Origin of the sequence: Draconibacterium sediminis, assembly GCF_000949475.1 — a bacterium.
GTDB lineage: Bacteria > Bacteroidota > Bacteroidia > Bacteroidales > Prolixibacteraceae > Draconibacterium > Draconibacterium sediminis.
Genome location: NZ_JRHC01000004.1, coordinates 115,343 through 173,013, shown reverse-complemented (window position 1 = coordinate 173,013; position 57,671 = coordinate 115,343). Strand labels below are relative to the sequence as shown.

General features: G+C 40.2%; 57 protein-coding genes and 1 tRNA gene (2 of these 58 running past the window's edge). 24 read left to right on the top strand and 34 right to left on the bottom strand.

The genetic code is table 11. The features are described 5' to 3' along the window. Both LH29_RS23920 and LH29_RS15145 read left to right on the top strand, forming a co-directional pair. Positions 1–551: the 3' end of a sensor histidine kinase gene (locus tag LH29_RS23920; protein WP_198152472.1), read on the top strand. It extends 2,224 nt beyond the left edge of the window; the window shows 551 of its 2,775 coding nt (coding positions 2,225–2,775); its start codon lies off the left edge, out of view; it ends in the stop codon at positions 549–551. Further along, positions 551–1,300: a LytR/AlgR family response regulator transcription factor gene (locus LH29_RS15145; protein WP_045031334.1), complete on the top strand. Its 750-nt coding sequence runs from the start codon at positions 551–553 to the stop codon at positions 1,298–1,300. The genes LH29_RS23920 and LH29_RS15145 overlap by 1 nt, the downstream gene beginning before the upstream one ends. Positions 1,301–1,311: 11 nt before the next feature. On the opposite strand, the gene yiaK is transcribed toward LH29_RS15145, so the two are convergent. From yiaK to LH29_RS15120, 5 genes are all read right to left on the bottom strand, one after another. Then, a complete protein-coding gene (gene yiaK, locus LH29_RS15140) occupies positions 1,312–2,319 on the bottom strand; it encodes a 3-dehydro-L-gulonate 2-dehydrogenase (RefSeq protein WP_198152471.1) in 1,008 nt (335 codons plus the stop codon). Further along, on the bottom strand, positions 2,320–2,643 hold the full coding sequence (locus LH29_RS15135; RefSeq protein WP_045031332.1) for a MazG nucleotide pyrophosphohydrolase domain-containing protein: 324 nt from the start codon (positions 2,641–2,643) through the stop codon (positions 2,320–2,322). It lies immediately after the preceding gene. Between the two features lie 4 nt (positions 2,644–2,647). Next, positions 2,648–3,349: an SDR family oxidoreductase gene (locus tag LH29_RS15130; RefSeq protein WP_045031330.1), complete on the bottom strand. Its 702-nt coding sequence runs from the start codon at positions 3,347–3,349 to the stop codon at positions 2,648–2,650. Between the two features lie 114 nt (positions 3,350–3,463). Next, positions 3,464–4,156: a response regulator transcription factor gene (locus LH29_RS15125; protein WP_045031328.1), complete on the bottom strand. Its 693-nt coding sequence runs from the start codon at positions 4,154–4,156 to the stop codon at positions 3,464–3,466. Beyond that, positions 4,157–5,911 carry a sensor histidine kinase gene (locus tag LH29_RS15120; protein WP_045031326.1) on the bottom strand — a complete coding sequence of 585 codons (1,755 nt, stop codon included), beginning with the start codon at positions 5,909–5,911 and terminating at the stop codon, positions 4,157–4,159. Positions 5,912–6,082: 171 nt separating this feature from the next. Here LH29_RS15120 and LH29_RS15115 point away from each other — a divergent pair, with 171 nt between their 5' ends. Continuing rightward, positions 6,083–6,997, top strand: coding sequence for a hypothetical protein (locus LH29_RS15115; RefSeq protein ID WP_045031324.1), 915 nt, complete (start codon positions 6,083–6,085; stop codon positions 6,995–6,997). 256 nt (positions 6,998–7,253) lie between these two features. Here the strand turns inward: LH29_RS15115 and mtnP are convergent, their stop codons facing one another. Together mtnP and mtnA are read right to left on the bottom strand one after the other, a co-directional pair. Next, positions 7,254–8,006 (bottom strand): S-methyl-5'-thioadenosine phosphorylase, encoded by a 753-nt coding sequence (gene mtnP / locus LH29_RS15110; RefSeq protein WP_045031322.1) that lies wholly within the window; start codon positions 8,004–8,006, stop codon positions 7,254–7,256. Positions 8,007–8,010: 4 nt separating this feature from the next. Then, positions 8,011–9,117, bottom strand: coding sequence for an S-methyl-5-thioribose-1-phosphate isomerase (gene mtnA / locus LH29_RS15105; protein ID WP_045031321.1), 1,107 nt, complete (start codon positions 9,115–9,117; stop codon positions 8,011–8,013). A gap of 91 nt (positions 9,118–9,208) precedes the next feature. Here mtnA and LH29_RS15100 point away from each other — a divergent pair, with 91 nt between their 5' ends. After that, positions 9,209–9,832, top strand: coding sequence for an HAD family hydrolase (locus LH29_RS15100; protein WP_045031320.1), 624 nt, complete (start codon positions 9,209–9,211; stop codon positions 9,830–9,832). A gap of 146 nt (positions 9,833–9,978) precedes the next feature. Here LH29_RS15100 and LH29_RS23915 read toward each other — a convergent pair whose 3' ends face one another. From LH29_RS23915 to LH29_RS15085, 3 genes are read right to left on the bottom strand one after another with little or no spacing between them, the layout of a single operon-like run. Continuing rightward, the gene (locus tag LH29_RS23915) at positions 9,979–11,316 is read right to left on the bottom strand and encodes a peptidylprolyl isomerase (protein WP_052670998.1); all 1,338 of its coding nucleotides are present in this window, start codon (positions 11,314–11,316) and stop codon (positions 9,979–9,981) included. A gap of 4 nt (positions 11,317–11,320) precedes the next feature. Beyond that, complete coding sequence (locus LH29_RS15090) at positions 11,321–12,130, bottom strand: peptidylprolyl isomerase (RefSeq protein WP_045031314.1); 810 nt, start codon at positions 12,128–12,130, stop codon at positions 11,321–11,323. 3 nt (positions 12,131–12,133) lie between these two features. Beyond that, positions 12,134–13,045, bottom strand: a complete 912-nt coding sequence (locus tag LH29_RS15085; RefSeq protein ID WP_082063745.1) for a peptidylprolyl isomerase — start codon at positions 13,043–13,045, stop codon at positions 12,134–12,136. Between the two features lie 143 nt (positions 13,046–13,188). Between LH29_RS15085 and LH29_RS15080 the strand changes: the two genes are divergently transcribed. The 4 genes from LH29_RS15080 (at position 13,189) to LH29_RS15065 (ending at position 15,870) form a co-directional block, all read left to right on the top strand. After that, positions 13,189–14,001, top strand: a complete 813-nt coding sequence (locus LH29_RS15080) for a hypothetical protein (RefSeq protein WP_052670997.1) — start codon at positions 13,189–13,191, stop codon at positions 13,999–14,001. Then, on the top strand, positions 13,988–14,527 hold the full coding sequence (locus LH29_RS15075) for a GNAT family N-acetyltransferase (RefSeq protein ID WP_052670996.1): 540 nt from the start codon (positions 13,988–13,990) through the stop codon (positions 14,525–14,527). The genes LH29_RS15080 and LH29_RS15075 overlap by 14 nt, the downstream gene beginning before the upstream one ends. Positions 14,528–14,672: 145 nt before the next feature. Then, complete coding sequence (locus LH29_RS15070) at positions 14,673–14,939, top strand: acyl carrier protein (RefSeq protein WP_045031310.1); 267 nt, start codon at positions 14,673–14,675, stop codon at positions 14,937–14,939. A gap of 115 nt (positions 14,940–15,054) precedes the next feature. After that, complete coding sequence (locus LH29_RS15065) at positions 15,055–15,870, top strand: mechanosensitive ion channel family protein (protein ID WP_045031309.1); 816 nt, start codon at positions 15,055–15,057, stop codon at positions 15,868–15,870. 29 nt (positions 15,871–15,899) lie between these two features. Here LH29_RS15065 and LH29_RS15060 read toward each other — a convergent pair whose 3' ends face one another. The 3 genes from LH29_RS15060 to LH29_RS15050 form a co-directional block, all read right to left on the bottom strand. Beyond that, on the bottom strand, positions 15,900–16,868 hold the full coding sequence (locus LH29_RS15060) for a DUF4252 domain-containing protein (RefSeq protein WP_082063744.1): 969 nt from the start codon (positions 16,866–16,868) through the stop codon (positions 15,900–15,902). Between the two features lie 89 nt (positions 16,869–16,957). Next, positions 16,958–17,395: a hypothetical protein gene (locus LH29_RS15055; RefSeq protein WP_157493720.1), complete on the bottom strand. Its 438-nt coding sequence runs from the start codon at positions 17,393–17,395 to the stop codon at positions 16,958–16,960. Beyond that, positions 17,358–17,891, bottom strand: coding sequence for an RNA polymerase sigma factor (locus LH29_RS15050; RefSeq protein WP_045031306.1), 534 nt, complete (start codon positions 17,889–17,891; stop codon positions 17,358–17,360). Before LH29_RS15050 ends, LH29_RS15055 begins: the two co-directional genes overlap by 38 nt. Before the next feature lie 123 nt (positions 17,892–18,014). Between LH29_RS15050 and LH29_RS15045 the strand changes: the two genes are divergently transcribed. Then, positions 18,015–18,593: a manganese efflux pump MntP gene (locus LH29_RS15045; protein ID WP_045031929.1), complete on the top strand. Its 579-nt coding sequence runs from the start codon at positions 18,015–18,017 to the stop codon at positions 18,591–18,593. Here LH29_RS15045 and LH29_RS15040 read toward each other — a convergent pair. After that, a complete protein-coding gene (locus LH29_RS15040) occupies positions 18,586–19,002 on the bottom strand; it encodes a hypothetical protein (protein ID WP_157493719.1) in 417 nt (138 codons plus the stop codon). The two genes, LH29_RS15045 and LH29_RS15040, sit on opposite strands and share 8 nt — an antisense overlap. A 98-nt stretch (positions 19,003–19,100) precedes the next feature. Here LH29_RS15040 and LH29_RS15035 point away from each other — a divergent pair, with 98 nt between their 5' ends. Then, positions 19,101–19,550, top strand: coding sequence for a 6-pyruvoyl trahydropterin synthase family protein (locus tag LH29_RS15035; protein ID WP_045031302.1), 450 nt, complete (start codon positions 19,101–19,103; stop codon positions 19,548–19,550). Between the two features lie 22 nt (positions 19,551–19,572). Further along, positions 19,573–22,347 (top strand): DNA polymerase I, encoded by a 2,775-nt coding sequence (gene polA, locus LH29_RS15030; protein ID WP_045031926.1) that lies wholly within the window; start codon positions 19,573–19,575, stop codon positions 22,345–22,347. A 75-nt stretch (positions 22,348–22,422) separates the two neighbouring features. Here the strand turns inward: polA and LH29_RS15025 are convergent, their stop codons facing one another. Beyond that, positions 22,423–23,367, bottom strand: a complete 945-nt coding sequence (locus tag LH29_RS15025) for a tRNA dihydrouridine synthase (protein ID WP_045031300.1) — start codon at positions 23,365–23,367, stop codon at positions 22,423–22,425. Between the two features lie 126 nt (positions 23,368–23,493). Here LH29_RS15025 and LH29_RS15020 point away from each other — a divergent pair, with 126 nt between their 5' ends. The 3 genes from LH29_RS15020 (at position 23,494) to rnpA (ending at position 25,631) form a co-directional block, all read left to right on the top strand. Further along, entirely contained in the window at positions 23,494–24,360 is an 867-nt protein-coding gene (locus LH29_RS15020; RefSeq protein WP_045031298.1) for a DUF4271 domain-containing protein, read from the top strand. A 37-nt stretch (positions 24,361–24,397) separates the two neighbouring features. After that, positions 24,398–25,144, top strand: coding sequence for a uroporphyrinogen-III synthase (locus tag LH29_RS15015; RefSeq protein ID WP_045031296.1), 747 nt, complete (start codon positions 24,398–24,400; stop codon positions 25,142–25,144). 61 nt (positions 25,145–25,205) lie between these two features. Beyond that, positions 25,206–25,631: a ribonuclease P protein component gene (gene rnpA / locus LH29_RS15010; protein ID WP_045031924.1), complete on the top strand. Its 426-nt coding sequence runs from the start codon at positions 25,206–25,208 to the stop codon at positions 25,629–25,631. A 51-nt stretch (positions 25,632–25,682) separates the two neighbouring features. Here rnpA and LH29_RS15005 read toward each other — a convergent pair whose 3' ends face one another. The 4 genes from LH29_RS15005 to LH29_RS14990 all read right to left on the bottom strand — a co-directional run bounded on the left by LH29_RS15005 (position 25,683) and on the right by LH29_RS14990 (position 33,164). After that, the gene (locus LH29_RS15005; RefSeq protein ID WP_045031294.1) at positions 25,683–26,774 is read right to left on the bottom strand and encodes a chorismate mutase; all 1,092 of its coding nucleotides are present in this window, start codon (positions 26,772–26,774) and stop codon (positions 25,683–25,685) included. A gap of 2 nt (positions 26,775–26,776) precedes the next feature. Further along, complete coding sequence (locus tag LH29_RS15000) at positions 26,777–27,673, bottom strand: prephenate dehydrogenase (protein ID WP_045031292.1); 897 nt, start codon at positions 27,671–27,673, stop codon at positions 26,777–26,779. A gap of 268 nt (positions 27,674–27,941) precedes the next feature. Continuing rightward, complete coding sequence (locus tag LH29_RS14995) at positions 27,942–30,446, bottom strand: T9SS type A sorting domain-containing protein (RefSeq protein WP_082063743.1); 2,505 nt, start codon at positions 30,444–30,446, stop codon at positions 27,942–27,944. Between the two features lie 270 nt (positions 30,447–30,716). Then, a complete protein-coding gene (locus LH29_RS14990; protein ID WP_045031287.1) occupies positions 30,717–33,164 on the bottom strand; it encodes a T9SS type A sorting domain-containing protein in 2,448 nt (815 codons plus the stop codon). A 1,046-nt stretch (positions 33,165–34,210) separates the two neighbouring features. On the opposite strand from LH29_RS14990, the gene LH29_RS14985 reads away from it, so the two are divergent. After that, entirely contained in the window at positions 34,211–35,662 is a 1,452-nt protein-coding gene (locus LH29_RS14985; protein WP_052670995.1) for a glycoside hydrolase family 32 protein, read from the top strand. 4 nt (positions 35,663–35,666) lie between these two features. Continuing rightward, entirely contained in the window at positions 35,667–36,158 is a 492-nt protein-coding gene (locus tag LH29_RS14980) for a thioredoxin family protein (protein ID WP_045031285.1), read from the top strand. Here the strand turns inward: LH29_RS14980 and LH29_RS14975 are convergent, their stop codons facing one another. The 4 genes from LH29_RS14975 to LH29_RS14960 all read right to left on the bottom strand — a co-directional run bounded on the left by LH29_RS14975 (position 36,159) and on the right by LH29_RS14960 (position 40,391). Continuing rightward, positions 36,159–37,745 (bottom strand): aspartate:alanine exchanger family transporter, encoded by a 1,587-nt coding sequence (locus tag LH29_RS14975; RefSeq protein WP_045031283.1) that lies wholly within the window; start codon positions 37,743–37,745, stop codon positions 36,159–36,161. It abuts the gene before it with no gap. Between the two features lie 143 nt (positions 37,746–37,888). Continuing rightward, on the bottom strand, positions 37,889–38,596 hold the full coding sequence (gene pepE, locus LH29_RS14970) for a dipeptidase PepE (protein WP_045031281.1): 708 nt from the start codon (positions 38,594–38,596) through the stop codon (positions 37,889–37,891). Between the two features lie 177 nt (positions 38,597–38,773). After that, positions 38,774–39,544 carry a creatininase family protein gene (locus LH29_RS14965; RefSeq protein WP_045031279.1) on the bottom strand — a complete coding sequence of 257 codons (771 nt, stop codon included), beginning with the start codon at positions 39,542–39,544 and terminating at the stop codon, positions 38,774–38,776. A gap of 25 nt (positions 39,545–39,569) precedes the next feature. After that, positions 39,570–40,391 (bottom strand): porin family protein, encoded by an 822-nt coding sequence (locus LH29_RS14960; protein WP_045031277.1) that lies wholly within the window; start codon positions 40,389–40,391, stop codon positions 39,570–39,572. A 749-nt stretch (positions 40,392–41,140) separates the two neighbouring features. On the opposite strand from LH29_RS14960, the gene LH29_RS14955 reads away from it, so the two are divergent. Continuing rightward, positions 41,141–42,853: a DEAD/DEAH box helicase gene (locus LH29_RS14955; RefSeq protein ID WP_045031275.1), complete on the top strand. Its 1,713-nt coding sequence runs from the start codon at positions 41,141–41,143 to the stop codon at positions 42,851–42,853. 228 nt (positions 42,854–43,081) lie between these two features. Here LH29_RS14955 and LH29_RS14950 read toward each other — a convergent pair whose 3' ends face one another. Together LH29_RS14950 and LH29_RS14945 are read right to left on the bottom strand one after the other, a co-directional pair. Further along, on the bottom strand, positions 43,082–43,996 hold the full coding sequence (locus LH29_RS14950; protein WP_157493718.1) for a hypothetical protein: 915 nt from the start codon (positions 43,994–43,996) through the stop codon (positions 43,082–43,084). Positions 43,997–44,024: 28 nt separating this feature from the next. Continuing rightward, a complete protein-coding gene (locus LH29_RS14945) occupies positions 44,025–44,759 on the bottom strand; it encodes a carboxypeptidase-like regulatory domain-containing protein (RefSeq protein ID WP_157493717.1) in 735 nt (244 codons plus the stop codon). Positions 44,760–45,145: 386 nt separating this feature from the next. Here LH29_RS14945 and LH29_RS23910 point away from each other — a divergent pair, with 386 nt between their 5' ends. Both LH29_RS23910 and LH29_RS14935 read left to right on the top strand, forming a co-directional pair. Further along, positions 45,146–46,204 (top strand): sensor histidine kinase, encoded by a 1,059-nt coding sequence (locus tag LH29_RS23910; protein ID WP_052670994.1) that lies wholly within the window; start codon positions 45,146–45,148, stop codon positions 46,202–46,204. Next, positions 46,201–46,953, top strand: a complete 753-nt coding sequence (locus tag LH29_RS14935; RefSeq protein ID WP_045031271.1) for a LytR/AlgR family response regulator transcription factor — start codon at positions 46,201–46,203, stop codon at positions 46,951–46,953. Before LH29_RS23910 ends, LH29_RS14935 begins: the two co-directional genes overlap by 4 nt. 306 nt (positions 46,954–47,259) lie before the next feature. Here LH29_RS14935 and LH29_RS14930 read toward each other — a convergent pair whose 3' ends face one another. Both LH29_RS14930 and LH29_RS14925 read right to left on the bottom strand, forming a co-directional pair. Beyond that, a complete protein-coding gene (locus LH29_RS14930; RefSeq protein WP_045031270.1) occupies positions 47,260–47,685 on the bottom strand; it encodes an OsmC family peroxiredoxin in 426 nt (141 codons plus the stop codon). A 26-nt stretch (positions 47,686–47,711) separates the two neighbouring features. Further along, positions 47,712–48,236 (bottom strand): peroxiredoxin, encoded by a 525-nt coding sequence (locus LH29_RS14925; RefSeq protein WP_198152470.1) that lies wholly within the window; start codon positions 48,234–48,236, stop codon positions 47,712–47,714. A gap of 309 nt (positions 48,237–48,545) precedes the next feature. Here LH29_RS14925 and LH29_RS14920 point away from each other — a divergent pair, with 309 nt between their 5' ends. The 4 genes from LH29_RS14920 (at position 48,546) to LH29_RS14905 (ending at position 52,511) form a co-directional block, all read left to right on the top strand. Continuing rightward, complete coding sequence (locus tag LH29_RS14920; protein WP_045031917.1) at positions 48,546–50,054, top strand: Gfo/Idh/MocA family oxidoreductase; 1,509 nt, start codon at positions 48,546–48,548, stop codon at positions 50,052–50,054. 145 nt (positions 50,055–50,199) lie between these two features. Next, a tRNA-Ile gene (locus tag LH29_RS14915) sits at positions 50,200–50,273 on the top strand. Positions 50,274–50,407: 134 nt separating this feature from the next. Further along, the gene (locus LH29_RS14910) at positions 50,408–52,036 is read left to right on the top strand and encodes a tyrosine-type recombinase/integrase (RefSeq protein ID WP_045031262.1); all 1,629 of its coding nucleotides are present in this window, start codon (positions 50,408–50,410) and stop codon (positions 52,034–52,036) included. A gap of 202 nt (positions 52,037–52,238) precedes the next feature. Continuing rightward, positions 52,239–52,511, top strand: a complete 273-nt coding sequence (locus LH29_RS14905; protein WP_045031260.1) for a hypothetical protein — start codon at positions 52,239–52,241, stop codon at positions 52,509–52,511. A 31-nt stretch (positions 52,512–52,542) separates the two neighbouring features. Here LH29_RS14905 and LH29_RS23905 read toward each other — a convergent pair whose 3' ends face one another. Continuing rightward, on the bottom strand, positions 52,543–53,646 hold the full coding sequence (locus tag LH29_RS23905) for an AbiH family protein (protein WP_052670993.1): 1,104 nt from the start codon (positions 53,644–53,646) through the stop codon (positions 52,543–52,545). Beyond that, positions 53,639–54,277, bottom strand: a complete 639-nt coding sequence (locus tag LH29_RS14895) for a hypothetical protein (RefSeq protein WP_045031258.1) — start codon at positions 54,275–54,277, stop codon at positions 53,639–53,641. The genes LH29_RS23905 and LH29_RS14895 overlap by 8 nt, the downstream gene beginning before the upstream one ends. Before the next feature lie 247 nt (positions 54,278–54,524). Here LH29_RS14895 and LH29_RS14890 point away from each other — a divergent pair, with 247 nt between their 5' ends. Further along, positions 54,525–55,145: a recombinase family protein gene (locus tag LH29_RS14890; protein WP_045031256.1), complete on the top strand. Its 621-nt coding sequence runs from the start codon at positions 54,525–54,527 to the stop codon at positions 55,143–55,145. 229 nt (positions 55,146–55,374) lie between these two features. On the opposite strand, the gene LH29_RS24650 is transcribed toward LH29_RS14890, so the two are convergent. From LH29_RS24650 to LH29_RS14870, 5 genes are all read right to left on the bottom strand, one after another. Then, entirely contained in the window at positions 55,375–55,539 is a 165-nt protein-coding gene (locus LH29_RS24650) for a hypothetical protein (RefSeq protein ID WP_157493716.1), read from the bottom strand. After that, a complete protein-coding gene (locus tag LH29_RS25135; protein ID WP_394330987.1) occupies positions 55,536–55,691 on the bottom strand; it encodes a helix-turn-helix domain-containing protein in 156 nt (51 codons plus the stop codon). Before LH29_RS25135 ends, LH29_RS24650 begins: the two co-directional genes overlap by 4 nt. A 10-nt stretch (positions 55,692–55,701) precedes the next feature. Beyond that, a complete protein-coding gene (locus tag LH29_RS24795; RefSeq protein ID WP_045031251.1) occupies positions 55,702–55,911 on the bottom strand; it encodes a hypothetical protein in 210 nt (69 codons plus the stop codon). Then, positions 55,901–56,068: a hypothetical protein gene (locus LH29_RS24645; protein WP_157493715.1), complete on the bottom strand. Its 168-nt coding sequence runs from the start codon at positions 56,066–56,068 to the stop codon at positions 55,901–55,903. Before LH29_RS24645 ends, LH29_RS24795 begins: the two co-directional genes overlap by 11 nt. Before the next feature lie 903 nt (positions 56,069–56,971). Beyond that, on the bottom strand, positions 56,972–57,671 hold the end of the coding sequence (locus tag LH29_RS14870) for a sulfatase (protein ID WP_198152469.1). It continues 824 nt past the right edge of the window; 700 of the gene's 1,524 nt are visible here — the last part of the coding sequence; its start codon lies beyond the right edge, outside the window; the stop codon is at positions 56,972–56,974.

The window sequence follows — 57,671 nt, the reverse complement described above, 5'->3', positions numbered from 1 at the left end:
ATGCAATGGGATCGATCCAAAACCTGATGAACCATGGCAAAACTGAAAAGGCAAATCTTTACCTATCGAGCTTTGCCAAACTAATGCGAATGGTATTGAGCAGTTCCAACAAAAAGCTTGTCAGCCTTTCTGACGAGCTGAAACTGATACGACTTTACCTCGAACTCGAACAACTTCGTGTGAGTTTTAATTTTAAAATTGATGTAAAAGAAGATGTAGATCCTGAAACCGAAGAGATCCCCGGAATGCTGCTGCAGCCCTTTGTTGAAAATGCCGTGATACACGGCATCACTCCCAAAGGAGAGGGTATAATTGAGGTAGATATTTCGAAGTCAGAAACAGATCTGGTTTGCTCAATTTCCGACGATGGCGTGGGAATCGACCCGGCCAAAACAGGAAACGGAAACGGTCTGGCTATGAAATTTGCAGAAAAGAGGATTAATTTGCTGAGCGAACAATTAAAAACCCGGATGAAACTGAAAGTCGAAAACCGTAGTGTTTCGGAAGGCAAAAGTGGAACAAAAGTTACCCTTATAATTCCTGTTGAATAATGAAGATACGAGCCATTATAGTAGAAGACGAAAAAAGCAACCGTGAAAACCTTGCAAAAATTCTAGCTGAATACTGTAAGAATGTAGAACTGGTTGCGCTATGCAGCTCAGCCATAGAAGGTAGAAAGGCCATTGGCGAGTTACAACCCGATTTGGTTTTTTTGGATATTGAAATGCCCGGAGGCAACGGCTTCTCGATGCTGGAAAGTTTAGAACAAATTAATTTTGAAGTAATTTTTGTAACAGCATTCGACCATTATGGAATTAAAGCGGTAAAATTCTGCGCCCTCGATTATCTGCTTAAACCCATAGATTTGCTGGAACTTACACAGGCGGTTGACAAAGTGGAGAAACGCCTGGTTGAGAAAAGTGATAACCTTCGAATGAAAACAATGCTCAATAATCAGAAAAACAAGTTGAGCTCACCCAAAATAGCCATTCCGCTATCTGATAAAATTGAATTTGTTGAGGTTTCCTCGATTGTTCGCTGCGAAGGCGATGGTAATTACACCAACCTTTTCCTAAAAAGCGGAGTTAAAATAATTGCCTCCAAAACACTCAAAGAATTTGATGAATTGCTGAGCGATTACAATTTTCTGCGTGTTCACCAATCCCACCTTATTAACCTGAACGAAGTAAAGTCTTACATCAAAACCGACGGTGGTTACATAAAAATGAACGATGGCTCGTCGGTTAGTATCTCACGCCAAAGAAGAGAGATGGTGTTGGGTGTTTTGAAAGGTGTTTAGTAAAAGTAAACTTACATCTGCTGAATCATTTCCCAGGTTAATTTCTCCACCGGAATTCCGTGTTTTAAATTCTCGTTTCGGGTAGTGATAACCCGTTCTCCCGGATAGCGAATTTGTGCACCGTCAGTTATCGTTGATGAGGCTTTAAAATCATCAATTATCGCAGAGATCGTACTTTCAATGGAGGGATAGTTCTTTAGTTTCTTCAAGTCAATAGCTATAAAAACCTGCGAAACACCATGTTCTTTTTCTCTTTTGCTTAATTCACTGGTTGATAATCCCGCCGATAAAATGGTTGCCAATATATCTAGCAACAATGATAATCCGGCACCTTTCCAATAACCAATCGGCAATCCTCGCATCGTTTCAAGAATTTCATCCGGCCTGTTGGTTAGCTCATTGTTTTTATTGAAACCTCCGGCAAAAGGAAGTTCTTTTCCTTCTGTTTTTAGTGCTTCAATTTTTCCATATGAAAACTGTGTCATGGCGAAATCCAAAACAATGGCTTCGGTTCCAAAAGGAACGGCAAAAACCATGGGGTTATTCCCCAGTCGGCTTTCTTTTGCTCCCCATGCCGGCATATTTCTCTCGGTATTCGTCCATCCGATAAAGACATAACCTTTTCGGGCAGCCTGCCACCCGTAGGTACCGCCTCGCATCCAATGGTTGGTGTTGGCAATTGCTACGCATCCAATCCCATTATCCGAAGCCAGTTTCATTGCCTGCCTGGTGCAAAACTCTGCATTGAGAGGGCCGGGGCCGAGATTGCCGTTCCATTGTTCAATGGCTCCTACGCCACTATGTTTTTCGGGTTCAGCATCGGGTATTACAAATCCTTTTCGGACATAATCGACAAAACGGGAAAAACGATAAACGCCGTGCGAATAAATTCCTTCCAGACTGTTTGTGGCAAATATTTCGGCACAATTTTCAGCCCTTTCTTCAGAGAAATTGTTTTTAAGAAGGATGCGGGTAAACTCCGCTCGCATCTCAGCATATGGAATTCTTATTGTCTTCATTTATATAATTTCCCAAATACGCTTTTTATTCTTTTCCTCTTTGCTGCGAAAAGCCTCTTCCAGATCAATGCCCTTACGGTTGGCAATGGCACACAAATAAATAAAAATGTCTGCCAGCTCATCGGCAATTTCGGGGAAATTGGAATTTGAATCTACTAGCAATCCTTCCGATTTTCGAACGGCTTTAAATAGTTCGCCTACCTCTTCGCCCAACAACAGGCACTTATCGATGGTAGTTTGCGTGGAAAAGCCCCGCTCCTGTTCCAATCCGGTAACATAGTTTTGAAAATCGGCAAGTTGTGGTTGATCTTTTAATGTAGGCATGTTTTTAACTTATACTGTTTGGCGATTCTAAAATTACTTCTTGTACACAGGCTCCGGGAGAAAGCTGCAGCAACCATTCGATAGTTTTAAACAGGTCGTTGGGTTGAATCATCTCCTCACTTTCCAAAGGTGTTCCGGCATCAAAAGCCATTTCGGTGTTTACCCAGCCGGGGCACAAAGCCGTAACTTTTATTCCCAGCGGATTTAACTCGCGGTAAAGCGATTCGCTTAAACCAACCAATCCGAATTTCGAGGCACTGTAAGCTCCACTTCCGGCAAAACCAACTTTCCCCGCTCGCGATGCCACATTAAAAATGTAACCGGATTTTTGTGCTTTCATTACCGGAACAACTTCTTTCAACAGTGAAAACTGAGCTCTTAGATTGGTCTCCAGCATTTTCTCAAAGTCATCATCAGAAATATCCACTGTCCCATCATAATAAATTCCTGCATTATTTACCAAAATATCGATGCTTCCATTTTCCGAAACAATTTTTGCAATCGCTCCTTTTACGGCTGGCTTATCGGTAATATCGAGCTGCAATACTTTTGCAGTACTCTCAATCTCTTGCGCCACTTGCTCAAGGTTTTGTTTATTTCGGCCCACCAGAATGGTTTGGTAGCCCAGCTGCGCAAGTCCTGTGGCTACGGCTTTACCAATTCCTTTTCCTGCTCCTGTTACAACAGCAATTTTACTTCCACTCATATTTTTTAATTTGAAACCTAAAGATAGAAAGAGGAATTCTGAAAAAACAGCTATTTGAGATTTTAATCGACCGATCTGCGGTAATCATTCTAGATCAGCGTCATCAGCGTTCTGTTAAGAATTTACTTCCAAAAGAAATCCGCTGCCATGAATATTCTTGATCTCGATGTTCGGATCGTCCTTCAGATATTTGCGCAGTTTGGTAATAAAAACGTCCATGCTGCGGGCGGTAAAATAACCGTCTTCGCCCCAAATCTTGCGAAGTGCCGTTTCGCGCGATAGCAGTTCGTTTTTGTTTTGACAGAGTAATTTCAGCAAATCGGCTTCTTTTGGCGACAACTTTTGTTTATTCCCGTTACTGCTGATTACCCGCAGTTTTGAATCAAACTCGTACACGCCAATAGAAAAAACAGTTTCATCATTTACCGGCTGCACCGATTGCCGTTTTATAATCGCCTGAATTTTACACAGTAACACTTCGGTATCAAAAGGTTTGGTTATATAATCATCGGCTCCCACATTGTAGCCTTTCAAAATATCTTCCTTCAGCGTTTTTGCGGTAAGAAAAACCATTGGGATATTTGCGTCAAGTTTTCTTATTTCTGTGCCAATGGTAAACCCATCGATATTGGGCAACATTACATCCAAAATACAAATTTGAAAAGACCCGGATTTGAATTTATCCACCGCATATTTTCCGTCGTCAACCCAGGTTACTTCGTAGTCGTTCAACTCGAGGTACGATTTTAAAACCGCCCCAAAACTCAGGTCGTCTTCCACCAGAAATATGTGTTGTGCTTTGCTCATTTACTCCCTCACAAAAGGTAAAAATACATCAAATTTGCTTCCCTTGCCGGGTTCGCTGCTCACCGAAATGGTTCCGCGATTCGCTTCCAGCACGGCTTTTACATAACTCAATCCCAGCCCAAAACCTTTTACGTTGTGAATATTTCCACTGGTTTGGCGGTAAAAACGCTCAAAGATTTTTGCCTGAACCGCCTTGCTCATTCCAATTCCTTTATCGCTTACCGAAACCACCACTCCCTTTTGCTGATTTGCGGTTGACACGGTAATCTCAGGTGCATCGCCGGAATATTTATTGGCATTGTCTATCAGGTTATAAACTACATTTGTACAATGAATCCGGTCGGTCGTCACCATTGAATTAATGGCTTTTAAATCCAGGTCAATCTTTCCGCCACGTTTTTCAACCTGCAGTTTAATTCCCTGAACGGCGTCGCTGATCAACTCGTGCACATCAATGGTTTCCCAATGAAATTCAAAATCCTTTTTATCCAATCGCGCAATGGTAAGAATATCCTCCACCTGACGGTTCATGCGGGTATTTTCCTTTTTAATCATACCCGCAAAATATTTTATGCGCTCCGGATCGCCCAGCACTTTCTGATTAGTAATCGAATCAGTCGCCACCGAAATTGTTGCAATTGGTGTTTTAAACTCGTGGGTCATGTTATTGATGAAATCTGATTTCATCTCGGAAATTTTCTTTTGCCGAATAATATAAAAAATACTGAGGGCAAAAGTCATCAAGATGATCAGCGAGAATAAAAAGGAAGCTATCAGCAACCAGTTTAGCGAGCGATAAATAAAACTGTCACGGCCGGGGAATACAACGGCTAATTTTATGTCTTTCTGGAAAATATCGTTGGGATAAAGCTGGGCCTGAAAAATGGTGTTAGCCACCTCTAATGAATCGGTTACCGGTTTTGGGAAACTTAACTCATCACCACGAAAAATTCCGTATTCAAAATCGAGTGGGATATTGTTTTCGTCCAACTCTTTTTTTAGCACTTCGTAAATCAGGTCTTCATCAATTTGACGCACGTCCCAGGTGGCAACTTCTGTAACCACTTTGTTGGCCATTCGTTTCAGGCTGGTAGCTTTAAGTTTTACACGTTTTGAGATATCGGGAGCCAGAATCTGGAAGGTATCCAGATCAGTAAGCAGCGAGTCGATCTTTACCGTACTAATGGTGTAAAGCGAGTCGGCACTTCTTATAATTGTGTCGCTTTTTACAAATACAACACTTCCCGGCTCCGGATTATCGCCGGCAATTACCACATGGCTTTTCCCTGAAGTAGAACTGCTTAAATTATACGTGTACGACTGCACTTTACGACTGTCGGAATCATTATCAATATGAATTTCAATGCGGGCCTCATCATTGTCGGGTGCAAATTCGCGAATGATCTTTACCGGGCGTCGGGTGGAGTCGGTACGCTGCCGAAAAACTCGTGTTTTACCCGGCAAAACATTCCATCTCATCGTATTGTCCGAATCGGAATCAAATTCAACATCGAAATCAAAATCCTGAAGCAAATCGATTGAGTCACCGGCAAACACCATTTCGTTTACCACACCAAGATTATGCAGATCTTCCAAACGGCTTACGGTTTGCTGTAGCGCCTGGTTAACACCTCGTTCAAACATCTCGTTTTTTACCCTGATGGCGTTGTTCATCCACACCAGTTGAACGGCAATAATCCCCAAAATGGAGATGCCCATCAAAACGATTAATCCGGTAAAAAGCTTTCTGTTCATGCTTCAAATATAGGCATTTACCCATGCCGATTGCAGATTTTAACTTTTCCTTAACAGATTTTAACCGGCCTTTAACGGATTGATTGACAGCCCTCACCCTATATTTGTTTCGTGATTCAGAAATTGATTTTAGCGAACCGAATCAAACGTAAAACAAAATAATTTAACGACATGAAACAAGTACTATCACTTACCGGAATTTTAGCCCTTGCCTTATTTTTCTCATCTGCCATTTCAATTAACGAAGCTCCGCAGGATCCTCCAAAAACTAAAAAGGAGAAGAAACACATTAAAATGGTGAAGATTGGAGACGATGGCAAAAAAATGGAAGTCGACACGGTAATTGAAGCCAACCAGGTTTTTGTGTGGAATGGCGACACAATTGGAGGCGGCAAAGCCTTGAGTTGGATTTCGGAAGAGGATTTCGATTTTGACATGGACTTTGACATTGATGTGGAAAGCGACGAAAACGGGAATGTATTTATACTAAAGGGAGACGGAGCCTCAAAGCCAATGACATACGAGTTTAGAACCAACGACGGCGACTCGGCAAAACACATCATGATGAAAGTAATTTCGGACAACGTATCTTCTGACATTATGAAGTGGCACAGCAAAAATGGTAACGAAATGCTATTTGGCAAGCCGGGCTCAGCCAGTCCTAAAGTTATTCGCATCAACAAACAAAAAAGTGGAAATGTGATCGACCTGAGTGATCCGGGCATTATTTCGTTCGAGAAAAAAGAACTGAAAAACGGAAAAGAAAAGATTGTGATCGTGCGCGAAAAACCAAGTGAAGAGGATGTTGAGGTGCACGAAGAAATTATTATGCACAACAGTGGCGCAGCGCCAATGATCATTCACGAAGGAATGCCGAATATGACCAAAAGAATTAAAGTAATTGCCGACGATGAAGGCCATGTTGAAATTTTGGAAAACGGCAAAACCTGGACTGTTGAGGAAAGCGACGAAGACACACAGGTAATTGAAAAAGACGGCAAAAAGATCATCATCAAAAAAACAAAAAAAGATGGTGAGATGAAAGTTGATGTGGAAGTGGAAGAGAATATTGAGGAAGAAAACTAATTCAATACAATTTCAGAAACAGCAAAGCCGGTGCATTTAGTTGTACCGGCTTTGTTATTTTATGCAATATGCCCGCATAAAAAAAGCGGCATTCTGTTGAGTGCCGCCGGAAACTGAATAGCCAAACAATCAAAGTTGGCTGAAATATTTAGTATTAACTGAACGGTTATAAAAACTGCGTTTCATGGCATTGAGGCAGTTGTATCAGGTTTTACAAATGCTGTGCCAAAAATGCCAAAAAACCATTCAATACATACTATTTTTGCAGCGATGCGATCGTGTTTTGCAGCAGCGCAATTACGTGCCTAACATTCTCATTAAATACTTTCAACACCTCTTCCCAAGTAACAGGCGCTTCATCCACATTCCAACAATCGTAGTCGGTACTAAGAGCCACTGCCGCATACGGTATTTCCAGCTCATTAGCCAGTGCACACTCGGGTGCTGTCGACATATTTATAACATCGGCGCCCCACATACGAAACATATTCGATTCGGCACGTGTTGAAAAGCGCGGTCCTTCAATAGTTATTACCGTTCCGCATTTATGAAATGCAAGGTCCAAATCTTTGGCATTTTCAATTAAAGCACGACGCAGGTGCCAGTTAAACGGATCTGCCATTGCCGGGTGGTTAAGTTTTCCATCTTCAAATTCTTCCACAAAGCTGTTTTTCCGGAAGCGGGTAAAATCAATAAACTGATCGAGCATCACAATGTCGCCGCGGCCAATCTCCAAACGAAGACTTCCGCATGCGGTGGTGGCCAAAATGTGTGTGCATCCCAGTTCTTTTATGGCCCAGATGTTGGCCCGGTTATTCACTGCCGAGGGCGGAATCGAATGATCTCGGCCATGCCTCGATAAAATAGCCACTTCAACGCCACCAATTTTGCCGCATTTAAACGACGATGAAGGCGTGCCATATGGCGTTTCAACACTTACCTCTGTTACATCTTTCAGGATAGCAGGATCTTCCAGGCCGGAACCTCCTATTATTGCAATTTTCTTCATAGCTTTATCTGTTAATTTTCTCGGGATACATTTTTAAAATACTCTGTTTATCAGCTTTACAAATACCACGTTCCGATATTAATCCACTCACCAGCCGCGCCGGAGTTACATCGAAACCATAATTGGCAACCTCACTATTTTCAGGAATTAAACGCACCGACTTTATCTGCTCATCATGCCAACCTTCAATTTCTGCCACCTCACCGCCCGCACGTTGCTCGATGGGAATTTCCTTTACTCCGTCATTCATTTCCCAATCGAATGTACTTGACGGCAAAGCCACATAAAAAGGCACGTTATTATCGTGAGCTGCCAGCGCTTTTAAATACGTTCCGATTTTATTGGCCACATCGCCGGTAACAGTTGTTCGGTCGCTGCCAACAATTACCATATCTACCATGCCGTGTTGCATTAAATGGCCACCTGCATTGTCGGGAATAACCGTGTGCGGCACTCCCTGTTCGCCCAATTCGTAAGCTGTTAATCGTGCTCCCTGGTTTCGCGGGCGTGTTTCGTCTACCCAAACATGCACCGGAATTCCTTTTAAATGCGCTTTATAAATGGGCGCAGTTGCCGTTCCCCAGTCAATACAAGCCAACCAACCGGCGTTGCAGTGGGTTAAAATATTCACCGTGCTGCCCTTCTTTTTATAAATAGCCTCGATCAGTTCCAGCCCGTACTCTCCTATTTTATCGCTAAATTCTATTTCCTGCTGTTTTAACTCGCCGGCTTTGGCCAGTGCCTTTTCGTTCAATTCTGCGTCATCCTTATTCGCCAGAATAAAGGCCAGCATTTCATCCACAGCAAAAGCCAGATTTACCGCTGTTGGCCGCGATGATTTTAAATACTCAGCTACCCGGTTCAAGTCTTCTTCCCAATTTTCATATTTTAGCTGAAGAAGCGCCAGATACATGCCATAAGCCGCAGTTACCCCGATTAATGGCGCACCACGAACCACCATTTCTTTTATGGCAAAAAAAGCGTCGTCGGCCGAGCGCATGGCAAAAGTTTCGAATACAAAAGGCAATTTCCGCTGATCGATTACCTGAATAATTGTTGGGTCATCGGCGTCAACCCAAATAGTATGATAATGTTTCCCCTGAATTTTCATTGTAGATAAACTTCCTGTAGTTTCTAAAGTTTAACATGAAGTTAGAAAGATTTTCCCTAAATGCTTACTTTCGTGAAATAAATTTAGTGGAATGAAGGCAGACCTTACGAACATAAAAAATATCATTTTCGATTTGGGGCGCGTGTTGTTAAACCTTGATTTTGATGCGTCGATTAAAGCTTTTCAACAATTGGGCAGCGATGGAGAAGTTCTCGATCACAAAAATGCGTATGCCGACCCGATTTTTTACAATTTTGAAATTGGAAAAATCACTCCTGCTGAATTTAGGAGTGGCGTAAGAAAACTGCTTCAAAACGAACAAATTACCGACACACAAATTGACGAAGCCTGGTATGCCATGATCCTTGACATTCCGGCACACCGGGTAAAAAAGGTGCAGGAACTCAGCAAAAACTATAACCTTTATTTGTTTAGCAATACCAATCAAATTCATATCGATAGGTTGCTAAGCGAATTTAAGACGCAACATGGCATTAATTTCCCGTCGCTGTTTAAAACGGTTTATTATTCGCACGAAATTCACGACCGAAAACCGGAAGTAAGTGCGTATGAAAAGGTAATTAAACTGTCGGGTGTTAATCCCGAAGAAACGCTGTTTATCGACGATTTGAAAGATAATATCGATGCCGCGCAAAAAGCTGGATTAAAAACTTTCTTGTTACAAAATGGCATGGAAATGACGGAGCTATTTTAAGTAATTATCTATATTTCAACCCTCTAAATTTGTTTCTCGCAGATTAAGCGGAATTACGCCGATAAACCATCGCGTTGACAAACGAAATTTACGGGATTTGCGGAATCTGCCAAACTTCACATTTTACATGATTTGAAATATCCATTTCATTTTAAGATGCGAACCCGTTTTATACGGATATCTTCAAGCGGCCGCCAACGCCTGTCGGTTTCTACCTGAACTATTTTATCCACCACATCCATTCCTGAAGTTACCTGTCCAAAAATGGTGTAACTTCCATCGAGGTGAGGTGCACCGCCAATGGTTTTATAAACCTGTCGCTGCTCGGCCGAGAACTTGTAATTATTGATCTCTTCCAGCTCATCCAAACCTTTATCAAAATATTTTCGCCCTGAAACGATGTAAAACTGCGATCCATCAGAACGCTGACGTTCATTTTCAGTATCCGGTTTTCGTGGCGACCCTATCATTCCGCGCTTATGATACACCCCCGGAACAATATGCGCCGGAATGGTGTAACCCGGACCTTTCCAGCCCACATTTGCACCGGGCACTGCATAACGTGTATCGGCAGCACCACTCTGAATTCCAAAATCTGCAATCACACGGTGAATCAACAAACTATCGAAATAATGTTCTTTGGCCAGACGGATAAAATTATCGCGGTACTCGGGTGTTTCGTTAAAAAGTTTTATGGTAATGTTGCCGTAATCGGTTTCCAGAACAAGTCCCTTAATTTTACGATTTTCGGCAGCAATCTTTTCGTTCGAGGTATTTTTCAGCATCTCCAACGGCTCGGGCGTATCGTTTTTCTTTCTGAGCATGGCTGCGATAAATTCAGATGGGATGGCAAAACTCTGCAATTCGAAATTAACCGTACCGGAATACGCCACGCCAATCGCTTTTCCGGTTGACACAAAAATTGGTGCGCCAAACTGCGATGTCCGAATCCGGTTGCTTAAGCGGTACAGCCGCGTACCTCTTATATTGGCAAGGTTTAGCACTTTGCCGGTAAAAAGTTGCAGGGTTTTCCCTGTTTTAGGTGCCACATAAAACGATTTGGCAAAATTGGGCAAGGTGTCTGTGTGCAACTCAATGGGTTCGCGGCTTATGCTATCCACCTTTAAAATGATCAGGTCGTTTATACGATCGAAAGCCACAAAACTGCGTGCGGTGTATTTCTTATTCTCATCAAACGGCTGAACCTTAACATTGGTAGCCTGATTGACCAAGGAATATTTGGTAACCAACAGATCTTCGCCAACGAAAAATCCTTGTCCCGATTCCAGAATTCGGTCCCCGTCATACGAATCGATTTTTGCTACAGACCGCATCAATTCATTCCAGATATCCTGTTTTTCATCCGCAGCAGCGTCCGGGTTGGCTTTGGTTTCCTCCTGCTGCGTTGTTTGCTTTTTTTCTTTATTTCCACAGGAACTCAAAAAAACAACTGCCAGTAATATGAAAAGAATTTGTTTTACCATAACACTACTTAATCACATTCACTTTGATTTTCACATCGTTATACGGCCGGTTATTGCTATCGGTTTTTAGCGCTGCAATTTTATCAATCACATCGAATCCAGAAATGCATTCGCCAAAGATGGTGTATTTCCCATCCAGCTCAGGATAACCTCCAACGGTAGTATACGCTTCGCGCTGGGCATCAGAAAATTCAAGCGTATTGGGATTTAGATTATAATCCGTTTCAATGTCGTCTTTTATTTCGCCGGCCAATTCCCGGAATTCTTTCACCTTTTTTTCTTCCTTCAACTGTTTCAGCTGCTCCCGAACTTCAGGCGTCATATACTTCTCCACAATTTTTTTTCGGATAGGTACATTCACCGCCATTTCCATGGTATCCAAAGCGCCACTGGTATGCACGCTCCCTTTTACAATAAAAAACTGCGAAATATCCGACTGTTTAAACGGGTTTACCTCATCGGGCTGGCGGGGCGCACAAAGCGATCCCTTTTTATGGAAATAGTGCTTCAGAATTTCGTCGTCAACGGTTTTATCCGGGTCGCCATAACCAATACGTTTTCCCGGAGGCGCGTTTCGCGAGCTTTTTGAACCACCCTGAATCAGAAAATTCTCGATCACACGGTAAAACAAAGTACCATCGTAATAACCTTCGTTGGCCAGCTCGATAAAAGCCTTTTGGTGTTTTGGTGTGTCGTCGTAAAGCCGGAAACGCATATCGCCGTAATTCGTCGAAATCTCGATAACACGCGATTGTGCAGTTACTGAAACACCTAATAAACAAATAAATACAATTAACAATCCGGTTCTAAACATAAACTATTTCGTACGTTTTATTTCCATTTTTATATCTGTCTTCGGACGGTCGTACTGATCCGTTTCAACAGTCGCTATCTTATCCAAAACATCCAGTCCCTCAACAACCTCGCCAAAAACAGTGTAATCTCCATCTAACGATGGATAGCCGCCAATGGTAGTGTATGCCTCGCGCTGCTCGTCGGTAAACGAAAATTTTGGCTGCTCAGCCCAGGCACTATCGGCAGCTGCGCGCAGTTCTGCAACAAAAATATTAAAACCATCCTGATCGTTATTTTTTCGGTATTCGTCTAACTTCGGTTTTTCTTCGGCAAATTTTTCCTGCATAAATTCATTCTTGGCGCGGCTGTTCAGCATCATTTCCATGGTGTCGAGTTTCCCGGGGGTAAAAACCTCGCCATGCACAATGTAGAACTGTGAGCCGCTCGATCGTTTTTCAGGATTAGAAGGGCCGCCACGGCGTGCTGCTGCCAAAACTCCTTTTTTATGAAAATGCTGCGGAAGGATTTCTGCCGGAATGGTATATCCCGGATTTCCGCCTCCCAAACGTTTGCCGGGCGCTGCATCTTTCGAGTCGGGATCGCCTCCCTGTATCATAAAATTTTCCATTACCCGATGAAACAGCAATCCATCGTAATAACCTTCGTCAATTAGTTTCAGAAAATTCTTTTTGTGCTCCGGCGTATCGTCGTATAATTTCAATTTTATTTCGCCAAAATCGGTTGAAATAACAACAAGGTCTTGTTCGTTGCTCTGTTTGGCATTGCTGCACGAAATTCCTATGCCTACAAAAGCAATTAATATTAAAACAATTAATTTCATTCGTTTACTATTGTCAATTCTCAATGGTAACTCAGGGAACTCGCTTATAATCCTCTTCCATTGTGTAAAATTCTTACATGCTCGTTTCTTCATTCCTATATAATTTTCTTATTTTAACATTACAAAATTCCCGTAAAGATAAAAAGATGATAAACATTCACTCCTGGCTTCTTTTAATGTTCGTGTTTTTTTCATGTTCAAGCCCCAAGAAGAAGGCAGACAACCCAATTGTACTAATGCAGGCCGAAAAATATATTCCTGATGTTGCAGATAAATTAAACGAGATTTCGGGACTGATGATTTTCGACGATCATTTTTGGGGATTTAACGACAGCGGTGGCAAAAACGAATTGTATGGTTTTAATAAATCGGGGAAAATAAAGTACGAAATTGAGCTCGACAACGCCAAAAACAGGGACTGGGAATCGATAACACAAACCGATGAAAAGATTTTTATCGGTGATTTTGGGAACAACCTGGGCAACCGCAACAATCTGCTCATTTACAAAATTGACAAAAAGGACATTTCGGACAAGGAAGAGCAAAAAGTTGATGTAAAAGAAATTATATTTAAATATGCCCAACAGGATCGTTTCTCGTTTTTAGATAAAACTACTCCATACGATTGCGAGGCGATGGTGGCTTTTAAAAACAAACTGTACCTTTTTAGCAAAAACTGGCGCGACGGAACTACCTGGCAATACGAAGTACCCGCAAAAAAGGGCGAATACGAAATAACGCCTACCGATACGTTTAATGTAAAATGCCTGGTAACCGGAGCCGATATTAGCCCCGATAATAAAACGCTGGCGCTGGTGGGTTACGAAAATTACCGCTCGTTTATCTGGTTGTTTTCCGACTTTCCGGGAGACCAATTTTTTGTAGGAAAAAGCAGGCATATAAAACTGGAAGGAATTGACGGTGCCCAAACCGAAGGTATCTGCTTTTTAAACAACGACAGCATTTTGGTATCGTGCGAAAAAACAAGAAGTCACAATCAGCAGGTTTTTCTGTTCGATTTAAATAAACTCAACGATGGAACACATTAGGGTAAACCATAAAATCAGGCTCGAACTGATTAATTCGTCGATGGCAGAAATTGTTTTTCAAACCATTGACCGCGATCGCGAATACCTGAAAAAATGGCTCCCGTTTGTGCAGCACACCAGCAAAGTTGAAGACACGCAGGCATTTATAGACAGCATCACCCGAAGCAGCAATAAAAGCGACCTGATTTTCACTATTTGGTACAATGAAGAATTTGCCGGACTGATTGGTTTTAAAGACACCGATTGGGTGAACCGGAAAACCGAACTCGGCTATTGGCTGGCCGAAAAAATGCAGGGAAAAGGAATTATTACAGCCTGCGTTGAGAAACTTGTACGTTTTGCTTTTCAGAAACAAAAAATGAATCGTATACAGATTAAAGTGGCGGAAGAAAATTTACAGAGTGAGAAAATTCCACAAAAACTTGGATTCGTATACGAAGGCACTGAACGCCAGGGCGAACACCACAACACCGGCTACGTAAATCTTAAAATTTACAGCAAACTCAAACACGAAATTGCAGATTAGTTGCAACTTTCACCCGATTTTCATGTCGGTATTAATGTAAAACAATGGTTATGATGCAGATTGTTAGCCATAAAGTACGACGAACTCGTTGATAATTTATATATTTGACCCGTAAATTCATTTGTTCGAATTTTAAACAATAACAATGGAGACAGAAACAGTTACAGAAAAGTCGCTACGAAGAAACCTCTACCGGGTGTTGCGTAAAACGGGTGTTACCAGAGATAACATTTGTTTAACCGCCTCGTTTTATGAGGATCTGAATTTCGACAACATTGATTGGACAATTTTTATTCACTATTTAGAGCGCATCTTTAACATTCGGATTAAGGATGAAGAGCTAAATAGTTTTTCGAATGTGAACGATACGCTCCTGTACTTACGTGGAGAATTGGTTTATTCGAGTAATTAAACAGTAGAAACAGAAATGAACGAAAAAGGGATTCAACAGATTTGAGTCCCTTTTTTATTTGAACTTTTCTGAAGAAAGTTTGTATCTTATACAAAATTTAAAATGACCAAACAAAATGGAAGAAGTAAACAAATTATCAGAACAAATTTACGACCTAGTAATGTTCTATGGCCCCAAATTAATAGGGGCAATCGTCACACTTATAGTTGGTTTATGGATTATCTCTATTCTTAGAAAAGCGATTCGTGGCCGTTTTGAAAAACAAAATGTAGATCCCTCTCTACGGGGCTTTCTAAACAGCCTGGTCGGGATTGGCTTAAAAGCCATGTTGTGGATTGCTGTTATTGGAATGATGGGCGTTCAGATGACCTCTTTTATTGCCATTCTTGGTGCTGCCGGTTTGGCCATCGGTATGGCTTTTTCGGGCACTTTATCAAATTTTGCAGGTGGGGTAATGATCCTCATTTTCAAACCATTTAAAGTAGGAAACTACATAAGTGCGCAAGGCCACTCGGGCACGGTAAACGAAATTCAGATCTTTAACACGATACTGAAAACACCTGATAATAAAACGATTATTATTCCAAATGGTGGATTGGCAACCGGATCAATGATCAACTTTTCAGCCGAGCCAAAACGCCGTGTTGATTTTACCTTTGGCATTGCCTACGGCGACGATGTTGACAAGGCCAAAGAAGTATTGATGAAACTGATAAAGGCTGACGAAAGAATTATTAATTACCCGGCCGAACCGTTTATTGCGGTTAGCGAACTGGCCGACAGCTCGGTAAATTTAGTGGTTCGGGTTTGGGCCGAAGCCGCCAATTACTGGGGAGTTTATTTCGATCTTACCGAGAACGTTTACAAAACATTCGAGAAAGAAGGTCTCAATATTCCTTTCCCGCAAATGGATGTACACCTACAGAAATAAAAAATTATATACAGAAAAGAAAAAGGCGCTTATTTAAGCGCCTTTTTTGTTTGTATCTTAATTACTGTTTTACCGTCATCATTGGTTTTCTCTATTCGCTCAACCTCGGTATTTTTCAACAATTCCTTCACCATGTCGCTTTTTACTTTTTTACCATCGATGTAATAAACCGTAGAGGTGTCACCCGGTGTGGTAAGAAAGATCGGCTGTCGCCCATATTTTTCGGCCAGTTCGCGTTGCTTCTCGGCCATTTCACGTTGTTTCTCAAATTGCATTTGCGCCTGTTGCTCAATTTTGGCTATTTGCTCTTCCGAAAGTTTTGCCGTTTCAGCCATCTCGCGTGCCCGGGCTTCAATTTCTGCCAGTCGCGCTTCATCAAATTCAAAACCAGGGAAGTTCCCGGAGCCGGCAAAATAATTTGACAGTGAATTATCAATTTTATACAGATTCTCTAATCCGCGCAGGCTTAACGCTTTATTCAGGTCGGCCACCGTTGCCAGGTCAATATCGCCATCCAGCTCTACCAAACTTGTTGACATGGTTGAGTTGGTAATTAAAGCGAGTGCAGTTATTAGTCCATCATTTCGTTGAAGATAAACTTTTACTTCTTCGCCCATCCGCTTTTCTGTTTTCAGCAGCGTATAACCATTTTGCTTGTAGTGTTTTATAATATCCTCAAATAATTCAGGCTCTCCTGATTTTTCTTTCTTTGCAGGCTTATCGCCATCAAAAAAAGCAGCTTCTGCCGATCCAAATCTATTTTGGCTGATCACTAAAATATTATCCAGACTTTCCAGCGCTTCTGCCAGTTCCGAGTTTTCATCTATATTTTTCTTTTTCAGGTACAGATCGAACATATCGCTGCTTAACATGCTGGCACTAAAACCATCCTGGTTGGCATATTTTTCGGTTAACTGCTCAAACAGGCTCTGAGACTGCTGTGCCAATACCGGAAAAATAATTCCCATCATCAACACAAATACTACTAACTTTCTCATATCACTAACTTTTTAATTGTTTCTAGTTCTTTTAATTTCTCTCTTAATGTTTTAGGGATTCACATTAAAATAACCACCAAAAAATCACATCAGTTTATAATAATTTCCACATCATCATCTACCCAAAGTATTAGCATCTCGTCGGGTTCCGGCTCCGGCTGCAAACTTTCCGAAACCTGGAATAAGGCTTGCTCCATAACAAAGAACTGGTCCGCCAACTGTGTCTGCCTTTTATTTCTTACATCAAGGGAAACGGTTAGCACAATCAGTACAACGGCAGCAGCCGAAATAACCGAGTACAACTGCATTCGAATACTTTTCTTCTTAACAAGCTGCGTTTCAATTCCGGCAAAAAGATCGTCCTCTAATCCGTCCGGAACCTTAGCTTCTTTTTGGTAAAAAGAAAAAATATCCTTCTCCGCACTTTTTGTTTTACTTTCTGAAACGGCGGCTTTCAGCTCTTTTTCCTCCTCCAGTGAAGTTTCGCCTCTATAATATTTGTCGAGCATATTTTCCTGATGTGTCATAATCGTAAATTTTTTCAACCTCATCTTTTACTTTTTGCCTGGCCCGCGAGAGAATCACCCTCAGGTTGGCCACTTCATAACCGGTTATTTCCTTTATTTCGTCGAATGAAAAGCCATCAATGTCACGCAATTCAATAACCGTTCTGTATTTCTCCGGCAATTCTTTTATCACCTGTTTTACCTTCTCGTATCGCTCAATTGTATCTGAATCTGCTCCATCGGCTTCCATATTCAAAATCCAGTATTCATGCTTCTCATCTATCGCCTGCGGCTTTTTCTTTTTCAGCAGATCAAAACTGTAATTTCGTGCCATCGTTATTATGTAGGCCGACTGGTTGGTACATTTTACCAGCTCATCCTTCCGGTTCCATAACCTGAGCATCAATTCCTGCAAGGCATCGCGTGTTTCTTCCTCATTTCTGAGAATCCGAAACAACATCGGGTACAGCTTTACGGAATATGGAATTACCGTATTTTTAAACTCTTCAGTGGTCATCTGCTATATTGGACGAGTTGGTTTCAGTTTTATAACAAACATTTTCAAAAAAATAGTCGAATTATTTTCATGCTCAAATTCAAAGTATGCAGAAAAACTAATTTTGTTATTTTTGCGGCACCAATGACAACAGCAAAATTCATAACCTTTTTACTTCTCGGTATTGGCTTAAGTTTCGATTCCTTTGCAGTTTCTGTCTCGTGTGGACTGATGAAACGAGAGATCAAGTTTAAACAAGCCACATTGGTTGCTGCGTCGCTGGCATTTTTTCAAGCTGGATTTCCGGTAATTGGATGGCTGATAGGCGAAGCGCTTAAAAACCTGATCGCTTCGGTAGATCATTGGATCGCGTTTGGATTGCTGGCATTAATTGGTGGAAAAATGATTGTGGAAGGGATAAAAGAAGATGGCACTCTTAAGAACTTCGATCCTTTTAAAATCAGCGTATTAATTGGTCTTTCCATTGCAACCAGTATTGATGCACTGGTTGTTGGGCTAAGTTTTGGTTTTCTTGAAATCCCTATTCTTTTTCCGGTTTTAGTTATTGGTTCGGTAACTTTTATTGCAGCTATGCTTGGGATGCTGTTCGGGAAAAACATTTCGGCAAAAAGAAGCCATCAATCGCTTATTATTGGCGGAATAATTTTAATTGCCATTGGCCTGAAAATATTGGCAGAACACCTTTTTATGCAGGCTACCTGAGAATTTTCATTTTAACCCGATAATCTTCAACTTTCGTTTCCGCATTAATATCCGGGTAAGGAGTTACATCAATTAATTCGAAAGTATAATCACCCGATGTTGCCGTGCGTTGTTCATGCGTACTCAGCTCCAGCGTATCAATTTCAGGGCTTGAAATGGCAATCTCAACACAAGCTTCTCCTGCCCAAATACAAACTACTCCTGTTGGGCAGCGCGAATCAGAAATAGCAGAGATTTCAAAAACAAGCGATTCACTGAAATCTGAATAAAATTCATGAACCCGGAATTGTTTCTCTTCTCCAAGATCGAAGATGTTTGATTCCTCATTATCTGTGCACGAAAAAACCGCAAACAGCACCACAAATAGTATGAAAATCTTTTTCATCATATCCATTCTGATTCTTTTCATATAGATGATTTCAAGGATAAAAAAGTTGCGTAATTTTAAATGTTCATCCAATTCGTCGGATAAAAACCGTAATTTCACGACTTTAAATTTATACACAGATGGCGAAGATTAGAGTTACCAAGAAATTCCATTTTGAAATGGGCCACGCGCTGCACAATTACGATGGTTTGTGCCGCAATATTCATGGGCACACTTACAACATGGAAGTTACACTGCTTGGTGAAATTAGGGAGGAGAAAGGACACCCGAAAGACGGCATGGTGATTGACTTTGGCAAGCTCAAAAAACTGGTAAAAGATAAGATCGTAAATGTGTACGACCACAGTTTGGTGGTAAGCCGTATTTACGCCGATAAAAACCAGGAGCACCTGCTAAAAGCTACTGAACGACTGATCGTTCACGATTTCCAGCCCACATCGGAAAATATGTGTGTGTATTTTGCCGGCGTTATTCAACAAGAACTGCCCGAAGATGTTTCTTTGTATAGTATTCGTCTTTACGAAACGGCAACATCGTATGCCGAGTGGTTTGCAGAAGACAATAAATAAACCGATCCTGAAAATTAATATTATGGCTGAAAACAAACAGCAAAAACTTTTTCTTTTAGACGCTTTCGCACTGATTTACCGCAGTTATTTCGCATTTATCCGCAATCCAAGGTTTAACTCAAAAGGTGTAAATACCTCGGCAATGCTGGGGGTTACCAACACCATTGTGCAGTTAATGGAAAAAGAGGACCCGGAGTATCTGGCTGTGGTTTTCGATGTGTCAGCGCCAACTTTCAGGCACGAAATGTTTAAAGAATACAAGGCCAACCGTGATGAAATGCCGGAAGACCTGCGCAAATCGATTCCATATATTCGTAAAATTATTGAGGCTTTTAACATCCCCATTATTGAAAAGGAAGGTTACGAGGCCGACGATGTGATCGGAACCCTGGCCAAAAAGGCCGAAAAAGAAGGTTTCACCACATACATGATGACGCCTGATAAAGATTATGCACAGTTGGTTTCGGATAAGGTTTTTATGTATAAACCAGGAAAAGGTGGTGGCGATGTAGAAATTTGGGGTTTACCGGAGGTACAGGAAAACTTTGGTATTGAAACTGCCGATCAAGTAATTGATATTCTTGGTTTGATGGGCGACTCGGCAGATAATATCCCCGGCTGCCCTGGCATTGGACCAAAAACTGCGCAAAAATTGATTGCCGATTACGGAAGCATTGAAGAACTGTACAAAAACACCGATAAGCTAAAAGGCAAACAAAAAGAACGTATCGTTAAAAACGAAGAGCAGGTACGCCTATCAAAAGTGCTGGCAACCATTATTACAGATGCGCCGGTAGAATTTGATCTTAAGCAGCTGCAGAAAGACGAACTCAACAAAGAGGAACTGGTAAAACTGTTTAACGAGCTTGAATTTAAAACACTCATTACACGCTTAAACCTGAGCAGTGCCCCAGCCCAACCGGCCATGCAGGGAACACTTTTTGGAGCGCCGGAGGAAGTTGTCACTGAAGTTCCTTCCACAAAAGAAAATATCGATTCTGTTCCGCACCAGTATTACCTGGTTGAAAACGAACTGCAACGCGCCAGTCTACGGGCCGAACTTTCGGTGCAAAAGGAATTTTGTTTTGATACCGAAACCACCGGATTGGATACTCAAATTGCCGAGATCGTTTGTATGTCGTTTGCGTTTAGGGAGCACGAAGCTTATTGTGTTACTATTCCCAACAACCGGGAGGAAGCGCAAAAGGTAATGGATGAGTTCCGCGAAATTTTTGCGGATACGAATATTACCAAAATCGGGCAAAATATTAAATACGATATTCTTATTCTGAAGAATTATAACCTGGAGGTGAAAGGGCCACTTTACGATACTATGTTGGCACATTACCTCATTCAGCCCGACATGAAACACAATCTCGACCAGTTGTGTTTGCAGTATCTGAACTATGAAAAAGTACCCACCGAAAACCTGATAGGTAAAAAAGGGAAAAACCAGGTGACCATGCGTTCGGTAACAACGGATAAGTTGCGCGATTATGCCTGCGAAGATGCTGACCTGACGCTGCAATTAAAAAATGCGTTGGACCCGGAGCTGGACAAAGCCGGGGTACGCGAACTTTTCGAAACACTTGAAATGCCGCTGGTACCGGTGCTTGCAAAAATGGAAAGTGCGGGTGTAAAATTAAATTCAGACGAGTTAAATAAATCTGCCATCGTTTTACGCCAGCAGATCATTGAACTGGAAAAGGAAATTATAGAACTGGCCGGCGAAGAATTTAACGTTTCGTCGCCAAAACAACTGGGCCCCATTCTTTTTGAGAAGCTAAAAATTGATACCAACGCCAAAAAGACCAAAACAAAACAATACTCCACTTCTGAAGAAGTTTTGATTCGTTTGGTAGATAAACACCCAATCGTTCAGAAAGTCCTGGATTTCCGGGGGCTGAAGAAACTGCTTTCGACTTATGTTGAGGCTTTACCACTGCTGGTAAATCCAAAAACCGGGAAAATCCACACCTCATACAACCAAGCCATTGCTGCCACCGGACGTTTGAGTTCGGTTAATCCGAACCTGCAGAATATTCCAATCCGTGATGCAGCGGGCCGTGAAATTCGTAAAGCCTTTATTCCTTCGGATGATGAGCATACATTCTTTTCTGCTGACTACTCGCAAATTGAGTTGCGGATTATGGCTGCACTGAGTGGCGATGAAGAAATGCTGCGCGCTTTTAACGAAGGCAAAGATATTCACTCCATTACCGCCGCAAAAATATACCAGATTCCGGAAAGCGAAGTTGATTCAGACATGCGCCGCAAAGCCAAAACGGCCAACTTTGGAATTATTTATGGTATTTCTGCTTTTGGATTGTCGCAGCGTTTAAATATTCCAAGAACTGAAGCAAAAGATTTGATTGATGGCTATTTCGAGAATTTTCCGAAGATTAAAGCTTTTATGGACAAACAAATTCACCTGGCCCGCGAGCAGGGTTTTGTTGAAACCATAAAAGGACGACGACGCTATTTGAATGATATTAATTCAGCCAATGCAGTTGTTCGTGGAATGGCCGAACGAAATGCTGTAAATGCGCCGATTCAGGGTTCTGCGGCCGATATCATTAAAATTGCGATGATCAATATCCACAATAAAATGGAGGAACAAAATCTGCAATCGAAAATGATTTTGCAGGTACACGATGAATTGAACTTTGATGTGTATAAACCGGAACTGGAAACAGTACGTTCGCTGGTGAAAACCGAAATGGAGAATGCGGTGGATATCGGCGTACAGTTAACGGTTGAAAGCAACGCCGCCGACAACTGGCTGGATGCGCATTAGCATTCAGTTTCTGCAACGATTGTTTCGACTACGCTCAGCATGACCAAAACTGTCAGACTGAGCGAAGTCGAAGTCTCAGCTATTAATTTCGTTAAATATTGATTTTACAGTTGGATTGTATTTATTCAGGGCTTTTACCTTTTTAATGTGTTTCATCACCTTTTTTTGGTTTGGAAAACAATGGGCAAAATAACTCCAGAACTGTTTCATTTTATTCAGCGCATTGCCTTCGTTATCCATAATTTCAAGATAATGTTCCAGCATGGTTTGATGAAATGTGTACAACAAATCGGTACGTTCTTTCTCCGAAATATCAATACCTTTTATTTCGTGTGGCAACAAGGGATTCATTAAAATTCCGCGTCCCAACATCCAGGTATCGATGCCCGGAAATTTGTTTTGTTTGTCAATAAAATCCTGTTTCGAAAAGATATCGCCGTTGTAAACCAGCTTGTGTTTTAGATTCTGTGTTGCATAAGAAAAGGCGTTTTCATCTATTTCACCCGAATACAACTGTCCGGCCAACCGCGCATGGAGAATTACTTCTTTTAACGGAAACTGATTCAATACGTTTATAACGTCTTTTATCTCATCGGCTGATTTATACCCGGCTCTTAATTTTACTGAAAGTTCTCCTTTTCCACTGCAGTAAAAATGATCAAGTATTTTATAAATTTCTTCCGGAAAAGGTAAGAGCCCGGAACCTTTCCCCCGGTTGGTGACCATTGGATAAGGACATCCCAGATTCAGGTTAAATTCTGAATAGCCATGGTCCGCTAAAACATTTTTCAGAAAATCGAACTCTGCAGCATCTTTTGCCAGAATTTGAGGAACGACAATGCTTTGCGTATTATTCTCCGGAAGTATTTCGCGCATATATTTATTCGGTATCGCATCATTCTTCACCGAAATGTAGGGGATAAAATAGCGATCAACAGTACCAAATACCTTCGCGTATGATTCGCGGTACACATAGTCGGTGAAACCCTGTAAAGGGGCCATGTAAATCTTTGCTTCCATTTTTTGTTTTATGCCTCACAAATTAACAAAAATTACTCCGCTGTTTTTTATAAAAAAGCCCACTTGTTCTTTTGAATGATTAAGTTCTCATCCTAATATTTTGGTATCTTTGCGCCATTCAGAACTATGGGGGCAAATTATACATATTATCAGGATACTACTGCAGCATATAACGCAAGTGCTGAAGTGCCCCAAAACGTTGAAAAAACAAGCACAACGGCACCAGGCAACAACACTCCCAAACGAAAGAAACAAGAAGTGCAGAGCTCTGACTACATGGCTCCACGACAACAGGCAGAAATGCAAAGCACTCAACTTGAACAAAACTCCCTGGTTTTACCTAACCGTGAGCGCGAATATCCGGGGCACGACTGGTTAACCATTATTATTTTTGTTGCCATTGCCCTATTTGCCAGTATCCGGTATTCGTATGCCAAATATATTAAGCAACTTTTTTTATCGCTATTCAACAATGCCACTTCAACGCGTATGCTCAACGATAAGAATTACCCTGTTTTTCATGCGGCATTTCGTCTTGAGACCATTTTTTATATCATCTTCCCCATTTTTCTTTTTCAGTGTTTAAATTTGTTTAAATACCAAAACACAGCATTAACGCCCGCGTTGCTAGCCTTAATTTTCGGGGGTTCTTTACTCTACTTTTTTGGCAAAAAAGTTATCTATTTAACATTAGGATTGATGTTTGAAACGCAAAATGAAACCCGGGAATATCTGTTTAGCTACGATAATTTTAACCGTTCGCTCAGTTTAGTTTTTTTACCGGTGGTAATCTTAATTCAATTTGCGCCGCTTAAAACCCCTGTATTTATAGCTATTTTAGGACTAATTATTCTCCTTCTTTTTAATCTAATATTACTAAGAAGGGGTGCAATAATATTATTGAAAAAACAATTTTCTTTATTTTATCTGTTTTTGTACCTTTGTACCCTTGAAATTTTACCCTTGCTTTTAATTTATAAAGTTGTTGTTTGAATAAGAAGGGGGAAAGTCTCATTAAAAGCATAAAAATTTGAAAGTCAAGAGCATTTTAGTTTCACAACCGGAGCCAAGTACCGCAAAATCACCGTATTTTGAGTTGGCTGAAAAGAATGGCCTGAAAATCGACTTCAGACCCTTCATTCAAGTTGAGGGAGTTCCTGCCAAGGAATTCCGCCAAACACGAACGCAGATACTTGAGCATACTGCGGTAATATTTACCAGCCGTACTGCTATCGACCATTTTTTCAGAATTGCACAGGAATTGCGCATCACAGTGCCTGATTCGATGAAATATTTCTGTATTTCTGAAGCAACTGCTTTCTATCTCCAAAAGTATATTGTGTACCGTAAGCGTAAAATATTTTATGCCGATGGTAGATTCGCCGATTTGGTGAATGTGATGAAAAAACACAAAGATGAGAAATTCCTTGTGCCACTTTCTGATATTCACAAACAGGAAATCCCAACCCTGTTAGACAAAGGCGGCTACACCTATACGAAAGCAATTTTGTACCGCACCGTTAGTGCCGATTTATCGGATTTGGCAGATATAAAATATGATGTGCTTGTATTTTTCAGCCCGTCGGGAATCAAGTCGCTGTTCCAGAACTTCCCCGACTTTGAGCAAAATTCAACACGCATAGCATGTTTTGGTCCGTCAACAGCAAAAGCAGTAGAAGAAGCCGGATTAAGACTGGATATTCAGGCTCCGACAGCACAGGCTCCTTCGATGACAATGGCTCTTGAACAATACATAAAAAAGAGCAACAAGAATTAAATAGAAAAATATATACTTTTGAAAGGCCGTCCGTCATATGACGTATGGCCTTTACTTTTTTATGGAAGCAAAAGAAAAAATAGAATCGCCAACATCCTACACACTTAAAAAAGTGGAGCGTTTGTGCAGCAAAAAGGTTATCGATAAACTTTTTGCTGAGGGCGAGTCGTTTTTAGCGTTTCCAATAAAAGTCGTTTACAAGGTAACTGAACTTCCTCAACCCGTTCCTGTACAGGCAGGATTTACGGTTAGTAAAAAAATATTCAAACGAGCTGTTAAGCGAAACCGCATTAAACGCCTGATGCGGGAAGCTTATCGTTTGAACAAACAAATGCTTCCGCCGCTTGCAGATGAGCAGCAAATGGCCGTTTTCTTCATTTTTATTGGTAAGGAACTGCCAAAGTTTGTGCAGGTTGAAAAAGCCATGAAGAAGGCTCTTTCTAAGCTGGCCAGTTCGTGTGCTGAAGCAGAAAACAAAAAAGCATAAAAAAGCCCCGGTAAATCTCCCGAGGCTTTCTATCATTTTTCCAATAGAATTTTATTCCTGGTCCATAATTTCGGTTTGCATACGTACCGAATCTTCGTGAATCAACTGAAATAGTATTTTCACAAAGGTTTCATTTATGTCCATACTTTGTCCAAGCTTTACGCGGTTTTCCATCAACTGAGTCCAGCGGTTTATCTGCAGCGCTGTAACGTTATTGTCGCGTTTATACTCACCAATTTGTTTAACAATCTGCACACGCGAAGCCAGTGTTTCCAACAACTCGGCATCAATTGCATCAATTCGGTTACGCAACACATCCAGTTGATTGTCGAATTCAGGATTGCTTGCATTCTCGTAACGAATCACCAATTTATCAAGCATTTTCCCAAGATCGGCAGGAGTAAGTTGCTGACCGGCATCACTCAAAGCACACGACGGATCGCGGTGTGATTCAACCATCAATCCTTCCATTCCCATATCAAAAGCTTTCTGCGAAATTTCGAAAAGGTATTCGCGTGTTCCGGCAATGTGGCTCGGATCGCAGATTACAGGTAAATTCGGCAGCAATCGCTTTAACTCAATAAAGGTTTTCCAGTTGGGGTAGTTGCGGTATTTTGTTTCGCGGAATGGCGTAAAACCACGGTGGATTCCCACGATGTTTTTAATACCTGCCTGGTGGATTCGCTCAACTGCTCCCATCCATAGTTGCACATCAGGATTCACCGGGTTTTTAATCATTACCACGGTATCCGTTCCTTTCACCACATCGGCAATTTCCTGCACCACAAATGGGCTGGCAGTAGAACGTGCTCCAATCCACAATACATCAAGTCCGGCTTTTAAAGCCTCTTCGGTGTGTTGTGCGTTGGCCACCTCAGTTCCCACCGGCAAACCGGTTTCTTCTTTTACCTGCTGCAGCCATTTTAAACCGATCGATCCAACACCCTCAAAAGATCCCGGGCGTGTTCTGGGTTTCCAAACCCCACCACGAAAAACAAATACGCGTTTGTCTTTAGCCAGCAAACGGGCAGTTTCCATGGTTTGTTCTTCCGTTTCAAGGCTACATGGCCCTGAAATCAGCAGTGGATTGTCGATATTTGGCATCCACGCTTTAATCGGATTAATGTCTAATTTTAAAGTCATGATTATTTCGTATAAAGTTTTGTCAATTTCTCTTCATTCTTCAGAAAATGTGGATTCTTCCCTTCAAGAATTCCACGGATTTTATTTGCATTGTTAATCAGATCGAGCATTTTATCATCCTCCTTGTTTTTCATACAATCGCGGAATTCAATAAGATGTTTGATGTACACGTTCAGCGATTCAACAACGTATTGACGATTTTGTTGAAAAATCGGGTGCCACATCGTAGCCGAACTCTTTGCCAAACGAACCGTTGAACGAAAACCTCCACTTGCCAAATCGAAAATAATTTTACGATCCTCCTTTGCCTGAACCGCATTGGCCAGCGCATAAGCAGCAGCGTGCGGCAAATGCGACACAAAAGCGGTGCTGTGGTCCTGTTCATCCGATGTCATATAAGCAATATCCATTCCCAGCACCTGAAACATCTTCTCAATTAAAGCCACATGCTGCGGGCCTGAATCTTCCTGGTCGCACAGAATGGCAATTTTGCCTTTAAACAATCCTTCCAAAGCCGCTGTTGGGCCTGAGTCTTCCGTTCCCGACATGGGGTGCCCCGGCACAAAGTTTTTTCTTCTTTTGTGGTTCGCCACCAAATCAACAATCACTTTTTTTGTCGATCCCATATCGGCTACTGTTGTTCCGCTGCTAATGGTATCCAACACCTGTGGCAAAACCTCAAGTTCCTTGTTTACCGGAATGGCAATAATAACCAGGTCGGTATCTCTCACCCCGTTTTCCAGTGTTTCAATACGGTCAACCAGCCCTATTTCCAGAGCCTTGGCAGCATTTTCTTCACTGGCATCAACCCCGATTAATTCGGTGGCAAAACCCGATTTTCGCAAATCGCGGGCAATTGATCCACCAATTAATCCAAGTCCTATTACTGTTGTTTTCATTTGTATATTCAGTTTTGTTTATTTCATTTTTATCCAAAAAAAAAGGTCCCGAATTTTTTCGAGACCTTTCTGTAAAATATCTTTAATTTAGACAATACCCTACTTCCTGACCCCGTTTTCAGAACCATAATAAAAATAAAAGTAGAAATAGTTATTGTTAAATTTTGTTGTCATTTCTTTAATTTCTGTCAACAAATATAGAGATATATTTTTGAAATGAAATTTTTATCATGTTTTTACTCCGAATTTTAAAGCTAAAATTCGAAATTTAGTTTTTAATTAACTTTTTAGTCAGCACTGTTTGCCCGTTTTGGCTCACTTTTACGAGGAACATTCCATTTCCGTATCGCGAGAGATTAATTTCATGCGAATAGGTGCCAATTACTCCCTGCTCTTGTGTAACATATATTTTTTGCCCCACAGCGTTATAAACATCGATTTGAATTTGCGACTCCTGTTGAACAGCTGAAATTTTTACCGTAACATTATCGGTAAACGGGTTTGGATAAACGAGAATCTCTCCCGGCGATAACAAAGTAATATTGGCCGACACGGGTCGTTGAATCTCCAAATTATCGATTGCCCATCCCCAGCCTGCTGCGAAAGGGTCGGAATACAACCGGAAACGAATAAGAATAGTATCACCGGCCGCACAATAATCGTTATCGGTTAGCGTAATCGAACGGGTTACAAACCATTCAGCCTTTCCCAAGGTTTCTGAATCCTGTTCGCCAGTTGGGATTCCACTATTATAGTTGGTTAGCCATGTATTTTGGGATGAAGAATCATAACCGTCGGCCAGCGGATACCACGTACGACCTAAATCTTTGCTTCCTTCAACAATAACATAGTCGAAAAAATCGCTATCACCATAAGTCGATAGCTGCGCTCCGGGTTCTATAAGAACAACTTCATCAAAAGTCATGATCCCTCCTTCTTTTAACACCACAGGCCTTTTCAGAAAAGTAGAAAATTCCAGGTCTTCGTTATCTTTATTTGGAGCCGGATATGGATGTACACTATGCAACGCCCCATCGTTAAAAAACTCGGCCGTATAAATATCAAAGTCAGAAATTACAAAATCAGGGGTCTCCTGATTAAAGTTATTACTGTAATAGCTAACCGGCTCAAATATTTCTTCAACTTTAAATGAGAAAGATATCTTTTGTATTTCGGGTAATCTTGCACTATTCGGGCTGCTTGCTCCGTCAACAGCATATATTGCATAGGTAATTTCATCTCCGTCTTTCAGAGTGTTCAGATCGAATGGGAAATTGCCAATATACCGATCATCAAAATCTCGTTTTAATGCAAAGGGTTCCTGTGCTTCTCCATTGATAGAATATTGAACGTACGCAGTATCAACACCAAGATTGTCGCTGATATTCGCGGATAGTTGCTGCTCTTCATTTATTAAGAGGAAATAATCAATTTCATCATGAGCAATAACTGGTTTTTCGGTATCGGGACCAACATGAATAGTATAGAATTCAGTTGGCGCCAATGCAGGATCGGTTCTCATACGATTCATGGTATCCTGAACTTCAATATAATAAGAAATTTTATCGGTACCGGCTTCGGGAGTATAAGTTACAGAGTACGTTCCGTCGCCTTCCATATCAATTAATTCAAGAGTGTCGGAATGGCTTACAAATTCGTCTAATGAATAAATGAGTTTCGGCGTGGCGGCTTTTACACCGTAATCACTTTCAAACCACCCGCTGAAAACCAGTGGTTTTATCTCCTCAATATCTTTTACCTGATCGAAACGAATAAAGATATTTCGCCAGCCAATATCGTCCATTATTCCACGAGTAAGTGGCCCCGGATCATGAATGGCTTCTGCCATGCCAATCGCATGAGTCATCAATGAATTGTCATTTCCATTCGGATAAGTGTTATCATTAAGGTGATATACACTTGAACCATCATCGAAAAATTCGGGAGCATAAAGCCTGGGCTTATTTCCCCTGTTACGCTCCATTGCAATCGGACTATTTGCATACAGATTTCTTGATTGTAGCGCACTCAAAAGTTCGGCACTTTTATTCTCAAAAAATGATGTATCTACAAGTTGTTCGCCATCTGCAGCACCTTGCTCTACCAGCAAATCAAAAGAAGTGGCATCACCAAATTCGTAATAACCATAGGCCCCTTGCGACTCCGCATCATCGACGAAAAAGAAGCCGGTGAAACCAAGCCCGTGACCAATTTCGTGCATTACAACAGTAACCAGATCGTAGAGAGTATCCGGGCAATTCATATCAGTACCGTAGTACCAATCAACGTTGCTGTTAAAATTGGCGATCATATCGTAACGGCTCTCTCCGTTCATCTCTCTTTTGGCTATTTTTTCGGCTATGGCAACCGGGTAATACCGACCTTTAAAAGGAGCATCTTTAAAGTCCTTGTAATAGGTCTCAGGACCGCAACTACCCAGAACATTCGTTCCCAAATTGTTCTCCCAGTTGGCTTGCATCCGTATGGGCATATCCGATTCAATAATCGTTTCCCAAATGCTAACAGCATAGGCGAACGCCACCTGTGCTTCGGGTGTAAAACCATTATAGTCGACAATTATTTCTGCTTTTGCTGCTCCGGCTGATTTCAGAAGAAATTCCACAGGCGGCCCAATCCGAGCCCTTTCAACTTCGCCGGAACCGTAACAAACCGGAGGTGGAACTTTTATGCTTTGATTGTAACTCTTCATTTGTGCACCTGAGGATAGCGCTACAAGAATCAACAAACTTAACAATGTATAATACTTGCTCATTTTACTCTTTTAATAACATTTTTAGGGCAGTAAATTTTCACATTTAAAAGAACATGGACAACAAAAAGTTCATATAAGTTGGATAAGAAGCAAAAAAAATGCCGGAATTTTCATTCCGGCATTACCTAATTTAAGGTCGTAATACCAATCATCTAATATTCTAACCTTTGCGCTTTTTTCTCAGTTAGTAATTTGTACAACACCACTAAAGATGTTACTAAGCCTGCGAATGCTGCTATAAAAGCAATCATTAATAAAGTTTCCATAGTTCTAATTTTTTATGATTTTTTGAGTAATTGTATTTAAATAATTATCTGATATACTTGCCATGTATACTCCGGGAGCCACATTAGGAAGATCGATTTTTATCTTGCCGGAATACGCTGCATTGTAAAGTGTTTCGCGATGCACTGTTTTTCCGTATAAGTCGGTAATAGTTACTTCAACATCGTCTGCCGTCTCTGAACGGAATCCATCGATATAAATGCTGCTTTTAAACGGATTTGGATAAATGCTTACCTCGTTGGCAGCCAGCTCTTCGTTAACATCGGTGGTAACTTGCTGTATTGACAAATTATCGATTGCCCATCCCCATCCGGTAGTGGCCTTATCTGATGCTAAACGAAAGCGAAAAATTACGGTGTCGCCTGCTTCAAAACCGGTGTTGTCGGTTAGGTTTATCGTTTGCTTCAGGAACATGTTTTCTGCTCCGGCTGCCTGCGACACCGCACTTTTTAACGAACCTGTAAATTGCGAACTCCAAAGATCATCAACACTCGAGTCGTAACCATCGGTAATTGGTAACCAGCTTTTTCCATTGTTTTTACTGGCCTCAACAATTACAAAATCCCAAAACTGATCTTCAGTATAAACTGTTCCTTCTACGCCCGGTTCTACTAATACTACCTCATCAAAACTCATTAGACCATTTTCTTCAAGAACAATCGGATATTTTAACTGGGCGAGCAGGTTATATTTTTGGTTATCAGCCTGCGATTCAGGATATGGATTTATGGTGTGCAGGTTTCCGCTTGAGAAACCGGCCGGTAAGGTTACTTCAAAATCAGAAATTTCGAAATCGGTATTTGGCGAATCAAAATTATTAAAGTAACCGGCTAAAGCTTCTTTAGTTTCAAATACTGAAACGTTATAATAACCACTGGCTGGCATACGGCGCTGGTTCTCGCGCGAGGTATTGTCGATAGCTATAATACGGTACTCAACCACATCGTCGCTAAATAATTGTGTTGGAAATTCAAGTTTACCGGCGTAATTATCTGCCCCGGCTTTTGACAAGATGAAAGGCTCCTGATCTTGTCCGTTAATACGGTATTGAACCTCAACTCGGTTTACTCCAACATTATCGCTTGCAACGGCTGCAAAGTTCATTACCGGACTATCGGCGTTTACCAGTTTCTCAGGGTTATGTTGCAAAACCGGAGGATAATAATCTTCCCCTATGCGGAAACTAAGCTTTTGCTCCGGTGCACGTTCCGGGTAACTGTACGCTACATTGCCTGTAGTTTTTGCTTCGTAGTAATAATATATTTTACCTTGTGCATTATTAAGCGGCAAGTCACCTTCAAACTGATTTGTATTACTATTGTAAGTAAGACTTACCGTTTGCGATGTTGCGAAGTTATCGGTTGAGAAATTGATTTTTACAGATGATTGATCAACATCCATTTCGCCTCCAACCTCAACAAAAACCGGAAGTTTTTCACATGGCTCTTCAAAATCTTTAATCTCGTAACCGTCAAAACTAACCGACTTCCATCCCATTTGGGCCAGAATATCCATTGTTTTATCACCCGGATAATGAATGGCTTCTCCCCTGTAAATAAAAGGAGTCATCAGCGCGTTGGCATCTCCCTGGCTAAATTCATTTTCGGGGTAATGGTAAATACTGGTTCCAATGTTCCAGCTTTGCGGAGCATATACTTTTACAGATTCAGTATTACTCTGATTTTTCAATACAAGATTATTCGAAAGTAATTGCTCTGCAAGTGTAGCCGACGGACGAGAAAAAAGATTCGCATCGGCAATTTGCTGGTTTAGCTGATTATAAACATAAACATCGTAAATACTTGGAGCATCCGCGCTGTTATCAATAATTCCCTGGTTGTTTTCTACATCGAAAAAACCAACAAATCCCAAACCATGTACCAACTCATGCAACACAACGGTTACAAAATCGTACTCGTTTGACGGGCAATCGCCATTGATACCAAAATACCAGTTAATTGAACTGTTAAACGCACACTCGATATCAGCTTCCGTTCCGTTCAATTCCTTTTCGGCAAGTTTTTCAGCCAGTGCCACCGGGTAATACACATTACTCAGTCGTGCACCTTTAAAGTTGCGGTACATACTACTTGGAGCACTACTTGCCAATACGTTGGTTCCGACCCCTTTCCACGTTGCACGCACTTTAATCGGTATGGGCGACGAAATAAGGTTTTCGTAAATAGATACAGCATATAAAAATGCAGGTTTTGCATTTTCAGGAAAGTTCACAAACTCCACCTGGAAATCGGAATTTAATACCGATCCGGATTTTAAGTTTGTTTCATGGGGTGCGATAAATGATTTTTTACTGTCTTCAGAAGCAATATTGATCGGGGCATTGATCTTTGTGATCCTTTCCTGATCGGATTGCTCGGCCCTGGCACAAAAAGCGCCAACTAATACCAGGGCGGTAATAATTAAATGTCTCATTACAATTTTAAATTAGGGTTTGTAAAAATTGTCATGCCTAAATCTCAATTTGCGCAAAGGTTTTCGGCATGTTTTAGGAAACTTACGTTGCGGTGTACCTGTTTCAATCGGGTTTGTTTGTTATTGAAACAGTGGGTTTGTAATCCCGCGTTGCTTATTCCCTAAGACTTTTTTCAGTAAACAAAGAACTTAATCTTCTTGGAAAACGACTTCTATATTGTCCTGTCAAATATTCACTACAAAGAACCTGACTTTTAATAGAGTACCCTAATTATTGTTGCTGATTGATTGACCACAGATTGACCAAAATCTTACCGGTGAAAAGCTGATGATTTTATTAAATCCTTAGATCGGGATCCGAAATCGGGATGTTTTGCTGAGAAGATGGGTTTACTTTTCTTAGACCGTTTGTCTATGGTTTGCCCACAAAGTTCTCATACTTTTGTACTCAGCAATTTACGATCGAAATCTTTTCCCGCTCCTTATTGTTCTGCCTGAATTTTTGGTTCCTGATATGATTTACCGGGTTTGTAATGTAAATCATTGGGTTTGTTGAAACCTCAATTCTACACCAATAAGTTTCGCTTAACTGCGATCAGTAAATAAATTTTTTTCTGTTTATTACAGCGTCCTCAATAATTAAATGGTTTTGTTTCATTACAACTCAAATTAGGTTCTAACTTCTTAATTATAAATAATGAAACATTCGTTTGAATCCGGAAAAATCTTTTACAAAACTTTCGTAAGAGCGAAAAAAATATTGAGTAAGCAAAAATCCGTTTTACAAATATTATAATACTGCAAAGCGGTGGGTTTGTAATTCACTTCCACAAAATATCCACCCTGTAACAAAGGTTTCTTAACGCAAAAAATTCAACTTTTGATTTTAATTTGATGATTGATGTTGTGATGAAAATCAAAAGCGCCAGTCAAAGAACGGTTCTATATTTATGGGTTTGTGGATGTAAATGTAGGAATTAATTTAATTAAACCAAATTTTTTTTCATAAGTTTAGCTCGATAACAAAATTTAAGATCCGATTTTTTATGAACTTTTTATCAACAGCCTTACTCTCTATTGCTCTGCTTATTAGTCTTCCGGCGCAAAAAAAGGAGCAAAAACTTTACGACGAACTTTACCGGCCACAATTCCATTTTACGCCGGAAAAAAACTGGCATAACGATCCAAACGGGCTGGTTTTTTACGAAAATGAATACCACATGTTTTACCAATATAACCCAAAAGGAAACGAATGGGGATACATGCATTGGGGGCACACGGTAAGCACAGATTTGTTGAACTGGCAAGCACTTCCGATTGCGCTTTACCCCGATGAAGGTTCGACTGACAAAGAAAAATGCACTGCCTATTCGGGCTCGGCAATTGTTGATGAAAACAACCTGCTAGGTAAACAAAGCGGGAACAACAAAACACTGGTAGCTTTTTACACCAGCCAGCATTGCGGCCAGCGTATTGCTTACAGTACCGACAAAGGAAGAACTTGGGAAAAATATGAGGGAAATCCGATAATAGCGTTTGATGAAAATGACGATGCCCGCGACCCGAAGGTTTTCTGGCACGAAGAAAGCGGAAAATGGATAATGGCACTTTACCGCAAGACGAGTGAAGAAGAAGGCTCTAAAGGCGTTTCGTTCTATACCTCAACCAACCTGGTTGACTGGGAGTGGCAAAGTCACATTCCAGGTTTTTACGAGTGCCCCGACCTTGTAAAATTCCAGGTAACCAACCGCCCCGATGAAACCAAATGGGTACTTTTTGATGGCGACGGCAGCTATATTATTGGTAGTTTCGATGGGCAATCGTTTACCCCTGAAACAGCTAAAATGAAGAGCGATTGGGGAAAAAATTATTACGCCACACAAACCTGGAGCAATATTCCGGAGTCGGATGGCCGCGTAATACAAATTGCCTGGATGCGAGGTGGAGAGTTTCCCGATATGCCCTTTAACGGACAGATGTCGTTTCCGTGCGAACTGTCGGTTACAAAATTCGATTATGGTTATCAACTGGTACGAAAACCGGTTGCAGAGATCGAAAAATTGCATGGCAAACATTATTCGTTGGAAGACAAAAACGTTTTTCCCGGACTTAACGACAACAAACTAAAAAAGGTATCGGGCGATTGCCTGCACATTATTGGCGAATTCGACCTGAAAACAAGCGACAATTTTGGATTTATGCTTCGTAATAGTAACAAGTTGGCCGGAACAGAAATCCTTTATAATGTAAAACGTGAAACGCTATCCGTACTTGGTTGTACCGTGCCACTTCCGCCTGTTGGCAATAAAATTAAACTCGAAATATTACTCGACCGCTCCTCCATTGAAATCTTTGCCAACGATGGCAAAAAAGTGATCAGTAACTGTTTTACGCCTGACGAAAATGCAACCGACGTTGTACTTTTCACCAATGGTGGCGAACTGGGAATTGATAAAATTGATGTTTACGAAATGAATTCAATCTGGGAAAAAGAATAAAACGATGAAACACATTAAAACAATAGTTCTTAGCCTTGTAATGATTTTGCCACTGCTAATATGTGCACAGGAACAGAAGATTTACGACACTACTGCTGATGCCAAAAAGGACATTGCCGAGGCTGTTGATGCCGCTCAAAAAGCTAACAAACATGTATTCCTTCAAATTGGCGGAAACTGGTGCCCCTGGTGTATCAAATTCCACAATTTTGTGCACGACGATGAAGAACTAAGTTCTTTCATGGAAGACAATTTTGAGGTGGTAAAAGTAAATTACGATCAGAACAACCGCCAGGAACAACTGTTCGCAGAACTCGAATTTCCGCAACGATTCGGCTTCCCCGTTTTTGTTATTCTGGATGAAACTGGCAAACGTATCCACACGCAAAACTCGGCCTATTTAGAAAAGGATAAAAGTTACGACAAAGACAAAATCTTACGTTTTCTAAAAAACTGGTCGCCAGCTGCTTTAGATCCGGCGTCGTACGAAAAATAACTAGAAAAACATCGTAATCAGCTGAACACAAATAATCAGCAACACCATTGCTACCGGGTAAACGGTGGCATAGGCTATGGAGTGCGCGTTGGTGTCGGTCATCGAATCGGCAGCTGCTAAACCCGGCGTACTTGTCATACTTCCGCTGATAGCTCCCAGCAGTGTTAGAATGTTCATTTTAAAGAAATACTTCCCGAGAATTCCTGCCACAATCATTGGCAGAATGGTAATGGCACCTCCGTACAGGAACAGTTCAATTCCGTATTGATTGAATGTTTCCACGATTTTTTGCCCGGCGCCTGTTCCAACTGCTGCAAGAAAAAGCAACAAACCAAACTGACGAACCAACTGGTTGGCTGCGCCTGTCATGGTCCATAAAATCGGGCCGGTTTTACCTATACGACTCAATACCAAAGCTACAACAAGCACACCTCCGGTAAGTCCCAAACTAAAGGCAAAGGTTCCCATGGCAATACTGATTTTCCCAACCAATACTCCCAGAATAATACCGAGAGCTACCGGCAAAATATCAGTGTCGGACAAACGTTTTTGGTCGTTACCAAATATTCTTGAAACCATATCCATATTGGCACGGCTACTGGCAATTACAAGTTTATCTCCAAACTGCAGTTTCGAACTGGGACTTGGCACAATATTAATACCTGCACGGCGAATTCGGGTAATCGTTGCACCGTAGGTATGCAACAGATTGATCTGCCCTACGGTTTTATTCACCACCTCTTTATTGGTTACCAGCACCGACCGCACATCGTATTTCGCGTCGATTGAAATTTCCTGGTCAGTTTGAGGTCCGATCAGTAACTCCACATTTTTTAGCGCTTCTTCGGTTCCCACAGCTTTTATTAAATCACCTTTCAGTAATAAAGTTTGTGGAGTTGGAGTAACAGCAACACCATCGTGCACCACCCGCGAAACAACGGCCTTGGTCATAAACCGGATACGTAACTCTCCGATGGTTTTGCCAACAACATTTTCGTTTTCAACAACAAAGTTGCGTTTTACTACCTCCGGAAATTCATCTTTTAAAACCGCAAGATGTTCTTCTTCGGCTTTAGCAATGGAAGTACCCAATATTTTAGGAAGGAAGCGAATGAAGAGGATTACACCAATAACACCAAACGGATAGCCCACACCATAACCGATAGATGCCAGTGGCGAACCGGTATAATCGATAGCCGCAGCTAAACCCGGCGTACTGGTTAAAGAACCGGTTAAGAGACCAACCGCGATATTCGGGTCAATTTTAAAAACGGTGATAATAAAAACGGTAATTACCGATGCCAGCACGATTAGCAAAGATGCAAATCCAGCCAGTTGCCGCCCCTCTTTTTTAAACGACTCGAAGAAACCGGGACCAGCCTGAATTCCAATAGTAAAAATAAACAGCACCAGACCAAGGTACTGGAAATCTTTTGGGATAACTATGCCGTAGTGACCAAAAACAAGGGCTACAAAAATTACTGCCGACACATCAAGCGACAGTCCGAAAACCTTTATACGGCCAACGATAAAGCCCAGTGCAATAATTACAAAGAGGGCAAAATAACTATTTCCCAGTAGTTCCATTTGTGCTAAGTTTGGCACAAAGGTAAGTAATAGTTTCTGGGACTAACAAGCATCGAACCCGAGATACAGCCCGATTTAATGTTAACTACAGGAATAAAAAAACCGGATTATAATTATCCGGTTACTTTATAATGTGTTCCAATTTATGGCAGTAAAAAGCTAAAATCGTCGCCGGCCTTTAACTCGTATGGTTCCTGCCCTTTTCTAAAGATGCGGCAACTTCTCTCACCAATCAGTTCAATTTTTCCGTCTTCTACTTTAAACATGGTTCCTTCGCGCAAGCCTGCCACGTAGCAATTCGGATTAATTTCAAGAAATTCGGTAATCCGCTGTTCACGGGTTTCGCCTCCGTGTCCTTCAGGATTGGCATCAAGGTAGTGCGGATTGATCTGAAACGGCACCATATTAATACAGTCAAACCCCAACGGATCGATAATCGGCATATCGTTGGTGGTACGCAATGTTGGGCAGGCCACGTTTGATCCTGCACTCCAGCCAATGTACGGAGCCCCATTGTATACGCGTTCGCGAATCGGATTCATTAACTTCTGATCGTGCATCATACGCACCAGTTGCCAGGTGTTTCCGCCACCAACAACAATGGCTTCGGCTTCTTCAATTGCTTTCACCGGATTTTTAAAGGTATGAATACCTTTAATGTGATGCCCCACTTCGGCAAAACGTTCTTCCACTTTTTCGCAGTAGGTATCAAACGAAAAAGTAACGGCTGCATACGGAATAAAAACCGCAGTTACCGACTTTTCACCCAGGAATTTTTTTATCTCATTTTTCGGGTAATCCAGGTAAGGTTCGCCCGGCATTGTTGAGTTGCTTAGCAGTAATAATTTCATTCGTCTACAATTGTTTATTTTAATGGAGACTCATGTAACTCGCATAGTCATGCCTCTGAGTACTAAAGAAGCTTTTGATGATGCTCGTTTCATTTCTCTTGACCAATTAATTTGTAGCCGAAAGAACTGAAATCTTATGTATTTTTCCAATGATAATTATTGGTTTTTCAGGAATTTTTATTCGTACATATTCCCCAAATCACAAGCCGCCAATTCCACAAAATAATCAGCTATTTGTGTAGTTACATCATCCACGAACTTTTTACCTTTTTCGGCGGTCGCTTTTTTCGGATTCCCAACACCGGTGTCGGCTGAAACCTTATCCCATTGTCGCGGCGCCCAGGCTGTTTTATTTTTCAGCCCCTGAAGTTTGAAAGCTTTTGCATCTCCGTCACCTGCCTCGTCAAGCGGCAGAACCAACCCGGGGAAAAAATGCATGATAATGCTTGTCTCCATTTCGTTGGCATGGTCGCCGGCTTCCTCAAAATAATCCTCCTGATCGATCATTCGAAACCACTCCACCAGCGAAATAAACACATCGGGAAACTGCGGTTGTAACTCACGTACCAGCGGCTTAAAATCATTTCCGCCATGACCGTTCATCAACACCAGCTTTTTTATGCCTTGCCCACTTAGCGCAGTTAATAGATCTTTTAAAATTAGCAGTTGCGTAGATGGTTTGGTATGCAAACAAAACGGCATTTCAATCTGCCCCATGTTTTGTGCACCCAGCGGAATTACCGGAAGCACCATTACTTTTGCACCTTTTTCCCAAGCCTTACCCGCTGCCTGCTCCGCAATTTTGGCGGTCTCCAGCGAATCGGTTCCGTAGGGCAAATGGTAATTATGCGGTTCGGTGGCTCCCCAGGGCAAAATAGCCACATCGTATTTTTGATTTTTTACTTGTTTCCAGTTGGTTTGTTCCAACACGAAAGGTTTAGCGTTCATTCTGTTAGGTTTAGTTTGTTGTCGTTTATAATTGGAATAAAGTGATTCCAAAAGTAAATGGCGTAAGTTCCGGCCCTTTGTCGGGTTTAAACAGCGGCACCAAATCGTAGCTGGCAAATACATTAAACCAGCGGTAGCCCGTGCGCACCATTACCGAGTATCGGAAACGGTGCATCGAAAAATCATCCACCACCTTTAATTTCTCTTTCTTTTCTTCTTTATACTTTATTTTAGTGTGACTACTCAGCCGCACACTTCCCACCATACCGGCTGAAAAAAACAGGCGGTTATCGTAATGATTGATGGGAATCTGAAACTCAAGAAGCAAGGGTAGTGTTATCATCTCAACTGCCAGCTTCGATTTTTGGTTATCGTTAAAATACAGGTACTCGGGCGATATCACCCCATCGTAACCTTTTACAATCGTCGTATTATCATCCAAGCGGTAACTTTGCAATTGCAGCCCCAACCCGGTAACCAGGCCAATGGTATTCCTGTTTTTCTGCAAGCCGATACTTTGTTGCAGGAAGTTGAAATACGCCGAATTCGACCTGAAAATATCGTTATCCATAAACTCCGACTGGTAACCGGTGTAATCTTCGTTAAGCAGCATATTAAAACCAAAATCAATGCCAATCCAGTGACCCGAGAAGTCGTCTTGCCACAATTTCAATCCGTTGTGGGTTACTTCTGAAAGATCGATTTTACGTAAAAAACGCTGTGGGTTTTGAATGGGAACAATGCTGTCGTTTTCCTGTGCTTTTATTTCCAATCCGGAAAAACAGAACAGCAGCAATAGGAGTATCTGAGTTTGAAGTATTCTTTTCATGGGCTTTCTGTGCTTCATATCTAACACGTGTTTTACATATGAACACTAACAAAAGTACACGTTTGGAAAGAATTTAAAGCCATTTCGGTGTTAAAAATGGTAATTGTCATACAATGCACCTATTGTTTTATCGCATACAAAGAGATCAACCTAAAAAAGAAGTGAATTTGAGGGGCATGCAAAAAAACAAACTTTTCGCCTTATCAGGCAGATTCTACTCTTTGGTTTAGCCCAAAGAGTAGACAGAAAACCCAAGGCTGCGCCCACTTCCTTCGGAAAAGCTACGTGATGCCGGCTAAAATTCCTGAAACTCGTCGTACCTCCTCAGACAACAGTAATTTTTACGCCATCACCACTTGTTTTCCGGCTCACCGGCCGAGGCCAAGCTTTGATGTAGCTGTCGTTACATCAGTGGAACGGCCTCTTTTGGTCTTTGCCCGAAGTTGAAATAAAATCTTAGTGAGAGCGGGAAGCTCCGAAGAATTGAGGAGATCACCCGTCCGAACTTTGGTTTTATGAAAATGTAGGGTGAAGATCAAAAGCAGCCTTGATCTTTGTGCATACTATTTGGATTAAGCCAAATAGTTTGACCGCCGGCAGGCAGAAAAGCCGATTAACTCTGCATTACCTGAAATTGCTATCCCCCAGATTTTCTGTGTGATCTATACAAAGCGAACACCCAAAGTTAAATTTAAGAAACAACAAGCTATAAACCTCTGAAATACAAATAAAAAGAATACCTTTGCGGCCACTTTAAAAAATTGATTATGAGTTTATTCGAAACAATGGGGTTAAAAGCCGAAATCCTGGGGGCGATCCAGGAACTTGGTTTTGAGAATCCCACGCCAATCCAGGAACAAACAATTCCGTTTCTACTGGAAAACGACCAGGATATGGTTGCCTTGGCACAAACAGGAACGGGAAAAACAGCGGCATTTGGCTTACCCATTGTTCAGCAGTTCGATTGTTCGGTAAAAGCCCCACAGGCTTTAATACTTAGTCCGACACGCGAGCTTGCTTTACAAATAGCAAAAGACCTTGAGAATTTCTCGAAGAATATTAAAGGAGCAAAGATTGCCACTTTGTATGGCGGCTCCGATATCAGGAAACAGATTAAAGAGCTTGAGAGTGGTGCCCAAATCGTTGTGGGAACACCGGGCCGTACACTCGACCTGATAAAAAGGAGTAAATTAAAAGTAAACGAAATCCAGTGGTTGGTGCTCGACGAGGCCGATGAAATGCTTTCGATGGGATTCAAGGACGACCTTGATGCCATTTTGAAAGATACTCCGGCAGAAAAACAAACACTGTTGTTTTCGGCTACAATGCCAAAAGAGATCGTACGAATTGCCAATACATACATGGCCGATCCGCACGAAGTTACAGTGGGCAAAAGAAACACTGCCGCTGAAAACGTAGAGCATAACTACTACCTGGTACACGCCAAAGACCGTTACATTGCATTAAAACGTGTTGCCGATATTAACCCCAACATTTATGGGATTATTTTCTGCCGTACACGTGCCGAAACTAAAGATGTGGCCGACAAACTGATGCAGGACGGATACAATGCCGACGCATTGCACGGCGATTTGTCGCAGGCACAGCGCGACCACGTTATGTCGCGTTTCCGTAGCAAACACCTGCAAATGTTGGTGGCTACCGATGTGGCTGCACGCGGACTGGATGTGAACGAACTAACCCACGTTATTAACTATAACCTGCCCGACGACCCTGAAGTGTATATTCACCGAAGCGGAAGGACAGGACGTGCCGGTAAAAAAGGAATTTCCATTACACTGATTCACATGCGCGAGAAAGGAAAACTTCGCGATGTGGAGAAGAAAATGGGCAAACAATTCACTAAAATTCCGGTTCCGCTGGGAAAAGAAATTTGCGAAAAGCAGCTTTTCAACCTCATCGACAGGGTGGAAAAAGTGGAAGTGAACAACGAGCAGATTGCAGAGTTTATGCCGGTGATTTACAAAAAACTGGCATGGCTGGAGCGCGAAGAGCTGATCAAACACTTTGTATCGGTAGAGTTTAACCGCTTTTTACAATACTACGAAAACGCGAAGGATATTAACGTTGACGAGGCGCGCGAAAAAGAATCGATGCGTGGCGATCGCCGCAGAGGTGGACGCGACGGACGTGAGCGTGGTGACCGCGGAAGCCGCGAGCGCGGCGGAGACCGTGAACGCGGAGATCGTGGCAGAGCACGAAGAGGCAACGGTGGCAACATGTCGCGTTTCTTCTTTAGCCTGGGTAAAAAGAGCGGCGTTAACAAACGTGCAATCATCGATCTGATTAACCAGAATACCCCTGGAAAAAGTATCGATATTGGCAGCATTGAAGTGCTGAAAGGTTTCTCATTCTTCGAGATCGACTCGAACTACGAGAAAGAAATTACAAAGGCTTTCAAAAATGCCCGTTTTAGAGGCCAGAAAGTGAATATTGAGGTAGCGAATAAAAAGAAATAGCTTTTAGTTGCAAGACGCAAGTTTCAAGCGACAAGCTTCAGAAATAGAAAATCCGGTCTTTTTTGAGACCGGATTTTTTTATGCTTTAATTTATAACACAATCATCGCCCTTACGGACGATGCTTTAACGTGCCGGGGCGTTGCCCCTGGTCTGTTTCACTACATAAATAGAGGGCCAAAGACCTGATACATGATAGAGTAGTCCGCAAAGTCTGCCATCTGTAGAATTTACTGTATCGTAATCTCCTTCTGCATTCTCAGGCTGCCCAACCAAATCTGGCCATTATCTTGATTAATATCTTCTTTGTTAACCTGAAAACCTAGCCCGGGAAATTCAAAAGTAGCTTTGTATTGCCCCGGTGGTACAGCTTCATAATTGCTATAGCTAATTGTAATTACTTTGCTCTGATTACCATTAATAACTGATAACCAATCTAAATCCCAGCTATTCCATGGATCGGCCGAAACTGTCTCAATTTTATGTTCATACAGATCATAAGTACTGAAATTCCGGATGTATAACCCATTTGTAAAATAGTGAAACAGGCCAATCCCGGTTTTTTCAGGATCGATATAATAGTAATTGAAATCGTCGTTATTTTTTAGCAGTAGCTTAACTGTTACGTTAGTTGAAGATACATACTCAACGGATGTAATTTCACAACTCAACCCGGCATGAAACTGATCAAACTCTTGCAGTGCCTCAACAATTCTTTCATCTTCGCGTGGATCAGGTAAAAAGTTACCCAAGGTATCGAGGAAGAGCATAAATCCAATTGAAACGATATTGTCGCCATAAAAAGAAGGATGGGTATTAATTATCGGACCGATAGGCATCGAAGACGAATAACCGGGCCAGGTTTCACCGCTGTAAATTTCCTCTCCATTTGCATGAACTTTAAATTCTCCAAGGTTTTCAAAATCCTCAGCAAACGACTTACTATCTTTTAAATAAATCAGATGAGCGGAATAATCGTAGTATTCAAAATCATTATGCGTTAAAATAACTTCGCCATTTGATGTAATAGAAAATCCATCAGTAAGATTTTCGTTAATATCATTTTCGTCTTTGCTGCAACCTGCAGCAAAGAATAACACCAACAGAAAAAATAAGGATGTGCAATTTATGGCTATTGTTTTCATTTGGTAGTGGTTTAATTCGTTCTATAACTTAATTTGGTATTACCCATTCGAAAACTTCTGATGGCTCTCCAAGCGCCTCGTCGCGTATTGTTCCCCAATCAAAATACTTTGCACATGGATACAAACGAACATATAATGTTTCTGTATTCTCCGGAATTAAATACCCATATGCATAGTTTGTAATCCATATCTCGCGGGTATCTCCTACAACCTCATCGAGCAAGATACCTGCATAATGAAAAAATGAATAATTGTCCTTCGAAACGTCATTTGTTGTATTAAAATACGCAATTGCATGATAATAAGATGGAGGTTGGTCTTTCATATTATATATTCTTCCGTATGCAAACATTCTAGACCATTCACCGTCCTCGGGCTTGGTTATACTGTCGAGTTCTATTCTGTACTGAGGTACTTCATTCATCTTGTATGAAAATGTATTTACTCTGTCGTTGATATGATATGTGAGCTTTGGATAAGTATCAAACGTTACGAAGCCATTTTTTTCGAGTTCTACAGCAAAAATACCATATGGGAAATCGGGGAACACGCAATCTCCGTTTGAATCGGTTACACCGTTAAATTGCTCTTCCCCCCTTGTTAAGGTAATCGCAACACCGGAATGATCATCACTGGCATTTTCATTTTCATCAATCAGTTGCACATTAATAACTAATTCGGGCCATTCATTTTCTTTGTCGCAAGCAAAAAGAAACACCAAACAAATAAATGGAATAAGTTTTATGAGTTTATGCAAGTTCATAACGGCTAGATTTAATATGTTTTTGATTTTTAGATGATTAAAAGTAGAAAAAGGTTGCATTAATGGTGGGATGTGGGCTTATGTTTAGCAACAGAACAAGTCACTTGTCATCAGTCATTGGAACCACCAAAGAATAACTATTGGCTAATGTCTAGTGACTAGTGACTTTCTCTTTCCCATTCGTACCCCAAATTCACCCACTCAGCAATTCTTTTTTTCGGAAGAACAATGTTTGCTGCATCTTTGAACCAACGAAAACGAAACCATGAAAACAATTTTTCTTTTGATCTGATTATTGAGATTACAGGTGGCCGGTCGTAATTGACCGGCTGCCTTACAAAGTGTTTTTCAGAAACAGTTTTTTATTATCTTCATAAACCGAAACCATGGCAAACTTTCAACTACATAAACAAACAAAAAAACAAGTGCTCAAGCACGTGGCTATCCTGGCAGGTGCAGTTGCCATCAGCATCGTTTTTAGCCTGGTGCTATTTCAACGTATCGCGTTGCAAGGCTTGTGGAACATGGTACTGCTAACTTTTATCCAGCTGGAGCTGTTCCTGTACCTGGGCAATCGTTTTTTCAAGTCGGTCGATCCAGATACACCGGGTGCGATAAGGAAAACCATCATCCGTTTGGTGCTCTTTTACTTTACGGTGTTGCTTATTGCCTCAGCATTGTTCCTGACACTTTTCGCATGGCACTTCTGGCGTGGCGGAGCGCCATTTTCGGAGTTTATCCCCAGCCTTATGCATGCCGAGTTGCGATCGTTTTTAACCGCTGCCGGAATTGGTTTTGCCGTGGGTGCCCTCTTCTTTTTCTACACGCAATGGGCCGACACCGTTAAACGCATGCAGAAACTAAAGGAAGAGAAGCTTATTTTTCAATACGAGACACTGAAAACGCAGGTGAATCCGCATTTTCTGTTCAACAGTTTAAACACGCTGTCGTCGCTGGTAAGTTCCGATCCCGCGTTGTCGGATAAATTTATTCATAAACTTTCGGCCGTGTACCGATACGTGCTCGAGAATCAGGAGAAAGACCTCGTTCCGCTGGCTGCCGAAATGGAATTTGTAAAAGACTTTTTTTACCTACAGAAAATTCGCGACGGCGAGAAAATAGAGCTCAAAATCGATTTTGAAGAAACAGGAACCGCGAAGATCATCCCGGTGTCGTTACAAATGCTGGTTGAGAACGCCATAAAACACAACGTTGCCACACGCAAAGAGCCATTGCTCATCACCATTCATTTTGAAGGAATGGACAAACTGGTGGTGCGTAACGACCTACGCCAACGTATGCAACTGGCCACCTCATCGAAAATTGGCTTAAAAAACCTGAACGAACGTTGCAAACTCATCCTTAACCGCGAAGTGGAAATACAGGAGACTGCTGATGAATTTATTGTGAAAGTGCCATTAAAACTGAATAACCAGAGCAAATGAAGGTAGTAATTGTAGAAGACGAGCACTTTGCTGCTGAAAAGCTGATGCAGCAGTTACACACCATCGCCCCGGAAGCGGAGGTACTTGCGGTGTTGGAATCGGTGGAAGAAGCGGTGAACTGGTTTGCTGAGAATCCTGCTCCCGATCTGGTTTTTATGGACATTCAGCTCGACGACGGACTTTCGTTCGAAGTTTTTGATGAGCTGGAAATAAAAGCTCCAATAATTTTTACCACTGCTTTTGACGAATACGCCATTCGCGCCTTTAAAGTAAACAGCGTTGATTACCTGCTAAAACCCATCGAGCTGGAAGCTTTGCGCTCGGCTATGGAGAAATACACGGAGTTATATGGTCAGCACCAACTGTTGGAAGACAAGGTGGCTAAAGTGATCGAGCAGTTGTCGAGAACTTACAAGTCGCGGTTCTTTATTAAAATCGGTAACCGTTTTCAGTCCATCCAGGTGAGTAAGATCTGCTGCTTTTTTGTGCAGGAGCGCAGCACATTTATAAAAACCATGGAAGGCAAAACCTACGATCTCGACTTTTCGCTCGATCAGCTGCAAAAAATGGTCGACCCCGATCAGTTCTTCCGCATTAGCCGTAATTACCTGGTAAACATTAACTGTATTAACGAAATTGTGGGCTACTCCTCTACCCGATTAAAGCTAAAACTGGCTGCCGAGCTGGACGAAGATGTTATCGTTAGCCGCGATAAGGTTTCGGGTTTTAAGCGCTGGATGGATCAGTAGATATCGACGAAGAAAAATGGCTGTGTGTGTGTGCAATTTGCAGACTCTTTACCCTCTCTCCTGTCTCTCCCTTCTAAAATGGAGAGACGATCAGCCTCCATTTCAAACAACAATTGGCTCATTAATTGATCTGAACGCTCAAAAATCGACCGACCAATCGTCCTTCCTTGCTTGCGGGGAAGGATAAGAGGATGGGTAAGAGGATGGGTAAGAGGATGGGTAATGAAATGCTGTCTGCTCGATAATTTCCATAAAAAAAGGAGTCATTTCTGACTCCTTCTATATATGCAATTATAACTTTCTCTTTTAAACCAATTTTGCGTCTAATTCAATTTCGGCAGTACCGCCGGCATACAAACGCGAAATCGGGCATTTTGCTTTAGCCGCAGCTGCAAGTTCGTCAAATTTCTCTTGCGACAAACCTTCGCATTTTGTTACGTTGGTTAATTTAATGTTGGTTATGGCTGGTCCGCCATCTACCTGACCAAGCGTAACGGCTGCTTCTGTTTCAACGCTTTCAGGTGTTAATCCTTCGCCGCTGATAAGAGCTGCTAAAAACATTGAGTAACAACCTGAGTGTGCTGCACCTACCAGTTCTTCGGGGTTGGTTCCTTTTCCATCTTCAAAACGCGATGCAAAAGTAAACGGCCCGCTATAACCGGTGATGTTCATATTTCCTTTTCCCTCTTTAAGAGTTCCGTTCCAAACTGAGTTTACTTTTCTTACTGACATAATTTCTAGCTTTTAAGTTTTACTTTCTATAGTGTATTGTCTCCTGGTTGCCAGTTACAACCGGTTAAACCAGGATTTTGAGTAGCTTCCAAAGCTCTTAATACCTCGGCAACGTTACGGCCTGTAGCATCGTTGTTACAGTTTACCCACTGAATTATTCCTTCAGGATCAACAATAAACGTAGCACGGTAAGCAACGCTTCCAGGTTGTAAGATACCCAATTTTTTGGACAATGACTTAGAAGTATCTTCAATTAACGGATAGGTAAGATTGGCCAAACGCGGGTCGTTCGATTTCCATGCCAGGTGAACCTCGGCAGTATCGGTTGATACACCATATAACTCAGCATTTAACTCTTCAAATTTTGCGTGGTTGTTGTTAAACTCCACAATTTCGGTTGGGCATACAAAAGTAAAGTCTTTCGGGTAGAAGTAGATTACCATCCACTTGCCTGCTTTTTTATGATCCTCTGATGTTACTTCTCCGAATTGGTTATCTGCTAATACTGCAGTTTTTTTAAACTTTGGAAATTTATCTCCTACTGATTTCATGATTTTTTCGTTTTTTATTTTTTAAAGATTACATGCAAATGTAAATTGAAATACAGCTCGTGTCAAATTGATTTTTTTTAAGCGAAATAGACAAAAGCTATACAAGAAGCAGTAAACCGCTGATGTTGAAGATTATTCGTTTCCGCGAACTAAAAATACCGCTCGTCCGGGTGTCGGTTTATTTTCGTTTTTACACTTGTTTCTCAACATTCTTTATTGAAAAGCACTTAACTATCACTATATTTAACCGTTTTTTTGGAATATATTTCAAGAATATTTAATACCTATCCGATTAAATTTAATATTGTTATGGAGGAAAAATCAAAAATGACATCTGTATCAAGAAGAGCATTTCTTGGTACAACAGCAGCTGCAGCTGCAGGATTTACAATTGTTCCGCGCCACGCAGTAGCAGGCCTTGGTCATAAAGCACCAAGCGACAAGCTAAATATTGCCGGTGTTGGTGTTGGAGGTATGGGTTTTGCTAACTTGAAAAACCTGGAGTCGGAAAACATCGTTGGTTTATGTGATGTTGACTGGAAGTACTCAGCACCTGTATTTAAAAGATACTCAGGCGCCAAAAAGTACAAAGACTGGAGAGAAATGTATGACGAGTTGGGTGACAGCATTGACGGTGTAGTAGTTGCAACTGCCGACCACACACACGCAATTGTTGCAGCTCATGCCATTACAATGGGTAAACACGTTTATGTGCAAAAGCCATTAACTCACTCGGTTTACGAATCTCGCCTGCTTACAAAACTGGCCGACAAGTACAAAGTAGCCACATCGATGGGTAACCAGGGATCGTCGGGCGAAGGTGTAAACCTTACCTCGGAATGGTTAGCTAACGGCGAAATTGGTGAAGTAACAAAAGTTGAAGCTTTTACCGACCGTCCTATCTGGCCTCAGGGTTTAAACACTCCTGAAAGAGGTGACTGGGTTCCGGATACTTTGGATTGGGATCTGTTTACAGGACCTGCAAAAATGCGTCCGTTCAACCAGGTTTATCACCCATGGAACTGGCGTGGCTGGTGGGATTACGGTACTGGTGCTCTTGGCGATATGGCTTGCCATATTCTTCACCCGGTATTCGTTGGTCTTGATTTAGGTTATCCTATTCATACTCAAGGAAACTCAACATTGTTATTACAAGACTGTGCTCCTTCTGCTCAATCGGTAAAACTGACTTACCCAGAGCGTAAGGCAAGTGCCGACAAACCATGGAAAGGTTTGAAGAAAAACACGCTTCCTCAGGTTGATGTACATTGGTACGATGGTGGAATTAAGCCAATGCTTCCTGAAGGATGGCCAGATGGTAAAAATCCGAACGACCAGGGTGGTGGTGTAATTTTCCACGGAACAAAAGACAAACTGATTTGCGGATGTTATGGTGTAAACCCATGGCTATTGTCGGGTCGCAAACCTGATGCTCCTAAATTCCGTCGCCGTGTAGAAACCAGTCACGAAATGGATTGGGTACGTGCATGTAAAGAAAGTCCTGAGAACCGTGTTCCAACTGCATCTGACTTTAAAGAAGCAGGTCCATTCAACGAAATGGTTGTTATGGGTGTTCTTGGCGTTCGTTTACAGTCGCTGAACAAAGAACTGGATTGGGATGGCGAAAACATGCAGTTCACCAACCTTACCGACAGTGAAGAAATCAAAGTTGTTATCAAAGATGGTTTCGAAATTCATGATGGTCACCCATCGTTTAAGAAAACATGGACTGATCCTGTTCCTGCAAAAGACTTTGCAGCTGAATTGATCAAGCATACTTACCGTAAGCCTTGGAGCTTACCTGATATGCCTGCATAATTTCAGTTTTAGAAGATATGCGAAAGGTGTCTGCGAAAGCGGGCACCTTTTTGTTTATCTAATTTTTAAGAAATGCTTGCTTATATTCGTGCAAATTCGTAAACTTGCACCCCGAAAATCGTATGTAACAATACATTTTCACTCCGGGCCTATAGCTCAGTTGGTTAGAGCACCTGACTCATAATCAGGTGGTCCCTGGTTCAAGCCCAGGTGGGCCCACGAACATCAAATCTCAACAGATTGTTTATCAATTAGTTGGGATTTTTTTATTCCCAAAAATCACTCTGGGGTTCCATTTAGGGTTCCATTCTTCAATATTTTTCAATACATTTAACTGACTTAAATACAGAAAGATGGGACTAATATGTAAGTTGGATTACAAGAAAAGTAAAAGTAGTTACTCAAAAAACGATTCAGTTTCGGTGGTGGTGGTTTACTACTACGATAAAAGGAAACTGAAAATTCCAACGGGTATTTCATGTATGATTAAGGATTGGGATGATGATTGGAAAACTCGTCAAACTAAAAACCCAATTAAGAATACGGATGAATTATCAAAAGAGAAAAACATTCAAATAAAACAAAAACTCTCAGAGGTAAACAACTTAGTATTCCAACTTGAAAAAGAGGACAAAGTTCCATCTATTGATTTGGTAAAATCTCACTTACGAGAGATGAACGTTACGAAAGTAAGAGAATCATTGAAAGAAGTTCATTTCCTTACCTTATTTGAATTGTACGAGAAGTGGATAAATTCGGATTTATTCCCCAACAGAAAATCCTACGTAAAAACGATAAATCCATCAATTAAGGATATCAAAACATACACATTGGATTATCAGTTGAAAAACAAGGTATATCTTCTCCCAAGTGATTTGACAGAGGAATGGGTTATGGGATTAATCAAATGGAGTTACAAGAAAGGACTACAACCCATAACCATTAAAAAAAGGGTTAAAACATTGGTAAACTTCTCTAATTGGTGTAAAGACAATCATGGAACTGATTTTAGGATAAAAAAACCATCTTCATTCACACCTGATGGAGAAAGAGAGGTAATATTCCTGAAACGAGAAGAAGTTCTTAAAATCTTCTATTTCAACGACATTGAGATTGGTAATCCTAAACATGTTGAACTCTTAACTAAACATAAATGTCTGTTCTACATTGAGGAAAAATTCACCAATAACAGAGAGAAAGAAATTTCAAGAACATTCACCACCTATGAAGTATATAGGGACATGTTAATCTTCCTTTGTAACGTTGGATGTAGATTCGGTGATATGGTTAAGATGAAAGTCGGTGATTTTGTATTTGATGATACCGGAATCAAAGGTAATAGAACCGGATATTTTCGTTTCTACATGGAAAAAAGTAGAAAAAGAACCGAAGTTAAGGTTAAGATTAACCAAATGACGGATAGGATTTTTAGGAAGTATTCACACGACAAGAATAGTCATCATTATCTGTTCCCAAGAACAAATTTCGGTAATCCATTCAGTAATCAGAAATTCAACAAACACACCAAACATTTGGGAGAGATTTTGGAACTGAACCGACCTGTTAAGTTACCTGAGTTTGATTTGACTGGTAAAATAGTTGAACGTACTAATGATATCGTCCCACTTCATAACGTTATGGTATCTCATATCGGAAGAAGAACATTTATTCGTGAACACATTGAGAAAGGAACTCCTATCAGAACCATCATGAAAATGACAGGACATAGTTCTCAGAAAGTATTTGATGGGTATTACAATGTTTTGGATAAGGATATCATGAAAGTGAATGATGATTTATTCTCGGACAACTTAAAGAAGAAATACAACAACAAAGAGAATAAACCAAAGAAAACTAAAGAGGTAAATATCACATCCCCCGAAACGGAGGAACAACTTAAAACACTCCAACAATTAAATGAGAAAGGTGTTTTACCTGATGAAATTTATACTGAAAAGGTAAGACAGTTGATGGGTTTATAACCAATCTATAAATCCCCTCACTAAAAAGTCACTCCCGATATAAAACCCACCTATTTAGGGATTTGAGGAAAAAGTTCTTTCACAGTTACAAGAAACCTACAAAACCACTACTTACCAATACATTAACCCACCACAATACCCTTTTTTTACTCCCACTTTTTTTATGAGTATCTTTGTGTTATGTTAAAATAAATTTGAAAAAATGACAGAAAATCAGAAAAAGGGTAGATACTTAGTTACACATAAGTGGTTAGATAAGAATAGTAAAATTTGGAAATTTGAGTTTGGATATAAAACTACTATAACTTCTTATGTAGATGGTAAACCATTAATTAATTCCGAAACAATAATACATGTTTCTGAAATGGGTAAACTATTGATAGATAGTGGATATATTTATCTAGGTCAGATATTTGAATCTAATATAGTTGAGGTAAACTATAAAAACGATGAATTTATTCTAAAACAGATATAATTCAAATCGTTCATCAGTTTTATTTTAAAAACTATTGTTTGTTCAAATATTCTGACAATTGTAACATCTTGTTATTTTCATTAAAAACAACACGTTTACGAACAAGGTTTTTGTTCTCAAAATGTCTCATAACCTCCACTGATTTTTCAAAAAAATCTGAATTCCCTTGGGAATCTTCGTAGTAAAATAGTTTTATACGGTTACATTTTTGATGTTCAAATATTTCACGTAAAAGTGTTCTATCAGATAATCCACAAGAGTGACCGAGTACATAAACTTCAAATGAACTACCTGAATTCAAAAAACTATTTAACTCTTGATATTTAGTAGTTTTAAAATAATTGATTGATTTTATATTTCGAAATAATTCATGATTTTCATTTGAATCCCATGTTTTAAATTTTTCATCGTGTTCATCACCAAACCCCATTACTACTGGATTTTTAACATCATCAATTTCACCATGAATATAGTTTATTTTTCTATTTACATAATCATCATGATACTGAATATGAGTTCTTAATATATCAGAATAATTGAAGTTTAGATACATTAAACGGAAATCATGTTTTAAATTAAAATCTTGATGAAATATTTTTTGGTAATCATGAACAAAATTTTCAAATTCCTGAGTACCAACATTATCTTTAAACTCCACCAATTGATGTTTTAGATATTCAATAAAACCATTTTTAATAAACTCAAACTGTTCATTAAATCGTTTTATGTTATTCCTATCTGAATTAACATTCTTGGTATAATTAAACAACGTTTTAAAGTATAATGATTCTATATCAACCCAATTATCTCCCCCATCAACTTTTCTTATATACTGATTTAAAAGAATTGATTTAATTTCGATCAACCTTTCTTTCTGAGAAATTCGAATAAATTCAGAGAACGTTGAAACCTCTATTAAATGTTCTAAAATCGATTGATCGTTTGTTATATATTTAAAAGTGATCAGAGAATCACTATGAACCGTTCCAGATGTTAATTTGTGAGGATTTGATTCATGTTTCTCCACAAAAACCTTGAGAAATTGTTTTTTATAGTAGTTAAGGTAATCAACGAGTCTTGATTGGATACCGTGTGATAAATCAAATCCATTCCCAATAATTATTAATCTATTCATTCATCCACGATTTATATTTTCTACTATCTTTTATACTTGTATTTCCATCTTTTGAAATATCATCACTTCCAGTATCTACGAAAAACGTCAGATTACTTGATACTCTATCTAGATCATCTAGATAAATTTCTTTCTCTTTTGAAGAAAAGATTTCATTATCATTTTTGAAAAATCTAATTAAGAATCCAAACGATTTATCAATGTAATCAAATGGATAAGGTAATATGTAATATGGTTTCATTAATTCATATCCACACTCATCAATTACTTTTTTAAAATCCTGTCCAATCTTATAAGTGAAATCAAAGTGAGAGAAATCTTCCAAATCTAGTTCTTCTGGGAATTCTATATCATCTTCTGTTAGATTGTTTAAGGTATACCTTACAGTTTCTTCCTTATTATCACCATGAGTAACACTCATATGGTATGATTTCAGAGAATTTATCCAACACAATTTCAGATTAACCTCTTGTTTACCTTTCCAATCAGTATCATCTAATGAACTTAACTTCTTTTCCAACATTCTTTTTGTATGATAATATGGTGATTCTTTCATCATCCTCTTAACGAAGATTCTGAATCCTATAATTAACAACACCACAACTATTACAATCACAAAAATTAAATTCATAGAATTAGTATTTAGAATAACGGTTTATCATTAGTTATTTTTGGTTCATAAATTTAACAATAAAACCGGAATACTCTATTTTGAATCTCCAAATATTTTGGGAACATTATTTGAAATCTACAGAAGTTGTTTCGATATTATTCATAAATAAAAACGATACATTAATAGACAGAATAACAAACGTTTAGACTTGGACGTCTTCCGTTTTTTTGGTAGATTTATTAAGAGAATTAAAACGATACACTTCATGAGAATATCCTACCGAAGAACTTCAACGATTAACCAGAGTGGTGAAAGATTCAAATTGGATAAGAGTAACTACGATTTGATTTTGTTTGATAAAGGAGTGAGTGGTAAAATACCATTCATTGAAAGAGAGAAAGGAAAAGAACTAATTCAACTCGTTGAACAAGGTAAAGTAAAAGAATTGGTTTGTGAAGATTTGTCAAAATTGGGTAGGAATACCATCGATGTTCTTTCTACACTTCAATATCTTGATGAACATGATGTAAACGTAGTGGTTCGTAACATGGGTAATCTTCAATCCAAAGTATCTGGGAAGAAGAATCCCATTTGGAATTTAATTACAAGTGTTATGAGTTCACTTTACGAGATGGAACGTGAAAACATACTTGAACGAACTCAAATGGGAAGAAAAATGTTTGTGATGAATGGAGGTAAATTAGGTAGGAAAAAAGGAACTAATGAAAATATCCAAACATTCCTAAATAAACCAAAATCCCAATCCATTATCAAGTATCTGAAGATGGGTAAATCCACGAGGGATATTTCCTTTCGTTTGGGTGTTTCAACTTCTACCATTTATAAGGTTAAACAATATTATAAACCTCAAAATATAGAAATATGAAATCTACTAATTCTCATAAAATCAAGAATAGGGATAGAGATTTATGGTATAAGAGGATGAGTGAGAAAACTTCTTCAAATCCGGAGGATGAACGTGTTGTGGGATTAATGGAGTATTTTGAACTCAATGATGAGTTTGGAAGTACGAATTTTGACACATTGGAATAGTTTAATTTTCAATTGATTGAAATATCATTTTTGAGTTCTGACAGATTGGTAGAATTGAACTATTAATAATCTGTGATATTCATTTTCTTCAAATCATTGATATATCCAGACCTTACTTCTGAACAACGTTGAACACTTACTTCATCTCCTTTCTCTTTTAACTCTGAAATTAAGACATCCAATTCAGAAATGATATTTTGAATCTTAGTGATTCTATCGGATTTCATAATTCAATTTTGTTCTTCATCATCTTGTTTTCAAACTCGATTAAATCTTCTCGTCTGACGTACTTTTTATGAGATGAAATTTCAATCATTGGTAGTCCTCTTTCTTTAATCCAAGATTCGATTGTGGACCTGTCCACGTTGTACATCTTCATCAACTCTTTTTTACTGATTCGTTCTTTTAGTGTATTCATTTACAATTCTTTCAATTTCTTTAATTCTTAATTCTTTCGTTGGTAAATTTTCTAAGTATTCTCTGTGTTTGTCAATCTCTGTAGTGTACTCTAATAAACCATCTGAGAGTGATTTTATGTAATCTGTTCGTTCTCGTGGTGTAAGTCCATTGATGAACTCAGTAAACTCTTTATTCTTCATTTATTCTTCCTCTATGGATTATAAAATCTATTTCTAATTCATTAAACCATTCTTCAAATGATAATTCTGTCGTTCCATCTTGTGAACGAAATATGATATCATTAAACTTCCCCGTTTCTTCTTGATAATCTAGTACTGTAATTTTTCCTGTTTTCATTTATATAAGTGTTGTTGTCAATTCATATTTGTTTAAGTAGTTTCTATATTTCAATTCATCTCTCAGATTGTCTGTATGTACAAATCCATATTTACCGTTACATTCATTGAATGAACCTTTGTTATTTGTACGTATCTTCCATTCTGTACCACCGATGAAGTTGGATAATCGATTATTCAGGTGGTTCTCATCGTTGAAATGAATAATGAGGTGTACGTGGTATCTATTGATATCTATATCCGTATCTTTTTCAATTGAATATTCAGTATAAACATTATCTTTCTTTTTTAACTTTCTATGTAAAGTCAATATCTGTTTATTCAGGTTTTTACGTGATGGATTATGTTTCCTCCCATTGGTACCATAATTCCATTTTCTTATGAGAACACCTATTCTATTCATATTATATTAGTTAGTATTAGTAATTAAACATACGATAGATAATAAGTAGGGATTGAATCTTTACTTTTAGTATCCGATATGTATTATTATACCTTTTACCTACTCTCATAGGAACGTGTTGGTGGAATTTCCAACATCTACATATAAATATTAGAGAAATGTGGAAACGTAAAGAATTTGATGAAAAATGTTAAGTTTAATTACAGAATCATATCTACGATATGTGGAACCCTCAGTATTGAAGTGGAACTCTTTTGGGGAACAGAAAGATCCCTTTGGGTTCCATTTGAATTTATATCATACTGATATACAGTTCCTATTTGACTATTATGGAGGACAGGTGGGCCCACTATAAAAAAACACTCGTTATCAATGATAACGAGTGTTTTTTGTATATGCCTGGTTGCAAAACTCAGCTCGGCAGTGTTTTCTTGAACACACTAATGAATAACAACCATTGAAGTTAAGCAATATGAAATTTACTACCTCTTCCCATCTATATTATTGTATTGATTTTAGTGACCGTTTCTTTGCTAAATTAAAGCGTTTCCGCATTTCTTCTATGAGTTTATTCTGATCCGGGTGTCCTACTAAATTTTCAAGTTCTTCAGGATCTGATTCATGGTTGTATAATTCTTCGTTACCGCTATTGATATCCTCTCCCCAACGCGTATACCTGTACTTACCAAAAACCAATGTACCTGCATTTCCCCTGTTGGTAATTGTGAATGCTTCGGCATCATTATCAACCAGATTCTCTGTTTCAATGTATTTAACAAGACTTTCTCCCTGCAGAATTTCCGGGGTTTCATCAGCATAACCCCCCAATTCAACCAGTGTTGGATACAAATCGATCAACTCGGCTATCGATTCACATTTTACTCCATACGTTTTTTCCATTCCAGGAACTGAAATAACGAGTGGCACCCTTACGGTTCCTTCCCACAAACTGGTTTTTGCCCAGCAATCATGTTCTCCCAGGTTGTATCCATGGTCGGAGAGAAAAACGACAATGGTATTTTTACGCAAATCCAGCTGATCCATTGTATTTAAAAGCCGCCCGATCTGTTCGTCCATAAACTTAACACTAGCCATGTAAGCACTTATGGTTTTCTTCTTTTGAAGTTCGTCCATTCCCCAGATTTTGTCATTTTGTCGTACCAGCGCCTCTTTTGGAACATTATCCCCAACTTCAACCGAT

What these genes read in the sequence shown, in the direction of transcription:
- LH29_RS15040 (WP_157493719.1), bottom strand. Translation starts at nt 19,002, where the DNA reads ATGAAAAGAATCAGAATGGATATGATGAAAAAGATTTTCATACTATTT.
- LH29_RS15125 (WP_045031328.1), bottom strand. Translation starts at nt 4,156, where the DNA reads ATGAGCAAAGCACAACACATATTTCTGGTGGAAGACGACCTGAGTTTT.
- LH29_RS15065 (WP_045031309.1), top strand. Translation starts at nt 15,055, where the DNA reads ATGGAAGAAGTAAACAAATTATCAGAACAAATTTACGACCTAGTAATG.
- LH29_RS23915 (WP_052670998.1), bottom strand. Translation starts at nt 11,316, where the DNA reads ATGGTAAAACAAATTCTTTTCATATTACTGGCAGTTGTTTTTTTGAGT.
- LH29_RS15070 (WP_045031310.1), top strand. Translation starts at nt 14,673, where the DNA reads ATGGAGACAGAAACAGTTACAGAAAAGTCGCTACGAAGAAACCTCTAC.
- LH29_RS14920 (WP_045031917.1), top strand. Translation starts at nt 48,546, where the DNA reads ATGGAGGAAAAATCAAAAATGACATCTGTATCAAGAAGAGCATTTCTT.
- LH29_RS15060 (WP_082063744.1), bottom strand. Translation starts at nt 16,868, where the DNA reads ATGAGAAAGTTAGTAGTATTTGTGTTGATGATGGGAATTATTTTTCCG.
- LH29_RS23910 (WP_052670994.1), top strand. Translation starts at nt 45,146, where the DNA reads ATGGCAAACTTTCAACTACATAAACAAACAAAAAAACAAGTGCTCAAG.
- LH29_RS24650 (WP_157493716.1), bottom strand. Translation starts at nt 55,539, where the DNA reads ATGAAATCCGATAGAATCACTAAGATTCAAAATATCATTTCTGAATTG.
- LH29_RS14930 (WP_045031270.1), bottom strand. Translation starts at nt 47,685, where the DNA reads ATGTCAGTAAGAAAAGTAAACTCAGTTTGGAACGGAACTCTTAAAGAG.
- rnpA (WP_045031924.1), top strand. Translation starts at nt 25,206, where the DNA reads ATGGAAGCAAAAGAAAAAATAGAATCGCCAACATCCTACACACTTAAA.
- LH29_RS14955 (WP_045031275.1), top strand. Translation starts at nt 41,141, where the DNA reads ATGAGTTTATTCGAAACAATGGGGTTAAAAGCCGAAATCCTGGGGGCG.
- LH29_RS15130 (WP_045031330.1), bottom strand. Translation starts at nt 3,349, where the DNA reads ATGAGTGGAAGTAAAATTGCTGTTGTAACAGGAGCAGGAAAAGGAATT.
- LH29_RS15135 (WP_045031332.1), bottom strand. Translation starts at nt 2,643, where the DNA reads ATGCCTACATTAAAAGATCAACCACAACTTGCCGATTTTCAAAACTAT.
- LH29_RS15100 (WP_045031320.1), top strand. Translation starts at nt 9,209, where the DNA reads ATGAAGGCAGACCTTACGAACATAAAAAATATCATTTTCGATTTGGGG.
- LH29_RS14910 (WP_045031262.1), top strand. Translation starts at nt 50,408, where the DNA reads ATGGGACTAATATGTAAGTTGGATTACAAGAAAAGTAAAAGTAGTTAC.
- LH29_RS14960 (WP_045031277.1), bottom strand. Translation starts at nt 40,391, where the DNA reads ATGAAGCACAGAAAGCCCATGAAAAGAATACTTCAAACTCAGATACTC.
- LH29_RS14935 (WP_045031271.1), top strand. Translation starts at nt 46,201, where the DNA reads ATGAAGGTAGTAATTGTAGAAGACGAGCACTTTGCTGCTGAAAAGCTG.
- LH29_RS15055 (WP_157493720.1), bottom strand. Translation starts at nt 17,395, where the DNA reads ATGACACATCAGGAAAATATGCTCGACAAATATTATAGAGGCGAAACT.
- LH29_RS24645 (WP_157493715.1), bottom strand. Translation starts at nt 56,068, where the DNA reads ATGAAAACAGGAAAAATTACAGTACTAGATTATCAAGAAGAAACGGGG.
- LH29_RS24795 (WP_045031251.1), bottom strand. Translation starts at nt 55,911, where the DNA reads ATGAAGAATAAAGAGTTTACTGAGTTCATCAATGGACTTACACCACGA.
- LH29_RS15120 (WP_045031326.1), bottom strand. Translation starts at nt 5,911, where the DNA reads ATGAACAGAAAGCTTTTTACCGGATTAATCGTTTTGATGGGCATCTCC.
- LH29_RS15115 (WP_045031324.1), top strand. Translation starts at nt 6,083, where the DNA reads ATGAAACAAGTACTATCACTTACCGGAATTTTAGCCCTTGCCTTATTT.
- LH29_RS14995 (WP_082063743.1), bottom strand. Translation starts at nt 30,446, where the DNA reads ATGAGCAAGTATTATACATTGTTAAGTTTGTTGATTCTTGTAGCGCTA.
- LH29_RS14945 (WP_157493717.1), bottom strand. Translation starts at nt 44,759, where the DNA reads ATGAACTTGCATAAACTCATAAAACTTATTCCATTTATTTGTTTGGTG.
- LH29_RS14925 (WP_198152470.1), bottom strand. Translation starts at nt 48,236, where the DNA reads ATGAAATCAGTAGGAGATAAATTTCCAAAGTTTAAAAAAACTGCAGTA.
- LH29_RS14975 (WP_045031283.1), bottom strand. Translation starts at nt 37,745, where the DNA reads ATGGAACTACTGGGAAATAGTTATTTTGCCCTCTTTGTAATTATTGCA.
- LH29_RS23905 (WP_052670993.1), bottom strand. Translation starts at nt 53,646, where the DNA reads ATGAATAGATTAATAATTATTGGGAATGGATTTGATTTATCACACGGT.
- polA (WP_045031926.1), top strand. Translation starts at nt 19,573, where the DNA reads ATGGCTGAAAACAAACAGCAAAAACTTTTTCTTTTAGACGCTTTCGCA.
- LH29_RS15075 (WP_052670996.1), top strand. Translation starts at nt 13,988, where the DNA reads ATGGAACACATTAGGGTAAACCATAAAATCAGGCTCGAACTGATTAAT.
- LH29_RS15090 (WP_045031314.1), bottom strand. Translation starts at nt 12,130, where the DNA reads ATGTTTAGAACCGGATTGTTAATTGTATTTATTTGTTTATTAGGTGTT.
- LH29_RS14990 (WP_045031287.1), bottom strand. Translation starts at nt 33,164, where the DNA reads ATGAGACATTTAATTATTACCGCCCTGGTATTAGTTGGCGCTTTTTGT.
- LH29_RS14905 (WP_045031260.1), top strand. Translation starts at nt 52,239, where the DNA reads ATGACAGAAAATCAGAAAAAGGGTAGATACTTAGTTACACATAAGTGG.
- LH29_RS14980 (WP_045031285.1), top strand. Translation starts at nt 35,667, where the DNA reads ATGAAACACATTAAAACAATAGTTCTTAGCCTTGTAATGATTTTGCCA.
- mtnP (WP_045031322.1), bottom strand. Translation starts at nt 8,006, where the DNA reads ATGAAGAAAATTGCAATAATAGGAGGTTCCGGCCTGGAAGATCCTGCT.
- LH29_RS14895 (WP_045031258.1), bottom strand. Translation starts at nt 54,277, where the DNA reads ATGAATTTAATTTTTGTGATTGTAATAGTTGTGGTGTTGTTAATTATA.
- LH29_RS15080 (WP_052670997.1), top strand. Translation starts at nt 13,189, where the DNA reads ATGCAGGCCGAAAAATATATTCCTGATGTTGCAGATAAATTAAACGAG.
- LH29_RS14965 (WP_045031279.1), bottom strand. Translation starts at nt 39,544, where the DNA reads ATGAACGCTAAACCTTTCGTGTTGGAACAAACCAACTGGAAACAAGTA.
- LH29_RS15035 (WP_045031302.1), top strand. Translation starts at nt 19,101, where the DNA reads ATGGCGAAGATTAGAGTTACCAAGAAATTCCATTTTGAAATGGGCCAC.
- pepE (WP_045031281.1), bottom strand. Translation starts at nt 38,596, where the DNA reads ATGAAATTATTACTGCTAAGCAACTCAACAATGCCGGGCGAACCTTAC.
- LH29_RS25135 (WP_394330987.1), bottom strand. Translation starts at nt 55,691, where the DNA reads ATGAAGATGTACAACGTGGACAGGTCCACAATCGAATCTTGGATTAAA.
- LH29_RS15025 (WP_045031300.1), bottom strand. Translation starts at nt 23,367, where the DNA reads ATGGAAGCAAAGATTTACATGGCCCCTTTACAGGGTTTCACCGACTAT.
- mtnA (WP_045031321.1), bottom strand. Translation starts at nt 9,117, where the DNA reads ATGAAAATTCAGGGGAAACATTATCATACTATTTGGGTTGACGCCGAT.
- LH29_RS15085 (WP_082063745.1), bottom strand. Translation starts at nt 13,045, where the DNA reads ATGAAGAAACGAGCATGTAAGAATTTTACACAATGGAAGAGGATTATA.
- LH29_RS15000 (WP_045031292.1), bottom strand. Translation starts at nt 27,673, where the DNA reads ATGAAAACAACAGTAATAGGACTTGGATTAATTGGTGGATCAATTGCC.
- LH29_RS15020 (WP_045031298.1), top strand. Translation starts at nt 23,494, where the DNA reads ATGGGGGCAAATTATACATATTATCAGGATACTACTGCAGCATATAAC.
- LH29_RS15045 (WP_045031929.1), top strand. Translation starts at nt 18,015, where the DNA reads ATGACAACAGCAAAATTCATAACCTTTTTACTTCTCGGTATTGGCTTA.
- LH29_RS14890 (WP_045031256.1), top strand. Translation starts at nt 54,525, where the DNA reads ATGAGAATATCCTACCGAAGAACTTCAACGATTAACCAGAGTGGTGAA.
- yiaK (WP_198152471.1), bottom strand. Translation starts at nt 2,319, where the DNA reads ATGAAGACAATAAGAATTCCATATGCTGAGATGCGAGCGGAGTTTACC.
- LH29_RS14985 (WP_052670995.1), top strand. Translation starts at nt 34,211, where the DNA reads ATGAACTTTTTATCAACAGCCTTACTCTCTATTGCTCTGCTTATTAGT.
- LH29_RS15050 (WP_045031306.1), bottom strand. Translation starts at nt 17,891, where the DNA reads ATGACCACTGAAGAGTTTAAAAATACGGTAATTCCATATTCCGTAAAG.
- LH29_RS15145 (WP_045031334.1), top strand. Translation starts at nt 551, where the DNA reads ATGAAGATACGAGCCATTATAGTAGAAGACGAAAAAAGCAACCGTGAA.
- LH29_RS14950 (WP_157493718.1), bottom strand. Translation starts at nt 43,996, where the DNA reads ATGAAAACAATAGCCATAAATTGCACATCCTTATTTTTTCTGTTGGTG.
- LH29_RS15005 (WP_045031294.1), bottom strand. Translation starts at nt 26,774, where the DNA reads ATGACTTTAAAATTAGACATTAATCCGATTAAAGCGTGGATGCCAAAT.